The sequence below is a fragment of the Paraburkholderia bannensis genome, assembly GCF_014200455.1.
Lineage (GTDB): Bacteria > Pseudomonadota > Gammaproteobacteria > Burkholderiales > Burkholderiaceae > Paraburkholderia > Paraburkholderia bannensis_A.
Genome location: NZ_JACHBW010000004.1, coordinates 55,754 through 109,868, shown reverse-complemented (window position 1 = coordinate 109,868; position 54,115 = coordinate 55,754). Strand labels below are relative to the sequence as shown.

The following is a 54,115-nucleotide window of genomic DNA, read 5'->3' as shown; positions in this document are numbered from 1 at the left end:
CCGTGGCGGGCTCGGTGCTGGCCGGCTATGCGGGCCTGGGTGTCAAGATGGAGTATCTGCTGGCGGCATCGTTCATGGCGATTCCCGGCGGTCTGCTGTTCGGCAAGATGCTGTGTCCTTCGGTGGCGACCACCGATGTGGATATCGGCGCGCTCGAATTCGACGAGAAGCGCGCCACCAGCGTGATCGAAGCGGGCGCATCGGGCGCGAGCGTGGGCATGAAGATCGCCGTGAACGTGGGCACCATGCTGGTGGCCTTCATCGGCCTGATCGCGCTGCTCAATGCGGGTGTGGGCGTGGTGGCGGGCTGGCTCGGCTTTGCGCACGTCACGTTGCAATCGCTGCTTGGCGCGCTGTTTGCACCGCTCGCGTGGATGATCGGCGTGCCGTGGCAGGATTCCGTGGTGGCCGGCAATTTCATCGGCCAGAAGCTGATTCTCAACGAGTTTGTCGCATACAGCGGGCTGTCGCCGTATCTGCAGGACAGCGCGCACGTGGTGGCGGCTGGGCTGCCCTTGCTCACGCCCAAGACCATCGCGATCGTTTCGTTCGCGCTGTGCGGTTTCGCCAATTTTTCGTCGATCGCGATTTTGACGGGCGGCTTCACCGCCGTCGCGCCGGAACTGCGCGGCGAGGTCGCGCGCTTCGGACTGCGCGCGCTCGCTGCGGCCACGCTCTCCAATCTCATGAGCGCGACCATCGCCGGACTGTTTTTCTCTCTTTCCTGACGGGCTTTTCATGGACCAGGCACTGACACGCAACCAACTCGCCGAGCGCGCATTGCAGGCGTTGCATCTCATCGATCTCACGTCGCTCAACGACGACGACACGGACGCGTCGATCGCGGCGTTGGCCGCATCGGCCGATACGCCCGTGGGCACGCCGACGGCGCTGTGCGTGTTTCCGCGCTTTGTCGGCACGGCGCGCGCGGCGCTGGCCGCAAAGGGCCTCGCGCTGCCGATCGCAACGGTCACGAACTTCCCCGCGGGCGCCGCCGATCCGCAGGCGGCGGCCCGCGAAACTGCCGAGGCCATCGCGCTGGGCGCCGACGAAGTGGACGTGGTGTTCCCGTATCGCGCGCTGCTCGCGGGAGACGCGCAGGTGGGCCGCGAACTGGTTGCGCAATGCCGCGTGGCGGCGGGCGACAAGTGCCTCAAGGTGATCCTGGAGACAGGTGAACTGCGGGGCGAACTGCGCGACGCTGCACTGATCCGCCGTGCGAGCGAAATCGCCATCGAAGCGGGCGCGGACTTCATCAAGACCTCGACCGGCAAGGTGCCGGTCAACGCCACGCTCGACGCGGCGGCGGCCATGCTGGCGGCGATCCGCGAAGCGGGGCGCACGGTGGGTTTCAAGGCGGCGGGCGGCGTGCGCACGGCGCAGGAGGCGGCCGCGTATCTCGCGCTCGCGGAGCGTGAACTGGGCGTCGGCTCCACGGTGCCGGCGAAATTCCGTTTTGGCGCGTCGGGGCTGCTTGGCAGCCTGCTGGCGACGCTCGGCCACGGCAAGGACGCACAGCGTCCGGCAGCCTATTGAACGCACATCATTCGGAGAACAAACCATGTTTCTGCCTCAGGAATTCGTGCGCAAGGTGCGCGATCGCCAGCCACTCGACAAGCAGGAAATCGCGCAATTCGTCGAAGGCGTGACGAGCGGCTACGTGACCGAAGGCCAGATCGCGGCCTTCGCGATGGCGGTCTACTTCAATGAATTACCGATCGATGCGCGCGTGGCGCTCACGCTCGCGCAGCGCGATTCCGGCGACGTGCTCGACTGGCGCGCGCTCAATCTGAATGGTCCGGTGGTCGACAAGCACTCGACCGGCGGCGTCGGCGATCTGACTTCGCTCCTGCTCGGGCCGATGGTGGCCGCGTGCGGCGGCTACGTGCCGATGATTTCGGGGCGCGGTCTCGGCCACACGGGCGGCACGCTCGACAAGTTCGAATCGATCCCGGGCTACAACGTCGCGCCCGATACCGACACGTTCCGCCGCGTGGTCAAGGATGTGGGCGTGGCGATCATCGGCCAGACCGCGCGTCTTGCGCCCGCCGACAAGCGCATCTACGCGGTGCGCGACGTGACGGCCACGGTCGAATCGGTGTCGATGATCACGGCGTCGATTCTTTCGAAGAAGCTCTCGGCGGGCCTCGACGGCCTGGCGATGGACGTGAAGGTGGGTTCGGGCGCGTTCATGCCGACCTACGAAAAATCGGTTGAACTGGCGCGCAGCATCGTCGACGTGGGCAACGGCGCGGGCATGAAGACGACGGCCACGCTCACCGACATGAGCCAGTCGCTCGCGCCCTGCGCGGGCAATGCGCTGGAAGTGGCCTGCGCGATCGACTATCTCACCGGCAAGTCGCGCCCGGCGCGTCTGCATGAAGTGACGATGGCGCTGGCGGCGCAGATGCTCATCATCGGCAAGCTCGCAAAGGACGAGGCCGACGCGCGTGCGCTTCTGCTGGCGGTGCTCGAATCGGGCGCGGCGGCCGAGCGTTTTGCGCGCATGGTGAAGGCGCTGGGCGGCCCGGCGGATCTGCTGGAGCGACCGCACGCGCATCTGGCGCGCGCCAACGTGATCGTGCCGGTGCCCGCGCCGCGCGCCGGAGCGATTGCGCGCGTGGACGCGCGTGCGCTTGGCATCGCCGTGGTGGGGCTGGGCGGCGGCCGCATGAAGACGACCGATACGCTCGATTTTTCGGTGGGTCTGTCGGCGCTGCTCGAACTGGGCGAACGCGTGGAAGAGGGGCAGCCGCTCGCCGTCGTGCACGCACGCGACGAATACGCCGCGAAGCGCGCCGTGAGCGAAGTGCAGCGCGCCTATTCGATTGACGATTCGGTGGGCGAGCTGCCGCCGACGATTCACGCCTTGCTCGATTGAGCGCGGGAGACCTGCATGCGCGCAATCGTACTGGTGCTGGATTCGCTAGGCATTGGCGCGGCGCCTGACGCCGCGCGTTTCAACGACACGGGATCGAATACCTTCGGTCATATCGCGCAGCGCTGCGCACAGGGCGAATGCGATACCGCCGGACGCAGCGGCCCGCTCAAGGTGCCGAACCTTGAGCGCCACGGCCTCGCGCTCGCCAGCCAACTGGCGACCGGCACCTTGCCCGATGGCATGAGCGCACAGCCTGCGCTGGTGGGCGCCTATGGCGCGGCCTGCGAGGTTTCGTCGGGCAAGGACACGCCGTCGGGGCATTGGGAACTGGCGGGCGTGCCGGTACGTTTCGACTGGGGCTATTTCTCGCCGCCCACGCAGACGTTCCCGCCCGAACTGCTGGATACGCTCGTGCGTCGCGCGGGCCTGCCGGGCTACCTCGGCGATTGCCATGCATCGGGCACGGAAATCATCACGGCGCTGGGCGAGGAACACATCGCGACCGGCAAGCCGATCTTCTACACCTCCGCCGATTCGGTGTTCCAGATCGCTTGCCATGAGGAGGCGTTCGGGCTTGAGCGGCTCTACGCGCTCTGTGAGATCGCGCGCGAGGAAGTCGACCGTTACAACATCTGCCGCGTGATCGCCCGGCCGTTTACGGGCGCGAGCCGCGCCGACTTCAAACGCACCGGCAACCGCCGCGATCTGGCCGTGCCGCCGCCCGCGCCGACCGTGCTGGAAAAGCTCGCGAATGCAGGCGGCGAAGTGATCGCCATCGGCAAGATTTCGGACATTTACGCGGGCGTGGGCGTGACGCAAAAGATCAAGGCCGATGGTCTCGATGCGCTCTGGCGCGCGACGCTCGACGCCGTGCGCGATGCGCCCGAATCGAGCCTCGTGATGACGAATCTGGTCGATTTCGACCAGCTTTACGGGCACCGCCGCAACGTGGCCGGTTACGCCACGGAACTGGAGCGTTTCGACGCGCTGCTGCCGCAGATTTACCCGCTCATGCGCGCAGACGACCTGCTGATTCTCACTGCCGATCATGGCTGCGATCCCACGTGGCCCGGTTCGGATCACACGCGCGAACATGTGCCGCTGCTGGCGTACGGCGCGCGCGTCGCGCCTGGCAGCCTGGGCGTGCGCGGTTCGTTCGCGGATCTCGGCCAGAGTCTCGCCAACTGGTATGGACTGACACCGTTCGCCGACGGCGTCGCATTTCTGGATCGATAAACGAAGAGGACAAAGTCATGGAAGCACAGACACTGATCGACGCGGCGAAAGCCGCCCGCGAAAAAGCCTATGCGCCGTATTCGCGCTTCAAGGTCGGGGCCGCGCTGCAGACGAAGGACGGCAAGGTCTTTCACGGCTGCAACGTGGAAAACGCCTCGTATGGCCTGTGCAATTGCGCGGAGCGCACGGCCCTGTTTGCAGCCATTGCGGCGGGCTACCGGCCTGGGGACTTTGCCGCCATGGCGGTGGTCGCGCAAACGGATGGGCCGGTCGCGCCGTGCGGCGCATGCCGCCAGGTGATGATCGAACTGGGCACGCCCGCGCTGGAAGTGATCCTCGTGAATCTCAAGGGCGATGTGCGCGTGACGAGCGCAGACGCCTTGCTGCCCGAAGCGTTTTATCTGAATCCGGCCGATTAAAGCCTTGAATCCGTGCGGTGGCGCGAGCGCGCCGCCGCTTCAACCCGCGCGCTCGCGCAGCGTCTGGCCGTTCTCGGTGATGATCGAATCGAATTCGCCGATCTGCGAGAAACGCGCCGCCTTCACCACGCCGAACTTGCTGCTGTCGATCACCAGATGCCGTTCGACGGCGCTTTGCATGGCAGCCTGCTTGATGGCCACTTCGTGAAAATTCCAGCAGGTCACGCCGCGCGTTTCGTCCACGCCGCCCGCAGAAATAAAGGCCTTGTTGATGCCCATGCGACGCAGGATATCGAGCGTTTCGTCGGCGGCAAACGAATCGGAGGCGGGAACGTAGAGACCGCCTAGCAGCATCATGCGCACGTTGGGCTTGCGGCGCAGGATCTCGGCGACATTGAGCGAATAACACACGACGGTCACATGAAGATCGGCGGGGATCAGGCGCGCGAGCGTGGTGAGCGTGGTGCCGCAATCGACGAAGAGCGTGTCGTTGTCGTCGATCAGCTTCGCGGCGATGGCAGAGGCTTCGGCCTTGGCCTGGGCGAAATGATCCTTTTCCTGCTCCAGCGAATAACCCGCGCCGTTCTGCACGTCGGTGGCGCTGACGATGTAGCCGCGCAGATAGGTGAATTGATCGGGGCTGGCGGCGATATCGCGGCGTACGGTCATTTTCGACACGCCCAGCAGCGCGGCCGCATCGCGCAGATGCACGACCTTGTGTTGAGCGATGGCATCGGCGAGCGCGGAAAGACGGTCAGATTTCAGCATGAAAGTCCTGAGGGACTGGATGCGGCGCGAAGCGCGTTTTATGGCATGTGGATGAGAGGATTATAACCAGAATCAAGTCGATGACCTTCGGCTCGATACGCAGCATGCCCGTTGTCGGGAGTGTCGTGCCGGGCGTTACCGCTAGCTCGCGCAGGGGCGGTTACGCGGCAGGGCGAGCCGCGCGATTTCCGCGAAGTAACGCGCGCCGGTTTCCAGAATTTTGTCGTTGAAATCGTAAGTGGCGTTATGCAGCGGCACACCGCCGCGCGCGTGGGTTTCGCCATTGCCGATAAAGATGAAATTGCCGGGCACGGCCTGCAAAAACGCGCCAAAGTCTTCGGAGATCATCATCGGCTGAACATTCGCATCGACAGAAGTTGCGCCTGCAACGTTCCGCGCCGCCGTGACGGCCAGATCGACATACTCGGGCGAATTCACCGTAGGCGCGAATTCGTGTGTGTACTCGAACTGACATTGCGCGCCATGCGTTCGGCAGATGCCTTCGCTGATTTCACGCATGCGCGATGCCAGCAATGCCTGGACTTCCTTCGAATAGCTGCGCGTGTCGCCCTTGATCGTGACATGGGAGGGAATCACATTGCGGATGCCGTCCGTAATGAATTCCGTGCACGAGATCACGGCCTGCAGTCCGGGATCGAGATTGCGCGACACGATGGTTTGCAGCGCCAGTACGATCTGCGAGGCGATCACGATCGGGTCGATGCCCATATGCGGCCGCGCCGCGTGCGTGCCACGCGCCTTGATATGGATAACGAAGTTATCTTCGCTGGCCATGATGCCGCCCGCACGCGTGGCGAACGTGCCCGCGCGCATACCCGGCATATTGTGCGCGCCGAAGATCGCGTCCACCGGAAAGCGTTCGAACAGGCCGTCGGCCATCATCGCCTTGGCGCCGCGTCCGTGTTCTTCGGCGGGCTGGAAGATGAAACGCACGATGCCGTCGAAATCGCGCCGCTCGGCCAGCAGGCGCGCCGCGCCAAGGATCATCGACATATGGCCGTCGTGCCCGCAGGCGTGCATCTTGCCTGCGTTGAGCGAGGCATGCGCGCGGCCCGGTGCGTGTTCGGCGATATTGAGCGCGTCCATATCGGCGCGCAGGCCGATGGCGCGCGGGCTGCTGCCCGCTCGCAGCGTCGCCACCAGCCCGGTCCCGCCGATGCCGCGCTCGACCTCCAGCCCCAGCGTCTTCAGGATGTTTGCGACGTACGCCGAAGTATCGACTTCCTCGAAGCCCGTTTCGGGCCGCTGATGCAGGTGATGACGCCAGCTTTTGAGCTGGCCTTGCAGCGTGCTTTCCATGAGCGTGTCCTTGTGTGGGGCGTTACGGCGTTACGGCGCGACGGCGGCAAGGCGTTCGTCGCGGCGCGCGGCGACTGCTGCGGCGGCTTCGCCCACGAGTGTTGCGTAGACGCCGGGCGCGGTGGCGCCTTCGGTGCTGATGACCAGCACGCGCGATTGCGCGTTCAGCCCGGCGGCGCGCGCGAGTTCCGCATCGCTCATGAGTTTCGCCAGTGCGGCGAAACCTGCCGCACCCGATTCGCCGGAAACGAGCGGCACGTCGCCGTTTGCGCCTGCTGCGAGGGCGCGCATTGCCGCTACGGCATCGTCGTCTTCGATCAGCATGAAATGGTCCACGCACGCTTCGAGAATCTGCCAGGCGAGCGGCGATGTTTCTCCGCAAGCGAGGCCCGCCATCACCGAATCGACCGAGCCGGTCGCCTTTTGCGCACGGCCCGCGAGCGCGCTTTGATAGAGACAGTCGGCCTGGCGCGGCTCGACTACGATCAAGCGCGGCCGCGCGTCGCCGTAAATTTCCCACAGATAGCTGGAAACGCCCGCCGCGAGTCCGCCCACGCCGCCTTGCAGAAAGACATGGGTGAAGCGCGCGTCGCGGCTCTGCTCGACGAGTTCCGCCGCAATCGCGCCATAACCCTGCATCACGTCGCGCGGAATGGCTTCGTAGCCTTCGTATGACGTATCGGAGACCACATGCCAGCCATGGTCGCGCGCAAGCTTCGCCGCGTGCTCGACCGATTCATCGTAATTGCCCGCGATGCGCACGATGCGCGCGCCATAGGCGGCAATGGCCGCTTCGCGCTCGACGCTCACGTTAGCGTGGAGCACGATCACGCACTCGCAGCCAATCGACTGCGCGGCGGCGGCGAGCGCCTTGCCGTGGTTGCCGTCGGTTGCGCTGATCACGGTGAGATGCGTGAGCATCTCGCGATAGCGGCCCTGAATCAGCGCCCGCGGATCGAGTGGGTGGTTGGGCCACAGGCGCAGGATCAGGCGCATCAGCGCGATCGGCGCGCCCAGCGCCTTGAAACTGCCCAGCGGCGAGCGCAACGATTCGTCCTTCACGCTCACACTCGCGACGCCGAATCGCGCCGCCGCGCCCGGCAACTCCACGAGCGGCGTGGGCTGCGCGCTGATCGCTTCCCAATGCGAAAGCCACGCGCGGCTTTCATCGCCGGCAGCGACGTTGAGAATGCGCGCGAGCGTCTCGGGATAAGGAGCGCGTAGCGCGCGGGGATTGGCAACGAACATCGCAGTGGACATGAAGCAGCACTCCGGAGCTGGGCGGCAAGGCCCGATAAAGATGGCAGGCGCAGCAAGCGCCTTGAGTGCTGAAATGATATTGCGCGGGCGCCGTGAAAAAATCGCATAATCGCAGGGTTTTCTGCAAAAAAAATCTCGTTTCTTCACAGGCCCGCTTATGGCGATTGAACTCGACGCCTTCGATTGCAAACTTTTAATGGAGGTGCAGCGCGATGCCCAGATTCCGCAGAGCGAACTGGGCGCGCGCGTGAATCTCTCGACGGCAGCCGTCAACCGCAGGCTGCGCCGGCTGGCGGACGAAGGCGTGATCGACCGCTACGCGGCCATCGTTTCGCCCGAGAAAACCGGTCACCCGATCACGGTGGTGGCTAACGTGGAAGTGGAGAGCGAACAGATCGATCTGCTCGACGCGATGAAGCGCACGTTCGCGCGTTGCCCGCAGGTCCAGCAATGCTATTACGTGGCGGGCGAATGGGATTTCGTGCTGATTCTGGCCGTGCGCGACATGGACCAGTACACCGAACTCACGCGCCAGCTATTCTTCTCGAACAACAATGTGAAGCGCTTCAAGACGCTGGTGAGCATGAGCCGGGTGAAGGTCGGGCTGGAAGTGCCGCTCGTTGCCTCGGCAGAATGAATCGCCGCGCCTGATTTGCATCGTTACCGCACACTTCATGGCGAAAGGAGCCAGTTCATGAGCACGCAAACGCTGACCGCAGGTGTCGATCACATCGGTTTGACCGCGAAGGATCTGGCGGCCACCAGCGCATTTTTTATCGATTGTCTGGGCTGGAAGAAGGTGGGCGAGCGGCCCGAATACCCGGCGATTTTCGTCTCGGATGGGCACGTGCTTGTGACGCTCTGGCAGCGCACCGACGCTGACAAGGGCGTGGATTTCGATCGCAAGGCCAATATCGGGCTGCATCACCTCGCGCTGCGCGCGGCCAGCGAAGCGGCGTTCGCTACGCTGTTCGAGCGTGTCTCGAACTGGCCTGGCGCGCGCGTGGAGTTCGGGCCGGAACTGCTGGGCAAAGGCCCGAAACGGCACATGATGGTGTACGAACCGGGCGGCATCCGTATCGAATTCGATCTCGCGGCCTAGCGCATGGCGAATTACGCATAGCACGTTGCGCCGCGAGTCGCTAGACGGCGATATCGACCACGACCTTGCCTTCGGCTTGACGGCTTTCCACGAGTGCATGCGCCTCGTCGACATTCGCCAGCGTGAAGCGGCGAGGGTCGAGCGTCACGTCGATCCTGCCCTGTTCGGCGAGCTTGCCGATCTCGCGCAGGATCTCGCCGTGCGCGGCGCGGCCTTCGCGGGTGAGCAACGGCAGCAGCGTGAACACGCCTGAATAACTGGCCGCGCGGAACGACAGCGGCGCGAGCGCATGCGCGCCCCAACCGAGCGCGCTGACGACGTGACCGAAGCGCGCGACCGCATGAAACGCGCGGTCGAGGCTTTCGCCGCCCGCGGTGTCGTAGACCACGTCGAAGCCGCGTCCGTCCGTGTATTGCCTGACGATATCTTTCATGTCGGTGGTTGGCCCGTCAATGCCTGGGATGCCGAAGCGTTCCACCAGTGCTCGACGCGCAGCGCCCGCCGTGGCGAATACCCGCGCGCCCAGCGCCTTCGCGAGTTGAATCGCGGCCTGGCCCACCGCGCCTGTGCCGCCCAGTACCAGCACCGTCTGACCAGACTGCACGCGCGCGCGGTCGACCAGTCCTTCCCATGCGGTGATGAACGCCAGCGGCAAGGTAGCGGCTTCCCGCAGGCTCAGCGTCGAAGGCGCGGGGGCGAGCAGGCGCGCGTCAACCGCCGCGAACTCCGCGAGCGAACCTTGCACGCCGCCGACCCCGCCGGTCATGCCGTACACCTTGTCGCCCGGTTTGAACGCCGTCACGCCTTCGCCCACCTCCGCGACTTCGCCCGCAGTATCGATGCCGGTAATCGCCGGCAACGGGTGTTGCGCGTGCGCGGCGGCGCCGCGCCGGATCTTGGTGTCAAGCGGATTGACCGCGCTAGCGTGGATGCGCACGAGCACTTCGCCAGCACCGGCGCGTGGGCGCGGTACGTCGGTGAGCACGAAGGGTGCATTGGGCGCGGCCAGCAGCGCGGCTTTCATGGTGTTGGACGACATGACATCTCCGATGATGCAGTGTGTTGAAGGCGATCAGGGATTCAACGACGCATGTGCGCGCAGACGCTCGATCGCCAGATCCAGAAACGCCCGCACCTTGCGCGTGGCGTGTCGGCCTTCGCGGTGCAGAACGTGAATCGGCAACGGCTGCGGCTCGTAATCGGCCATCACGATCTGCAGGCGTCCGGCTTCGAGCTGCTGCGCGACCTGATAGGAGAGCGCCTGGGTCAGCCCGAAGCCGTCGGCAGCGGCGCTGATGGCGGAATCGTTGGTGGTGGTGGAGAGCCGCGCTCGCCTCTGTGCCGTCATGCGCGGCGCACCCGCGCCAAAACGCCATTCGGGCAGCGACGACGCGCCGCTCACGGTGATCAGCACATGGCCGTCGAGCTGGTCGGGGCGCGACGGCACCCCATGCGTTGCGAGGTAGTCCGGCGAGGCGACCACCACGCGCCGCACGCTGCCCACGCGCACGGCCTGCATCGACGAATCGGCCAGTTCGCCGATCCGCACGCCCACGTCGATACCTTCATCGATCAGATTCACCAGACGGTCGAGAAACCAGCAGCGCACATCGGCATCGTCATAGCTGCGCAGATATTCGAGCACGATGGGCGTGACGAAAATGCGTCCGAACAAAACGGACGCGGTAATGCTCAGGAGTCCTCGTGGTACTTCCAGGCTGCCAGCCACGGCGTGATCGGCTTGTTCGATATCGCTGAGAATGCGCCGGCAGCTATCGGCGTAGCCCGCGCCCGCTTCGGTCACGCGCACGATGCGCGTGGTGCGGGTCAGCAGTCGCACGCCTAGCGTGTCTTCAAGTTCGCTGACGATGCGCGTGATGACGGAAGGCGAGACTTTGAGCTTGCGCGCAGCGGCGGCGAAACCGCCGTTGTCCACTACCGAGAGGAAAGCGGTCATCGCCTGCAGACGGTCCATGGCGCGGGGTCCGCGCAAGCGCGGAATAAAGGTGACAGGTGCTCGCAGTATACAGTGGGGTGGCATCGTCGCGTGGTCCATGCGCTTACAGATCGAGCACCAGCGCAGGCGTTGAGCCGTCGTCGCTTGCGGCGGGCACGGCGCAGCAGATCAGCGCCTCGTGTTCGCCGACGGCGGCGGCGGGCGGCTGATCCGGATAGGCGACCGCGCCTTCCAGAATGCGCGTGCGGCAGGTCCCGCAACTGCCGCCGCGGCAGCTGAATTCAGGTGCGAGGCCGCTTGCTTCTGCAAGGTCCAGCAGCGTGCCGCTTGCTTGCGGCGTCCATCGCACCTCTTGCGCGGCGCGCGCGAAACGTACCGGCACCTCGACGCTTGCAGCTGCGCGCGGCGGTGTTGCCGGCTGCACGCCGGGATCGGCTTGACGCCTGAGCGCGGCGGGACCGAACGCTTCCGCATGAATGCGTGCATCGGCGATATTCAGGCCGCGCAGGCCATCGTAGATCGACTGCATGAAACCGCCGGGACCGCACAGATAGAAGTCGTAATCGTTGAACGGCAAGACTTCGCCGAGCATCGCCATGTCGATATGGCCCAGCGCCTGATAATCGACGCCCGACACCGCATCGGCCGAATCGCTCAGCACCTTGACGAGCGTGAGCGCGCCGCCCGCTGCGCGCACGAGCGCCTGGAGTTCTTCGTCGAAGGCGCGGTCGGCTTTGTGGCGGGCCGCGTAGAGTAACCACGTCGGGCGAATGCGGCGCGTGCGTAATCCTTCGTAGACGAGATGGCGCAGCATCGCGAGCAGCGGCGTGATGCCGACGCCAGCCGCAAGCAGCACAGCCGGTCTGGTTGCGCGCGCATCGATCGTGAATTCGCCTGCTGGCGCACGTGCTTCGATCCGGTCGCCCACCTTGAGCGTATCGTGCAGATAGCCCGAGACGCGGCCTTCGCGCTTTACGCTGATGCGGTATTGACCGTCCGAAGGCGCAACCGAAAGCGTGTACGTGCGGATCGTGGGCTTCGCGTCGCCGGGCAGCGTCACCCGGATCGGCAGATGCTGTCCGGCTGCATGGCGAACGAGGCCCGCGTCGTCGGCGGGCTGCAGATAGAACGAGCGGATCGTGCGGCTTTCGTCGGCAATGCGCGCCACCTTGAATGGCCGCCATGCGTTGGCAAGCGCCTGAGCCGTCATGCGTTCGGCGGTTTCGCTCCAGTCGCCCGTCAAGGCGGAATTGGGCGACGCGCCGTTGGCGCGCGAAGTCCAGCGCAGCGGCAGCGCACCGGCGCGATAGATCACGCGTTGCGGCGTGAAGCGCCACAGACGTTCCGCGCCCTGAAACGCCGCGATTTCCGGCGAGTCGAGCAACACCTCGGCCGCGCCCGTCAATTGCAGCAGATCGCCCGTGGCGTAATCGACAAACACCAGCCCCGCGCGCGGATTGACGTGCATATTGCCCAGCGTATTGAAGAACAGGTTGCCCGCGAAATCGGGCACGGTGAAGACGCCATGGGAGTCCACGCGCACGAAACCGGCCTTGCCGCCGCGATGCGAAACATCCACCTGACGATGACCGTCCTCGCGATCCACATAGGTGGCAACGAAGAATGAATCGGCGAGTTCGACGATGGCGCGCGCACGCGCATCGAGTCGATCGCTCACCACTGGCGCGATATCGCTGCGCTGATCGGGATCGCGTACGAACTTCGCGTCGCGCTGAAAGATGTACTGCGGGCAGTTGCCGTAGCTGTGCTCGACACGCAGATCGAAGCCCACGCCGCCGTCTTGCGCGTTGCGCTGTACGGTGCCGTTCAGGCGGTTGCGTCGCCGGGTGGGCAATTCGATGCCGAGCAGCGCGAGGGCTGCGCCGTCGTGCATGCCGGCATCGGCGGGATCGTCGGGGTCGTGACCGAGCGCGACATGCAGATGTTTCGCGTCGGGCGCATGGAGGAAACCGGGCTTATGCGCGCGGATCGTGGCCCATACATCACCCGCAGGATCGACCGCGCCCAGCACCACGAACGGCAGTTGCGGATAGAACTGCCGATGTTGCTCGATCAGATGATCGCGCAGATTGCGCCGCCCGACCGCGTCCATACGCTGCTCGACACCGGCGGCGCGTTGCATGGCCAGTTCTCCCGCATGCCATGGCGACGGCGCGGAGACAGGGGAAGTTGCAGGCGAAGTGTTGGCGGTGTTCATGATCGGAAGTCCTCCAGCGGGCGGTGCTCGGGCGCGTCGTTGTCAGGCGCGCAAACCTGCGCGGCTTTGCGGGAACGGCACGAAACGCGGCAAGGCTTCGACGCGCTTGAGCCACGCTGCGATATGACGGTACGCGCTCGTATCGACGTTGCCCTCGGGCGCGTTGGCGATATAGCTGTACAGCGCGACGTCGGCGATGGTCGGATGCGCGGCCGCGATCCATTCGCGCTGCGCCAGTTCGGCGTCGATGACGGCGAGACTCGCGTGGGCGCGGGCGATCACTTCATCGGCGTTGAAGCTTGCGTTGAAGACGGTATTGAGCCGCGCGGCGCAAACGCCATAAGCGATCTGGCCCGCCGCGACCGAGAGCCACCGCTGCACCTGCGCCGCGCCCAGGGGCGTTTCCGGCAGCCAGTCGCTGCGCTGGTACTTCTTCGCCAGATAGACGAGGATCGCATTCGAATCGGCGATGACGATCTCGCCGTCTTCGAGCACCGGCACCTGGCCAAAGCGGTTCAACGCCTGAAACGCGGGCGACTTGTGCTCGCCCGCAGCGAGATCGACCGGCACGAGTTCGTGCTCGACGCCGAGCAGCGAGAGAAACAGTTGCGCGCGATGCGCATGACCGGACAGCGGGGTGTAGTGCAGTTTCATGTGACGGCTTCCTGGGCTGGATTGAGAACACGGCAACGGCCGCGATGAAGGCCAGTCTAGGCAACTGGGCGCGGGAACAGAATCGGCCGCCGCGCGATTTCACTATTGCGCTAACGCGAACGATGGGCGATGCAAAAGGCATGTGCATTGCTAATGATAGTGATTTGCATTTACAATTTAGACGCTATTGAGCCAGCGACCGATGCATAAGCGCGCCATGGAGACAGCCGAATTGAAGGACCCTGACGACGATCTCGACAACCCGGACAACGCCGACCTGACTGCGGCGGCCGTGTGCGCATTCCTGCGCTCGAAAGGGCTCAACGTCACGAAGACGCGGCTGCACGTGCTCGCGCTGCTCAGCGAATTCGACCGCCCCGTGAGCGGCGAAACGCTCTTTCGGCACATCATCAAAAAGCGAGAGAGCATGAGCAAGGCAACGATTTATCGCACGCTCGTGGAGTTCGAGAAGGCAGGTGTGGTGAGCCGTCAGTGGGTAGCAGGGTTGACCGGCGCACGGGCCGCTTATGTGTCGCTGCAGAAGCCGCGCGGCGAGACGTTCCATCAGATCGTGTGCCGCGACTGCGAGCGGCGTCATGCGCTTGCGGATGACGGCGTGCTCGAACGTATTCGGCAGGCCTTGCGGGAAGAAGCGGCGCTGGGCAGCCGGCCGCAGCCGCTCACGATCTATTACCTGTGCACGGGTTGCGCCGGTCGCAATCCTCTCGTTGGCATGGAAGCGCCGAATTAAGCCCGCGCCTTCACCGACGCCGCTGCCAGCGATTTCAACCCGTCCGGCAACGCACGAGCGTCGAGCGTCGCCGGGATCACGGACCGCTATCAGTGGCGCAACGTGAGTCACGATCTGCTGATGGATTTCAACTGGGGCGGGAATGGCCCGAGCGGCTGGCCGGTTTCGACGATGTTCTCGCAGCCCGAACTGGATGCCAAGGCGCGAACGCGGCGATCTGTGCATTGTTTGCGATGCGATACCCCGGACTTGACGGCAGGCAAACCCGCCTGGCGGCGCCGAAGCTATGCTTGCGCCGACCCATTTCCGGAGCGTCGCCAACATGAAAAAAACCATCCTCGCGCTTCTCTTTGCGCTTAACTTCGTATCGGGTGTCGGCATTGCCGCCGCGCAGACCGCTTACGCACCGTCGGCGACGTCTCCAACGTCGGCTTCCATCGATCAAGGCGACGGATTCTTCGGCGCGTGTCAGCGAGAGGAGAACATCGACGCGTGTTCGATGTATCTGGCCGGGTATTCGAACGGCACGCTCGTGCAGGCACTGATCGACAAGCAGCGGCCCCGCTACTGTTTGCCGCCCAATCTCACGCGCAAGGACCAGTTACGCGTGGTGCTCGTTTATATGAAGGGGCATCTCGATCTGATGCTCGAACCCACCGGCGCGATCATCTACAAGGCGCTGCTTGCCGCGTTCCCCTGTAAATAAGGCGTGCCGGATTTCGCAGGCGTCCAGCCGCTTCAGCGGCCGGGCCTGCGCAGCGGCAATCTTCAGACCACCAGATGCTTCATGATCGCTTCGATGCCGCGGCGCATGCGGTTCACCGCTTCAGCTGCATTCACCACCTTGCTATAGGTAGGGCTAAACTCCGGACCGCGCGACGGATGGGCTTCGAAGTTCCTGGTTGCGTCACTGTCCAGCGCGGGCGCGATATGCGCGCCGCTGTTGAATAGGTGGCGCGGCAGATGCGGCTCCAGCATCTTGAATAACGTGGCGAATTCGTCGTTCGCAAGGCGCACCTGCTCATGCAGCAGTTCGAATGCGTCGTTGAGTCTGGGGACCGACGCGGCTGGCGGCGAGCCCGCGAGAGCGTCGGTCTGAAGGCCGGCTTGCTGCAGGCGCTCCATCGCGATTGCAGCGGTGACGGTGGGAGCCGCGTGGCGGCTATCGCTTTGAGTTGTGTCCATCGATGGGTTCCTGTTGCTAAGGTTCCAGCGTGCTGGATTTCGCCGTACGCGAGGCGCACGGCGTTTGACGCGCGGGATTCTAAGCGGCCTTGCCAGCCTTTCATCCTGAAAACAAGGCCTGCGTGCAGGAACATCGCGTGGCGTTTTCTAGCGTCTCACCAGCATGCAAAGATTGCGGAACTGGGTACGCTCCTCGTCATAACCGGTAAGCGCACCCTGGCACCACCAGTTGCGCTGCTCAAGCCGCGCCTTGTGCGCAAGCTCCGCTGCAGTGGGTATCCAGTAGCGGTTGTTAGCCGATCGCCCGGCTTCCCGTAACGTGCCTGATTCAAGCGCCCGAGCGAGCATTTCGTTGAGCAGGGGCGCACGAACGCCTAGCAGCTTGCCGAGTTCCCGCGCGCTATAACGCACCCCCGCATTCATGACGGCAACCAGGTCTGGTATTCCGGACGCTTGTGTTGCCGCTTCGGTGTTGGTCTCCATTTCCCCGTGCTTGATCGACATGGCTTTCTCCCACAATGATTGGCGCAAGAGGCCGTGCGCAAAGTGCCTGGCCGCAGGAGACTATAGACGCCGCGCTTTTGCATAAAATGATGTGTGTCAAAGCGCAAGCGCGCTTCGATGGCCAATTGCCGGAGGCATGACCCAAACCCATGCCATGGCAAGGGAGAGCAATAAAGAAGGTTTGACGGGATGAGCACGAGCGTGCGTTCGTGCCCTGTATCACAGCGCCGACGCGCTTGAGGTAAGATGCGCGGCTCAAATGTAGGGCGGCATTGCCGCAGGGTGCACGAATGGATCAGAAGAAAGCCGAGCGCCTTCTTGTCGATGCGGACAGGATGGCCGAATTCGTTCTCAAATGTTTCGACCTCACGCTTGAATCGCAGCCCGGCCGCGATCTCTATGAACGCGCGTTTGGAACCTATATTCGCACCGAAGTGGGCGATATGCCGATGGCCGAAATTTACGACTCGATCAAGACTGAGCCGGTCTACGATCTGACGCCCGAGCATGACTGAAGCCTGAATGACGATGCGGCGCGCCCATACCCATCCGGCGCGCCGCATTGTTTCAGCTGTTCAGCCGCGCAATGTCAGGCAAAGAACGTCATCTGCACGACCTTCACGATCACCAGAATCACCGCCACCAGCAGATAGCCGCGCAGCACGCCCATCCATACCCGCTTCGAAAGCGAAAGAGCGGGCGGCGGCAGTTCCGCGAGCGGGGGCATGCGCCACATATCGCGTGCGCCTTGCGGCCAGCTTTGCGTCACTTCGGCAGGTTCGCGACGCAGCTTGCGCAGCGCGAGCGTGACCGCGTAACCCGCGACGGCGAGCACCGTGCCGCCCGCAAGAATTTCCAGAATCGTCTCGCCGCTCATATCCGGGTACATGACCGATGCCGTGAGTACGATCGACAGCATCACCAGTACCCACACCACCGCACCCGTGAACAGGTTCAGCGCCTTCGAGTTGACCCACGGGCCGAGCACAGCACGGTCGTTGCAGAGCAGCAGCAGGAACACTGTGGCGCTGGGCAGCAGCACGCCCGCGAGGGTCTGCACCGCTTCGGTCAACAGTCCGAGCGGGCTGCCCGGAATCAGCACGATGGCGGCGGCCATGGCGACGATGCCGAAGTACACGAGATAAAAGCCCTTCGCGTCCGACACGCCGCGGTGCAGCGAATGGCGGATCTTGAACACATCGCCGATCGCATAGGCCGTCGAGAGCGACACCGCCGCCGCGCCGATGATGGCCGCGTCGAACAGCGCAATCGCGAACAGCACCGCCGAGGTATGGCCCGCATACTTCTCCAGACCGGCGATTACGCCACCCGCATCGCTGAAATTGCCGAATTCGGGCTTGCCGGCAAAGAGCTGCGCGCAGAACGCGATCATGGCCACCGCGCCAATCAGCACGAACAGGATGCCGATCCACAGATCCGCTTTCTCATACTTCATGAAACGCGGCGTGATGCGCTTGTCGATCACATAGCTTTGCTGGAAAAACAGTTGCCACGGCGCGACCGTCGTGCCGACGATGCCGATCACGAGCAGCATCACATCGGACAGCTTGGCGTGAGCGGGCCAGTTCGGCACGAAGAAGTCGCGTGTCATCTGGCCGACGGGCGGATGGATCGACACCAGCACCGGCACCAGCAGCAGGCTGAGCAGGCACAGCACTACCGCGAAGCGCTCGAAACGCCGGAAATTACCGGTACTGACGGCGGCCATCGTCAAGGCGGCCGCCACACACACGCCCGCAATCTTTGGCAGACCGAAGAAGTCGAGCACGAACGTGATGCCGATGAACTCGGTGACGATGGTTAGCGCATTGAGAACGAAGAGGTCGATAACGCTGAAGGCGCCCCAGAACTTGCCGAAGCGTTCGAAGATGAGCCGCGCGTGACCTACGCCGGTAACCGCGCCCAGGCGCAGAACCATTTCCTGGTTCACATACAGCACGGGCACGAGCAGCAGCAGGGTCCACAGCAAGGCGGTGCCGTAATTCTGGCCCGCCTGCGTATAAGTGCCAAAAGCGCCGGCGTCGTTATCGCCCACCATCACGATCAGGCCGGGTCCGAGGATCGCGAGCAGGGTGCGAAAGCGCGCCCACCAGTTCGTGCGCGGCGCGAGGTCATGGCGCGAGATGGTGCCGAGCGCACCGTGAATATCGCCCACATGGGCTTCGTCGAGCACGGCGCTGCGTGGTGGCGACACGTTCGATTGAGGAAAGTTGGCTGGCGTGGACATGATGGTTCCGTTTTATCGTTGTGGCTTGAAAGATCGGCGTGCGTGCTCGCGCAACCGTCCAGGCAGGCGGTTGCGCGAGCGGGCAAAGCCGCTCAGGAAAAGCTGTGCGTGAGGCGCTGCCAGAGCTGCGCGATGCGCTGGGCGGCGCGGCCCGGCGTGCGTTCGTGAAGTGCGAGCATGCGGTCGTAGTGGCCGCGTGCTTCATCGACGTGAGGCAGGCTGGAAAGCAGGAGTGCGAAGTTCATGATGTGGCTCCGGGCGTCGGTTGTCCGATGTCGGGCTCGACGCGTTGGCGGGAAAGCCAGCGGACCGGAGGCCGTGCGCGCGATGCGCAGGCGGCAAACGTCTACTTGCTTCCCCCGTTCAGGGACGATGGGTTCATTGGCATGCGTATGGGATAACTGTCACTGTCTGGCATGGCGACTCCTTTTATCGGCAAGGCGAACGCTGTCCGCGGCATTAAGGTGGCGGTAAGGACGGGCGTGCGCGTACGCAGTCGCGGGCGTCGGCCCGCAACGGCGAATGCATCGAAAACCACGCGGACGTGCGAAAGCCACGGCCGGGTGGCGCGAATTCAGGGGTGCACGGAGATTGATTGCGGCGCGCACCGTCTTGCCTGCTGGCAGGACGGCGGCTAACGGGAGGTGAGCGCGGACGTCGAGCCGGTCAGGCGGCGAAACAGTTCGAAGATCGACTACTGCTGGTGTCCAAGGCGTCAGCCCCCTTAGTGAAGATGCCGGGATTCTAGGCACCGGGCGTTTGATGCGTCAACCGGTTTCTTGCATTCGATGCAAATTCAATGCGATCGGCGCCGCAGGAATAAAAATGAAAGACTTGGCCCCGTGAATTGCGTAGGAAACCTGTCCATCGGCTTGCGTCGAAATTGCATTTTCGCGGCCTGCTCATCGCATTATGAGGCCGAAAACAACGCTCAATCTTTTGGCGTGTTTTTTACTTGCGGTTTTGCGCAAGTGCCGAATACAATCCGGCCCGTCACATCGAAAGGAGTCCCTCGTGGACACATGCTCTAGCAGTGGAAGTCGGATGCCGGCCTGCGCCGGCGTCGCATCCGCGAGTTAGGCGCCGCAGGACTTTTCCTTCGCCGCCAACTCGCTCTGGTCGGGTTGGCGCGCTTCTTCGTTTTTCCGTAGCACGCTCCCTCTGTTGAACCGTCTTTCGCAGGCATGCCTGCGAGGCGCCTGCACGCCTGCGTGCGTGCATCCATTCGCCGCCCGATCTGTTCGGGCGGGCGGAGGTGGGCTTATGTCCGTCAAATTTATCGTTACGTCATGCCTGGGCGGACCTCGTCCGCCCTATCCGCGCGTTGCGCCTGCCGCGCTCGCGCTGGCGCTCACCGTCGCGGTCGTCGCGGCGATCGCGCTCGTTGCGCTGTTGTGCGCGTCATCCGCCGCCGGCGAGATCGATCGCGCGCTGCGTTTGAACTGGTGGTTCTCTTAGGCGTACTCGCTACACCGGGCGCCGTTCCTCGCCCGCCTGCGCGGGCCTGATTTAAACCGGCTCACTTTCGCAATCGCTCCGCCATTGCGCGGGGCACACTCGTCCCCTACAAAAACATCATGAACAAGCACTTCAACGCTGCACCGTCGTTCCGGGTTTCGCATGTCTTCACCGCCGCGCTGCTCGCCTTTGCGTTGTCGCCAGCGGCCTTCGCTCAGGCCAGCGACGCTGCGGCACCGGCAGAATCGGCCGCACCGGCCGCACCGCCAGGTCTGTGGGATCGCGCGACGCTATTCGGCGATATCGGCGGGCTGCGGCCGTGGCTGGGCGAGCGGGGCATTTCGTTCGGTTTGCAGGAGACCAGCGAATATCTGAACAATCTCTCGGGCGGCGTTCATCGCAGCGACGCTTACGATGGACTCACGGAAATGAGCGTGGGCGTGGATACGCAAAAGGCCTTCGGACTGCCGGGCGGCATATTCAATGTATCGGCGTTGCAGATTCATGGCAGCAATCTCACGCAGCGCAATCTGCTGGCGCTTCAGTCCGCTTCGGGAATCGAGGCTGACTCCACCACGCGTCTGTGGGAACTCTGGTATCAGCAGGGCTTCGCGGGCGGCAAGGCCGATGTGAAGATCGGCCAGCAGAGTCTCGATCAGGAGTTCATGACCAGCCAGTACGCGAACACGTTCATGAACGCGACGTTCGGCTGGCCTGTGCTGCCGTCCGTCGATATGCCTTCGGGTGGCCCCGCGTATCCGCTCTCGGCGCTGGGCGTGCGCCTGCGCGCGATGCCCTCCGATACGTGGACGGTGCTGGCGGGCGTGTTCGACGGGAATCCGTCCGGTAATGGTAGCGGTGATCCACAGAAGCTCAACGCGCACGGCACCAATTTCAATCTGCACGATGGCGCGCTCTTCGTCGGCGAGGTGCAATATGCGCTCAATCCCGCGCCGTCCGATGCGTCGGCGGCAAAGCCCTCAGGATTGCCAGGCACTTATAAACTGGGATTCTGGTACGACACCACGCAGTTCGCCGATCAGCGCTTCGATAGCGCCGGGCTCTCGCTGGCGAATCCGGCGAGCACCGGCGTGCCGCGCATGCACAAGGGCGACTACGGCGTCTATGCGGTCGCGGACCAGATGGTCTGGCGTCCTTCAGCGGATAGCCCGCAGTCGCTGGGCGTTTTCGCGCGGGTGATGGCCGCGCCCGGCGACCGCAATCTGGTGGATCTCGCCGTGAATGCGGGCCTGAGCCTGAAGGCGCCGTTCAAGGGCCGCGACAACGATGTGGTGGGCCTGGCGGTGGGCTATGCCCAGATCGGTTCGCACGCGCAGGCTCTGGCGAGCGATACGGCCGCAGTGACGCCGGGCTATCCGTCGCGCAGCGCGGAAACCGTGCTGGAAGCGACCTATCAATATCAGGTTGCGCCCTGGTGGCAGGTGCAGGCCGACTTCCAGTATCTGTTCAGGCCAGCGGGCGGCATTCCCGATCCGCAGAATGCCACGCGCCGCGTGGGAGATGAAGCGATCGTCGGAGTGCGTACCACGATCGCGTTCTGATTAAGCGACCGAGTCCTGGCTTACCAGGCCTCGACCGAGTGGCCGGGCACCCAGTTCCAATGGTTGCCTTCCCAGCGGTAGTGGCCCTTGACCCAGTGATAGCCGGGTTGGGGTGCGGGCGGCACGACTTCGACGCGCGGCGGCGGCTCGGGTGGTCGTGCCGGCTCGACCACGCAGGCGCAGAGCAGGGCGGCGCAACCGAGTACGGCGAATGAGAGTCTGGTTTTCACGGTGAATTCCTCCTTGATGACGGTGTTATGGTTGGCTTGAGTTCGAGTGCGAGGCCTCGGCATACGTTATGGATGCCGAAGCAAATGGCCTCCTCGCACTGAATCCGCCGTTGTTCGTTGTTCGTTTTTCCTTGTGCTTCGTGCTGGCTTTGTCCTGATCCTCGCATCAGGTTCGCACGAGTCCCGTGATGGGCCGCGTGGTGCCCGCCTGCGAAAACAGCGTGGCCGCCGTGCGTTGCGGATCGAGACCCAGGCTTTCGGCGGCGGCTCCCGCGATCAGCCCATCGAGCGCGGCAGTCGGCCTGAGGTCGCGCGATTCGTAGAGATCGCCGGGACGCAGGCCCGGCCAGTCCGCGATGACGCGGCCACCCGCGACAGCGCCGCCCATCAACATCGCCACCGACCCTTGCCCGTGGTCGGTGCCCCCCGTGCCGTTGGCGGCTGCCGTGCGGCCAAACTCGGTCGCCACCAGCACGGTGGTGTTGTCCCATGCGGGGCCAAGGTTGTCGCGCAATGCGGCGATCATCGTGTCGAGCGCTTTCAACTGGTTCGACAAACGTGCGTTCTGCGCGCTGTGCGTATCCCAGCCGCCGGTTTCGATCATGGCGATGCGCGGCCCGTCCGCGCGCGCCAGGAATCCGGCTGCAAGCTTGCCCACGCTTGCCGGGTCCTGCTTCGCGCTGACGTCGCCGGCGAGGCCGCGCGCCGTCATCGCCGACGTCCACAGGCCATGCAGTTGCGCATCGCCCTCATAGAGCGCGCCGACGCGCGTGAGCAGATCGTCGGAAGCCGCGGGCAGCGCGGACGGCGCATACGAGGTCGCGCGCGCCGCGCCGCGCAAGGCTAGCGGCACCGTGGGCGCGAATGCGATGGCGTTCTCGCGCGTGCCGCCCACTTGCGCGGCGAGCCGGTTGAGCCAGCCGTCCTTCACCTGATACGGCGCACGCCCACCGGTTTCCAGCACATTCTGGCCGTCGAAATGCGAGCGGTCGCGATACGGCGAAGCCACCGCGTGCACGAACAGCGCCTGGCCCGACTTATACATCTGCGCGGTCTGTACCAAAGCGGGATGTAGGGCAAAGGTGCCGTCGAGCTTGATGGCGTTGGCGGTGTCGGCGTTGGCGGTGTCGATAGCGAGCGCACCGCGCAGCCCCGCGTAAGCCGGTTCGGCATAGGGCACGACGATATTCAGGCCGTCTGCCGCGCCGCGCTGGATCACGAAGACGAAGCGTCGCTCGGTGGCGGCGCTGGCGAACACGATCTGCGGCGCGACGAGCATCGCGCCCGCGCCCGCAGCAGCGACGCGCAGGAAGTGGCGACGGGAGAGCATGATGGTTATCTCCTCAGAAAGTCAGGCGAAACGAGCAACAGGGCGAGTGCCGTCGGCGCGCTTTCCGCGTGCGCGACGGCCGAGGCGGTGGGCGGCGTGAGCGTGCCCGGCAAGACAGCCGGCGCGAGCGCACGCGGGTCGATGCGGTCGCCCACGCGCGCGGCGAGACGCTGCGCGACTTCGACCCGGCGCACCAGCGCATCGGGCGCGGCCCAGCTTGCGGCGATGTCGTCGTAGCCTGCGGGCGAACCTGGCCGCCAGACCGGCTGACCCAGTTGCGTGAGCAGGGGCGCGGCATTGAGATCGCCGCGATCGCGCCAGCCGAGCGCGCGCATCGACGAAACGGTCCACTCCCACGGCGTCTTGAACTTGGTGTCGGGCGCGGCCCAGGCTTCGGGCGCGGCGGCCAGCGCGCGATAGACCGTGGGCAGATCGCCGCCGCTTTGCTCGAACGCGTGCGCGAGGCGCCCGGTGAGCGCGGGCGGCGGGTTATCGGCGACGAAATGACGACCCAGCTGGAAAGCGATATGACGGCTGGTGGCGCTCGCTCGCGCAAGATCGTGCAGGATGGCGCGCGCCTGTGCTTCGCCGTCCTGATCATATTGGCGGCCCATTACCGTGCGCGCGCCGGGTTCGTGCAAGGCCGGGCGAAACACGAAAGCGCCGGGCTGTGCGTTGCCCGGCTGCGGGCCGCGCGCGGCGGCCACGCTCCAGCCGGTGAGCGCCCGCGCGAATTCGGTCACGTCTTCCTGCGTGTAGCCGCTGCGCACGCCCAGCGTGTGCAGCTCCATGATTTCGCGCGCCAGATTCTCGTTGAGGCCGCGTCGGTGGGCGGGATCGCGTTGATCGGCGCGCAGCGCGGCGCGGCTGTCCGGCCCCACCGAGCGCGTCTGGTCGAGAAACAGCTGCATGGCCGGATGCTGCTCGACGGCCACTAGCATGTCCTCGAAATTGCCGAGCACATGCGGGCGGATCGCTTCCATTTCGAACGCGCCCGCCAGACCGGCAATGGCCGCCTTGTCGACGGAGACCGCGAAGTGGTTCGACCAGAAATGCACGAGACGCTCGACAAACGGCGTGTCGGTTTGCAGGGCGCTGGTGAGGCGTGCATTGACCGCGCTGCGATAGATATCGGCGCTCTCGCGGCGGATCGCGCGATTGACGGCCTGGCGCGCGGCCTGCGGATTGGAGGCGGCCGATGCGGCTGCGTTGTTCTCGGCCATGGTTTGCGCGCCGCTGGCCGGGGTATCGGCCATACCTTGCTGGCGCTCCTCGCCAAACCGGGTTGCCAGCGCGACCGCGCCGGGTTCGTCGCGCCATGCGGCTGACAGGGGCTCATATCGCGCGAACTGGTCGAGCAGCCACTGTTGCGGGTCGGCGGGCGGTGTTTCGTCGGCGCGCGCGCCCAGGCCGAAGCGGTTCATCGCGATCGCGGCGTCGCGGGCGGTGGGCGGGTTGTCCATGCGCGGTCCTTGTCAGGTCGGGTGAAGGCGTTCGAGGCTTGGTGTGCTGTCCTCGTACTCCTTTAAACGCGGACTCCCGCGCGAATCCGTCGCTGTCCTGCCGGTATTTTTTATCGCCTCCGCTTATTGCGACGAGCTTGCCGACGCATCGGCCTTGCGTTTTGGCGGCGGCAGACGCCACTGCCCGCTGCGCTGCAAGCCTTCGACGAACTTCACGCGTTCCTCGGGTGTAAGCGTGGCGGCGTAATCGGCCACGCCGCGCTCGACCCTGGCGCGCAGCGCGATATCGGATTCACGCGTGCGCGCGAGCGCCGCATCGAGCGCGGCGCGGTCGAAGTTTGGCGCGGCCAGCAGATCGAGCACCTGGCGGCGGCCGTCGCGGGCGGCGCGCGCATCGTCGCGGCCCGCGCGCCGCGCCGCCTTCAAGGCATCGACAAATTGCTGCTGCCGCTCGGGCGAAAGATAGTCGGTGGCGAAGCGCAGCGCCGCGCGCTGGGCGGGCTGCACCTGCTGGCTTTCCTTGAGCGTTTGCGCCTGCGTGACATCCTGCGCGGCGAACCAGCGCCACGCGCCGCCCGCAATCGCGCCGAGCAAAAACACATTGAGCAGGACCGATCCTGCAATCAGCACCTTCAACGAGCGTGCGTTCATTCATCACCCCAATCGGCGTTCGAACCGCCGAAACTCGTACCTGAATAGCTGCTCTCGTGCGTGACATCGTGCAGCGCATCCTGTCCTGCGTCCTGTCGTGCGCCGTAGCCCGTCGTCAACGTATTGCCCGTCAACATGATCGACATCGCCAATGCACCCGCCAACGCACCGGCCAGGCCGACGCCCGCGAACGCCGCGCCCGACCACCAGAAGCGTCGGCGGCGCGTGCTCTGTGCGTTGGTTTGCGCCGGTACGGCCACGGGCGCACTGTCGATGATCTGCTCGACGAGCGCGCGCGCGGGCGGCGCAACCATGTCGCGTGCGAGCCACGCATCCAGTTCCAGCGCGGCTTCGAGCACGGTGTCGGCCAGGGCGCGATGCGCGCGCGCCCAGGCGAGCGCATCGGCGCGTTCGTGCTGCGGCCAGCGGCGCGGATCGGCGCCATAGGCTTCGACGAGTGTGTGGAATCGTTCGGGTGTCATGCTCGATCCTTGCCGGGCCCTTCGCCGGCCAGTTGTGCGCGCAGGGTGCGCCGGGCGCGCGCCAGCAGGCTTTCGAGCGCATCGACCGTGATACCCATCAGCGCGGCCGCCTCGACGTTCGAAAGCTCCTGATAATAAGTGAGCGAATTTCACCGCAAACCCTTATCCAGCAAGGCGCTTCTAATATCCGCGAACCCTTCTTCTAATATTTTCCCGATTACGCAGACTTCGGGATCGCGAGACGGACGTTACTCACGGGCACCGTCCGGTCCTTGAAATAGATCTCGGTCGTAGCCTTGTCGGCATGTGCGGCGGCCACCTGAAGGGCGTCTATATCGTAGCCGGCGCGGCGCGCATCCGTAATCGCCTTTGCCCGGATGTCCTTGATCGTGTAGCCAAACTCCTGCAGCTTCGCGCGGTTGCATGCGTCGCGCCAGACCTTCAAAGCGTCCGATGCTTTCCATGCCGCACCGGTTGCCTTGTGGATCACATGCGGACCCTTGATCTTTCCCAGGCCGCGCGCGATCTCCAACACCGCGTCGATCTCCGGCGTGATAGGCCAGTCGACGGCAATGCCGCTCGAGTCCTGCGTTTTCGATGGCATGAAGTGAATCACGCCATTGTCGCGATCGATCCAGTTTGCTGCCGTGCCTTCCTTCTTCCAGCGCAGCGCGCGGATCTCGGTCGAGCGTTGCACGGTCAGATAGCACAGGTCAACAAGGCAAAGGATCGACGCGGGTGCGTCAGCGGGAGTGACGGTCAAGACTGGCGCGGCATGACTCTCGGGCATGACTGCCGCCGTTACTGAGGCGTTACTCCCTTGCTGGGCGGGCATTACCGGTGATTCAGTCACGACCTTAGGACGCAGCGCGAGCAGCCAAGCGAAGCACGCGACCGCCTCAAGTACGCCCGCGAAAGCGAGTCCGGTCACAAGTTCCGCGCGCGGCGCGGTTACGCCGAAGGCGGTCAGGGCGCCGGTCACGGGATCAGCCAGGGCGGCGGCTCGCTCGGCAGCGGCGCGATCCTGCGCGGCCTCGGCGCGGCGCGCTTCGTCGCGCTCCACGTCAAGCGCATCGAGTCGCGCTGCGGCGGCGGTACGGTCTGCCATCAGGTTCGGGGACGGCGCGACGCAGCGACGCGCATTGGTGCGGGCCAGTCGCGTTACTGCGTCAGCACGGTCACGTGCAATCTCGGCCATACCGCGTCCCTTATGCGGCACAAGCGGGCGTCTATACGGTCGAGTTCGACGACTCGACCCACTTCGTCGTGTCGGATCCGACCGGCGCAGAGGTTGGTCACGGTGTGGCGGGCACCGCTTTCAAGGGCGGCGGCCTGTCGTTCACGATCACCGCCGGTGGCACCGCTTTCGCAGCGGGCGACAGTTTCGCCGTGACCGTGGCCGCAGGCTCGAGCAAGTTCAAGCCGTTCGACCCGGCGAACACCGACGGTTCGCAGATCCCGAGCGGCATTCTGTTCGCGACCAAGGACGTCACCTCGGCAGACAAGCCGTGCGCAGTGGTGACGCGCCTCGCCGAAGTGAATGCGTCGGAACTCGTGTGGCCGACGGGCATGAGCGCAGGAGCGATCGCAACCGCTCTCGTGCAACTCAAGGCGTTGACGATCGTCGCCCGCTGAACACCGTACCGAACCAGACGCCGCCTACGGGCGGCCTTCGTGAATGCATTGAGGCCGCTTGCTAGCGGCTTTTCTTTTTTCAGGGAATAAGCCATGGCTGGCGAAATCATCGACATTTTCAACGGCGACGCGTTTTCCGCACTCACCCTCACCCAGGGCGTGCAACGCAACCCGTACCAACCGGGTGCGCTCGGTCGGCTGAACATCTTCGATCCCAACCCGATTCGCACGACGGCCGTTTCGGTCGAAGAGCGCACCGGCACGCTGAAGCTGATCGGCTTCAGCGAGCGCGGAACTGAAGGCACGCAGCGCACGACCGAGCGTCGTAAGCTGCGCTACTTCGATGTGCCGCGTCTGATGCACGACGACACGATCCACACGTACGAAATCCAGAACATCCGCGAGTTCCCGGAAGGTCCGACCGGCCAGATCATCACGGTGCCGATGCAGCTCGAGCGCGAAGTTGCGCGCCGTCTCGCCGGTCCGACGGGTTTGCTCGCGAGCGTCGAGTACACGAAGGAGTATCTGCGTCTCGCCGCCGTGCAGGGCCTCGTCCTCAATCCGGCTGACGGCAGCATCCTCTATAACTGGTTCGACGAATTCGAGATCACGCAGGCGCAGGAAGTCGGCTTTAATCTGGCGGCCGGTACGGCGAACAGTCTGCGCCCGATCATCAACAACGTGAAGCGTTACATGGCGCGCAAAGCGCAGGGCGCATTCACCAATCAGACGCGCATCATGGCGCTGTGCGGCGACACGTTCTACGACCAGTTCTCGAACCATCCGGACGTGATCCGCACGTTCCTGAACTGGGAGGGCGCGCGCGACATCCGCGACGACGCGTTCGGCGACGCGTTCGCGTCGTTTGAGTTCGACGGCATCACGTGGGTAAACTATCGCGGCTCGGACGATAACGCGACGATCAAGATCCCCGACGACAAGGTCAAGTTCTTCCCCGTCAACGCGCCGGGCATCTTCCAGGAAGTGCTCGCGCCGGGCGAGTCGGCTGAGTTCGTCAACCAGCCGGGCTCGCCGGTGTACGTGCTGCCGATCCCCGACATTCAGCGTCGCATGTGGTGGAAGATGGAGGTGTACTCGTACCCGCTGTACCTGTGCACCCGTCCCGAAGTTCTCGCAAGCGGCCGTTCGGAGGCGTAAATGGCCGTCGACTGGAATGGCCTCGTCATTGGGCCGCTGGTGGGGGTATTCGGCGAGCCAGTGAGTTACACGCCCCAGGGCGGCGAGGCATTCCAGATCACTGGCGTTTTCGACGACGCTTACCTCAAGGAAGTCCTGTTCGAGGATGCCACGACGGGCGTTACCACGGTGTCGGCATGCCTTGGCGTGCAGCTATCGCAGTTCGCCGTAGCGCCGGCACAGAACGATGCCATGACGGTTCAAAGCACCGGTGCTTCTTACCTCGTTCGTGAGGTCCGCGTCGACAGTCGCGGCGGTGCGCGCCTGCTTTTGAGCAAAGTGAGCCTCCCATGACCACGTCTGCCGATATTCGGGCGATCGTCGTCCAAGGTCTCACTGACGTGACGGATGCAGGCGCTTCTGTGTATTCGCCTTTCGACTGGCCGACTGCTCAGAATGCGTATCCATGCATCCTCGTGCGCGCGCCGCGCGAGCGAAAGACTTCGCTTGGGAAGAATGCTCCGCTGTTCTCCGTCACGACGACGGTTGAGATTTATGCGCGCACGCGCGCAGTCGCTGCTATTGGCGACGCAGGTTCGGCGCAGGCTCTGGCCGCGGCTGAAAAGCTGAAAAGCCAGATCGAAGTAACGCTCATCAACAACACGTCTCTGTGGGTCGACACGAACGGCGTGCAGATCATCGAGCAATTTTCCTCGGTCGAGTCAGAAATTACGACGAGTTCCGAGGGCGATATGCCGATGGCAGAACTGCAGATGCGTCTTGAGATCGAGTTTACGCAGGGTCCCGAAGACTTCTATCCGATTGCCGGTGTTCCTCTCGCAGGTATCGACATGCGGGTGCAGGAGCCGGACGGCACCGTCGAGCCCGGCTTCTCGATCGACTTTCCCAACCCCATTTCGTAGGAGAGCGCCGCATGCGCGTCAAACCTGCACCGGGCCTCTCCGTGAGGAACCCGGAGACGAAGCAATTGCTGCCGGCGGATGGCATCGAAGTGCCCGACGACAGCATTCTCTGGAACAAGATTCTCAACGACGGTGACGTCGTGCGCATGGACGCCGCAAAGGCCTCCGCTGCGACGGCTGCTGCGAAGGACGGTGAAAAGGAATGAGCACGGTTCCGTTTAAGGTCATTCCCTCGACTCTTCGGCTGCCGGGCGCGTTTTTCGAGCTCGACAACTCGCAGGCCAACACTGCGCAGTCGAATCAGCGCGCGCTGATCATCGGGCAGATCACTTCGACCGGTATCGCTACGCCTAATGTGCCCGTCATTTCAGGCGGTATCGGCGATGCTGCGACCCAAGGCGGAGCGAGCTCGATGCTCGCGAATATGGCGAACGCCTATCGCCTGAACGATAGCTTCGGCGAGGTCTGGTATTTGCCGCTCGCCGACGCTGCAGGGGCGACCGCCGCAGCAGGGTCGATCGCGTTTACCTCCGCGCCTACGGCGGCTGGCACCATCGCGCTCTACATCGCAGGCATACTCGTATCGGTGCCTGTGACTGCTTCGCAGACCACGGCATCTATCGCAGCGGCTGTTACCGCTGCGATCAATGCGATCGCGAACATGCCCGTGACTGCCTCGGCGAGCACGAGCACTGTGACGCTCACTGCGGATAACAAGGGTCTGTGCGGAAACGAAATCGACATCCGCATGAACTACTACGGCACGGTCAACGGTGAAGTGACGCCAGCGGGTTTGGCGTACACGATCACCGCGATGGCCGGCGGCGCGGTGAATCCGACGCTCACCACAGCGCTCGGCAATCTCGGCAATACGACGTTTGACTTCATCGCCAACCCATATACCGATTCAACCTCGCTTGATGCGGTCAAGCAGCTGCTCAACGACCAGACAGGGCGTTGGAGCTGGCTCGAGCAGTTGTATGGTCATGCATTCAGCGCCTATGCTGGCACTTTCGCCTCGCAGACGACGCTCGGCTTGGCGCGCAATAACCAGCACGAAACGATCCTTGGCTTCTACGGCAGTCCGACGCCGAGCTGGATTTGGGCGGCAGCACTATGTGCGCAAGCGGCAGTCAGTGTGCGCGCGGATCCGGGCGTCCCTTTGCAGTACTTGCCGCTACAAGGCGTCCTGGCACCTCCGGTCGCGAATCAGTTCATTTCGAGCCAGCGCCAGACGCTGCTGTATGACGGAATCTCGACTTTCACCGTTCAAGCCGATGGCACGGTGCAGACCGAGAACATCATCACGACGTATCAGGAGAACTCGCAGGGCGTCGCCGACGATAGCTATCTCGAAGTCGAAACGATGTTCCAGCTAATGCTGGAAATCCGCACGCTCCAGTCGATGCTGACATCGAAATATGCGCGGTGCAAGCTGGCTGACAATGGTTCGAAGCCAGCCTCAGGGTCGAACCTCGTCACGCCGAATACCATCGCCGCCGACATTCGCGCGCTGTATGCCGAGCGCGTCGACGCAGGGTTCGTGCAGGATGCGGCAACGTTCAACGACGCGCTCGTCGTGCAGAAAAACACCGTGAATCCTAACCGGCTAGACATTCTGTGGCCGGGCATCCCGGTCAATCAGATGCGCACGTTCGCGACGCTGGTCCAGTTCCGATTGAACTAGCGGAGTTGCATCCGTTCGCCTTCATATCCGTGCATGCGGAGGCCAAATTCTCGTTATTCAGTCTCGACTATGAATGCTGGCTCGAAGCTGTGCTCAAAATGCAAGAAGGTTCATGCTGTTGCGGCCGACGCGTTTAGTCGGAACAAGAACACTAAAGATGGACTGGCGGCGCATTGCAAGAGTTGCGCATCCGCTGCGTACAAAGATTTCTATAACCGCAATAGAGATAAGCTAGTCCGTCGCGCATCCGAGCAGGTTTTGGCGAGACGCCGGCGTGATCCTGAATATGACCGCAAGCTGTCGCGGGATGCCAAGCGCCGTGAGTTGAGTGATCCGATTCGGTATGCGAGACACCTCGAGCGGTATCGGGAGTGGAGTAAGGCGAACCCCGGGAAAACCGCCGAACTTCGCGCTAGAAGGCGCGAAGAGGTTGCCCGCGCGACTCCAAGGTGGGCAGATTTGTTTGAGATTCATGCGAAATACAAGGAATCTAACCGCCTCACGAAGGAGACGGGAATCTTGCATCACGTTGATCACATCATTCCTATACGCGGGAAATTGGTCTGCGGGCTGCACGTTCCGCACAACCTCCGGGTTATTCCTGCAACTGAGAATTTGCGCAAGTCGAACAGGTTGATACCCGAGCTTCTTATGGGGTTAGACATTCAAGCAGAACCGCCTTCGGGCGGTTTTTCATTTCAGGAGGGCATTCAATGTCCAGTAATCTTATTGCCGGTGTTGCGCAGATCACTGTCGACGGCGTGACGTACCAACTCGAGGGGAGCCTCAAGTACTCGCCGTCGACCGTCAAACGCGAAGCCATGGTGGGTCAGGACGGGTTTCACGGTTGGAAAGAGGCGCCGGTCACGGGTTCGATTTCGATGTCGATCCGGGATGCGGGCGATCTGACCGTCGCGGCGTTCAACGCTATGCGCAATGCGACCGTAATCGGGACACTTGCGAACGGCAAGATCGTCACCGGCCGGAACATGGGCACGACCGACGTGCAGGAAGTGGACACGGAGGACGCGAAGTTTGACGTCAAGTTCGAAGGTCCGCAGGTCTCCGAACAAACCGTCAGCGTGGGCTAAAGCATGAGCGCAATCATCAATCAGACCGGCTTGCCGGTTCCGGATGAAATGACGATCGAGCTTGCGAAGCCAATCACGCTCGGTGGCGGCGGAGATGAGACGGTGTATACCGAGATCACCCTGTGCGAGCCGAACGTGTCGCAGCTCAGCCAGTTCATCAAGAAGACGCAGAAGGAAAACGCGATCGACTCGATGAAATTTCTCGTGTCGATCGTCTCCGGTGTCCCGCTCCCCGTGATCGATCGCGTCGGCGTGCGCGACTTCTACAAGGCGCAGGACTTCATGATCGGTTTCATTACGCCGCCGGAACAGGACGACCCCGAGGGAAACGACGCGGGCTCCCAGTAGACTGGGAGCGAGTGGTGGCTGTGACTGCCAAATTTTATGGGTGGCAGCCGAGCGAAACCCGAAGCCTCACATGGCGTGAGGTGAAGTGGTGGGCCGACCAAGGTACCAGAATGAAATAAGGAGTCGGGCTTGGCTCAAGAGTTCGTCATTCGCATTCGCGCCGATGATGCGGCGACAGCGACAGTCAAGAAAATTCAGGCCGCGCTAGGCACGGTGACGGAGCCCGTGGACAAGGCACAAAAGCGCTTGACTAAACTCGGTGATCTCGGACAAAGCAGCGTCGGGAAGCTGGAAAAAAGCTTTCGGGCCGCAGCAACGTCGGCGAGCAAGGTTGTCGACAAGATTGTCGAGATCATTCCCGGCCTGACTGCTATAGGCGGTGCCGCGTCGCTCGCGGGCCTCTCGGCTCTTGCTGTGCGCTTTGGATCGTTCGGCTTCACGTTGAATAAGACCTCGAAATTGCTTGGCATGAACGCGCAGGACCTCGCGGCCTGGCACGTCGCCGCGCGGCGCGCAGGAGTGTCGGCGGAAGAATTCGATTCAAGCATGAGCGCATCGCAAATGGCGATTCGCGGTGCGGCGAACGGAGCTGATCCGCACGCGCTTCTGGTGCTCCAGAAAATGGGCGTCCAAATCGCGCGCAATAAGGACGGTTCCGTCGACTATTACACGACGCAGATGCGTCTTCTGAAGGCTATTCAGGGGCAGCATTCCGTCGAGGCGCAGCGTGACGCAGCGGGCACGTTCGGTATGGGTGGCCTTCTGCCCATGATCCAGCAGGGCGCGTGGAGCGCCGACAAGGCGCGCGCTTACCGGCAGGGTATGGTGCCAACGGATGCGGAAATCGCGAAGGCGAAGGCGTTCAACGAGGACATTTCCGATCTGCGCGGATCAGTGGAGGGGCTCGGTAACAGTATCGGCTCGTCTCTGATCCCGGTGCTGGATCCTGTCGTCCGAGGCATCTCGCAATGGCTGGATAAGAACCGAGCAAGCATCGCCGACAAAATTTCAGGGGCCGTGCAGCGTTTCGTCGATTGGGTCTCAAAGATTGATTGGGATTCTGTCGCGTCGAAGGCCAGCGCCTTCTACGACGCGATCGGCGGCATCAAGGGCGTTGCTATAGCAATCGCGGCTATTACATTTGCGGGCCCGATTTCTGGTGTCCTGTCGATGATAGGCGCGCTGACGAGTCTAACCACCGTGACTATTCCGGCCGCAGTGGGTGCGCTTGCGACGCTTGCTTCTGCACCACTGCTTGCGGGAATTCTGGCCCTGCTGCATTCGGAAAACCTGAACACCGGCGAGTCGGACTACCTCGCAGGTAAGCAGAGTAATACATGGGACGGCGACCCGGTAGGTCAACGCCGCGCCGCCGCGAACGCGCCGAACGCCGCTATCGCAGACCGTCAAAGTTATCTCTTTGGTCGGCTCAAGGCTGCGGGCTACACCGATGCGCAAGCGGCTGGGCAGATCGGAAGTCTGATGCAAGAAAACGGCGGACTCGACCCGAGTGTCGTCAATTCGAGTGGCCATGCCGGTATCGCTCAGTGGGGAAAGGACCGAGCGAAACAGTTCGAAAAGATGTTCGGCCATCGGGTCGAGCAGGGGACATTCGGAGAACAGACCGATTTCTATCTGTGGGAAATGCAGCACACGGAACGCCAGGCCGACCAGCGAATCCGTATGGCTAAAACCCCGGAGCAGGCGGCCGAGATTCAGGCTCGCGAATTTGAGCGGCCAGGGGCGGCCGAGGCGAACATCGCGAACCGGCAGGCCTATGCCGATCGCGTATATGCGAGTCTGACCGGTAAGAATTCGTCGTCCCAAGTTCCGGGTGGCGATCAGAGCCAATCGGATTCGGCGACTGCTTCGCCCAGCTCTGGAGCGGACGATCACGACGTTCGGGTTGCGCAGATGCAGCAAAACACGCTGCACGTAACGTTCGACAACGTGCCTCCCGGCGTGCGACCTGAGGCGAAAACGCAAGATGGCAGCTATCTGCCGACGAAGGTGAACTACCGGCTCGACGGTATCTAGGAGGTTTGATTGAGCACGATCACAGATGCCGTCAACGTCGCCGGCAGCATCGGCGGCCTCGCGTCCGCGATCGGCGATGCAACAACCCTGATCACCGGCGACTGGTTCAAGCGGCTCGACAAGGCGAGCTACGGCAACTTGCAGTTCGGTGTCGAGTCGATCCGGACCGCCGCCGGCCGAAAGACTTCGATCCACACGTATCCGTTTCGCGACGACGTATGGGTCGAGGATCTGGGCAAGCGCCCGCGCCAGTTCGAGGTGCTCGGCTTCCTCGTTGAGGGTGATCTGATCACCGGGGGCGGCGACGTTATCTCTCAGCGCAAGGCGTTGCTCTCCATTTGCGAGACGGCTGGTGGCCAAACACTCGTGCATCCGACGCTCGGCACCGTGCAGAACGTCTGCTGCCTGGGTGTGGAAACGATAGAGCGGCGCGATTTGGGCCGAGCCTTCGAGTTCAGGCTGACGCTGATTGTCTCGGGGAATCGTCTTTTCCCGACGGCGATAGTTTCGACCGGTGCCGCGAACGCGCAGAATGCCAATTTGACAGGGATCGCTGCATTAGCAGATTTTGTAAAGACCACGGCAACTTCAATTGCCGCTGGAGCTGCTGTTGTGCAGCAAGCGGTTTCTACAGCAGTGGGCTGGTACCAGATCGGCGTCACAGCGATCAACGACGTGAAGCGCATAATTGGCGCAGTGTCCACGCTTGCGGGAAACTTCGGGCGCCTGTTCGGCGGCGGCAATAGCGGCATCTCCGGGAGCAATCAGCAGGCTTCGACAAACACGACAGCAGCTGATCTGTTGTCGGCTTCGTCGGCCGCGCGTACGTCGGTTCTAGCGGAAGGCGTGGCGCTTCAGGCCGCCGCGCAGAACCCTTCGGATTCCGCAACCCTCGGCGAGGCCGCTCAGGCATACGTAGCTGCCGTAGCCGCTGCGGCGACGGCGCCTGCCGATGCGGTGCGTCTCGTGAGCACGCTCGCGCAGTACTCGCCCTCGGCCGTCGTGCCGGCTGGCCAGATTGGCGCGGCGATGGGAACCATGCAGACGGCCATGGCGGCGCTGCTCCGGCGATACGCGCTCGCGCAGCTTGCGACGACATTGACGACATATCAGCCGTCATCGCAGGAGGATGCGGATTCGGTGCTCGGCGCGGCCGTTGAGTTGATTGATGCCGAGTCCGATGTTGCTGGCGACGCTGGCGACGACGACTCATACGTGGCGCTTCGGGCACTTCGGCAAGCTGTCGTCGCCGATCTCCAGGCGCGCGGCGCGAACCTCGTATCGATCGCGACGTTCACCTTCAATGCGTCGCTGCCGTCGTTGGTGCTGGCAAACCGCATCTACCGCGATCCGACGCGCGAGCAGCAGCTTGTGCAGCAGGTCGCGCCGATTCATCCGGCCTTCATGCCGACGACGTTCAAGGCGCTGTCCAATTGAAGGTCATTGCGAAGGGGCTGAAGATCCGATAGGGCTATCGATGCCACCCGTCAAGTAGTGGACTACCGTCGGGTTAAGTGATTTCAGATTTGCGCGGACCTGAGCAGCCGATGGGGCAGTTTTGATACGAGTCGAGCTGATGTAGTAGGGCCCACCGAACCCATCGGCTGAAATGACAACTCCGGCCGGGAAAATCTCGGCCATTGGATACACGTGGCCGCGGAATGTTGTTTCGCCGATCTTGGTGACGATAAGCGGCCTGTCGCTCTTAACCGACCTGCAGTGTGCAACGCCAGCTTCATGTTTCCACTCGGCAGAAAAGTGAGGCGGAGATTGGTCACTTTCTAGGTAAGCAGTCAAGCCGGGGGTAGGGCAGATCACGGCCACAGGTACGTTTGTGTACGAATAGGTGACGGCGGCGTGCGCGATATTGGCGATCCCGATGCTCAGTACGGCGCCGAGGCCCTTCAGATTTGACATGGTTGGTCCCGATTTGTATATGGACGAAATTACTCTTCGCGTTTCTACATGCACCCGTGATTCGAATCCGTCTGCTGGCGAGCCGACATATTACGCCTCGAATGGGCGCGACATCACCGGATGGACGTCGCTGCGGGTTTCGCGCGGAATCGAACGCTGCCCATCAGACTTCGAGGTGTCGTTCACGGAGCCATATCCAGGCGTCTCGCAGGTTATCGTGCAGCCAGGCGACCTGGTGCAGGTGCTGCTCGGCTCCGACGTCGTATTGACCGGGTTTGTCGATCGCTACCTGCCCAGCTACAACGCGCGTGAGCACACGATCCGGATCACGGGGCGCAGCAAGTGTCAGGACCTTGTCGACTGCTCGGCGAAGTGGACTGGGGGGCAACTGCTCAACCTGACGGTCGACCAGATCGCCAAGCAACTGTGCGCTGTCTATGGGATCGACGTCAATGTCGCTTCTGGCACGGCGATCGGAGATCCGATCCCGCAGTTGAACATCATGGTCGGCGAGCCGGTGTATGAGGTGCTCGAGCGAATCTGCCGCTATCGCGCGCTGTTGCTCTACGACCAGCCCGACGGCAGTTTGCTCCTCGCGAACGGCGGCGCCGGTTCCGGTTCGATCGGTACGCGCAAGGCGTCGAGCGGATTCACAGAGGGCGTGAACGTAACGTCTGCCGGCGGCATGTACAGCATGGATGGTCGCTTCTCCGACTACGATGCGGTGTATCAGGGCCTCGATACGTTTCAGGACATCGGCGACGGTGGCAATCTCATCGCGCACGTCACGGATCCTGGCGTGCCGCGGCTGCGCTATCGCGCGATCGTGTCGGAAAACGTCGCAGGTGGCTCAACGGTCGCGCAGCAGCGTGCCAACTGGGAACTTGCGGCGCGCATGGGCCGCTCGATGCAAGTTCGCCTTTCGACGGACAGTTGGCGCGACTCGTCGGGGACGCTCTACGAGCCAAACACGCTCGTCGATATTGATCTGCCGGGTTTGAAGCTCACGCCGAAGACGTGGCTTATCGCCGACGTCACGTATCTGCGAAACGAGCAGGGCACGCGCGCGGACCTGACGATCATGCCGCCGCAGGCGTTCTACCAGGAACCTGTGACGCTTTATCCGATTGCACCCGACATCAACACTGTGAGCGGAGCGAATTCATGAGCTCGGTGCCGGATTACCGTATGCGCCGCAACGTCGATTCGATCGTCGGGCGCGGCCGCGTGAAGTACGTCAATGACTCTGGCGTTGTGCAAGTCATTCAAGTCCAAATGAATGGACTTGAAACTGCCGACAATCGGTATCGCGTCGCCGAGTTCGGTTTCACTTCGAATCCGCCGATCGATTCGGATGTGATTGCGCTCCATGTCGCAGGTGAGCGGTCTGCCGGCGCTGTGATCGGAACGAATCACCAATCGTCTAGGCCGACCGGTCTAGAGGCTGGCGAATCAATGATCTACAGTCAAGATGGCAAGCAGGTCTACCTGACTGCGGACGGCGGAATCATCGTTGAGGCGAAAGGCCAGAACGTGGTGGTGAACGATGCCGAGAATGTGACGTGCAATGCCAGAGGCACGCTGACGGTCAATGCGCCGACCATCGTGTTGAACGGCAACGTGCAGATCAACGGAAACATCGGCCAGAGTGGGGCAAGTGGAACGATGGGCACCGCGACGTTCACGGCACCGATCACCGCGCCCGACATCAATCTGCCGAATGGCGCGGTCAACGGTCACAACCATTACGTGCCGGCTGCGCCGGGCACCTCGAACCAGATGGCGAACTAGCTTTCGTCGAGTACATGACACAGCCCGCCGCGCGCGGGCTTTTTTATGCCGAGCGCAATGGCAGACATCGCAATTTCATGGGACTCGGCGAATAGCCGCGGCGACTGGACGATGAACGGGCCTGTCCTCGCGACAGGCAACGACATCGAGACTGCGATCCTCATCAGCATCTTCACGGACCGTATGGCGCAATCCGGCGACGTCATTCCCGACGGGACGAACGACCCGCGCGGCTGGTGGGCGGACGACGATGTGCCGATCGGCTCGCGCATGTGGTTGCTCAAGCGCGCTAAGCAGACGACGCAGACTTTGCAGCTTGCGTACGACTATCTGGCGGAAGCGCTGCAATGGATGGTCGACGATGGTGTTGTCGGGAAATTCGACATCACTACGCAGTGGGTGCGCAGGGGAATGCTGGGTGCAACGATCGTCGCGTATTCGCCGACGGGAACGATACTTTCGAAGGGCCAGTACTCTTGGGCCTGGTCGGGGATAAATTGAGATGCCTTACGCACGACCGACACTCTCGCAGATCCGCGCGCAGGTAGCAGCCGATCTGCAGGTGAGCCCGGCCGGCTCGGACCCGCTCTTGCGATTTTCGAGCCTAAATGTGCTCGGCCGCGCACTCGCAGGCCTCGCCAATTCGCAGTATGGATACACCGACTGGGTTGCGCTCCAGTCGAACCCGTTCACTGCCACCGACGAGTATCTGGAGGCATGGGCAGCGCTCAAGAACATCTATCGCGAGCCCGCGACGCAGGCCGGCGCGGTGACGCCGGGGCAAATCACGTTCCCGGGCACGAACGGCTACCAGATCCCGATTGGCACGCTCGTTACGCGCGGCGACGGCGTCCAGTACACGACGACCTCGCTCGGCACCGTCTCGGGTAATTCGGTGACCGTGAATGCCGAGGCGAACGCAGACCCGACGGGCCTGACGGGTGCCTTCGGTAATTGCGCGGTTGGCACGGTGATGACGCTGGCCACCTCGATCGCAGGGATTTCGTCGACCGGGTCGGTGACGGCGGCATTCACTGGTGGCGCGGACATTGAGCTAGATGACAGCCTGCGCTCGCGGATGCTGTTTGCGTACCAGAATCCGCCGCAGGGCGGAGCGGTGCCGGACTATGTTACGTGGGCGAAAGAGGTAAGCGGCGTCACGCGCGCGTGGTGCAATCCTAACGGGTTCGGTGCGGGCACCGTGGTCGTGTATGCGATGCTAGATAGCGCGGAGTCCTTAAACAATGGATTCCCGGTCGGCACAAACGGTGTCGCGACGAGCGAATGGCGCGGCGTTGGGGCGACTGGCGACCAACTGACCATCGCGAACTATATCTACCCGCTTCGTCCAGCGACCGCGCTCGTTTATGTGTGCGCGCCGAGTCAGCAGGTTGTGAACTTCACGATTGCTGGAACCGGAAGCTGGAGCGCTGCGACGAAGGCGTTGGTGACGTCAGCAATCGCCGGCGTGCTCGCGATGTACGGCAATCCGATCGGCACGACGACCGGTAATGCCCAGCCGACGACGAATGGAGTGATTGCACTCTCATACATCGAGTCGGCGATCGCGGCAATTACCGGCACGACCGGCTTCGTGATCACGACGCCGACCGGAAACATCCAGGGCACCTTGGGCCAGCTTCCGGTGCTCGGAAATATCACGTGGAACGCGTAAATGGCCGCACCGAACTATGCAGCGAGCGATTTCGCCTCAGCGATTCATGCGCTGATGCCTCGCGGGCTGGTGTGGCCGCGCGATCCGGCGTCCGTTCAGGCGCAGGTGATCGCTGGGCTGTCGCCGACATGGCAGCGGCATACGGCAGCGAATAACCAGCTTCTCGTCGATGCGTTTCCTGCTACATCGGTCGAGCTACTGCCTGAGTGGGAATCGACGCTTGGTCTTCCGGATCCATGCGCAGGCGAATCGCCGACGCTGCAGGGCAGGCAGCAGCAGGTCGTCGCGCGTCTGACGAATAGCGGCGGCCAATCGATCCCGTACTACACGGCTTTTGCGAAAGCGCTTGGCTTCGAAGTCACGGTAACCGAGTTCACGCCGTTCCGGGTTGGTCAGCAGTCGATCGGCGCGGCTTTAGGAACGCAGGATTGGGCCTTTACGTGGCGCATCAACGCGCCGGCGCAGACGGTAACGTATTTTTCCACCGGGCAGTCATACGTGGGACAAGCGCTCGCTAGCTGGGGTAGTGCGGTGCTCGAATGCGAGCTTAGAACCATCAAACCAGCGCACACATATCTCAATTTTGCGTACGGTGAAACCGGGGCTTTGGATCTGACTTTCATCCTCGGCCAATCATCTTTGGCATAGTGCCGCTTCCTGGACTGTATATCCAACCATGAAACGAATTCTCGCTGCCATCGCGTTGCTGCTTGTTTCGCTGACCACGAGTGCGCAATTCACGCCTGGGACGATTCTCGGGGCTGCGCAGCTCAACAACCAGTTCTCGCTCTATGTGCCGATAGCAGGAGGTACGCTTACCGGGCCGCTGACAGTGCCGAGTCTGGTGGTCAGTGGATCTGCAACTTTCACGTCGCCAAATCTCGGCACGCCATCGTCGGCCGTCCTGACGAACGCGACAGGGTTGCCGCTGACCACCGGCGTGACAGGAGTGTTGCCTGCTGCGAATTTGCCTATCGGTACGAGCGGTGCGGCCTTACCGCTGCTCAATACAGGCGTGACATGGAGCAGCAATCAGGCTGTCTCGAATGCATATCCAGGGTTGTCGACGTCTACCGACTATTTTCGCTCGGTGATCGGCGGATTTCCGATTTCTGATCAGTATGCTGGCGTCGGATACCAGATCAATGGCGTCGTCGGTGCGGTGACTTCGCCGAGTGGGTCGGTGACCGGCGCGCACATTTTTGACAGCGGCGTTTCCGGCTATGCGCAAACCAGCAATACGCTTCGCGATGCCGTTGGTCTATACGGTGAATCCGGCATACTAGCCAGTGGCGCTTCTGCATATGGCTTGAACACCGAAGCCATTAACTGCGAAAACCATAGCACGACAAATTGCGGTTACGGAAAAGGCCTGAATGTAGGTCAGCTCTGGTCAATTGAGGCTGATGTATCGCTCTATAAAGTTGGAACGGCGCAGCCCACAGGTAACGTTGCTGGGGTTGCCTCTATTGTCTACGCGGAAACGCAGCCGACTGGGCAATTCAATGCCTTCTATGTAGGTCAGAATAAAAACATCACCGGCACTCAACCGTGGAAAACTGGTCTCACTGTTGACGATGGGTCCGCCTCAACGGCGGCAATCATTGTTGGGGCATCTGCGGCGTACACGTCGAGCGCTTTGGCATCAATGCCGATGTACTTTATGACGTACAACGCGTCTGGCACCCAGATGCCGGTCTCGGTGTATGCGGACACTAGCCAAAACCTCCACGCAAGCGCGAACAACATAATCGTTGATGGAAATGCGAATCCAGCGCTCGGCGTACATAACACAACAACCGGAACGACGTGGTACTTGATCAGCAATGGCTCCGGCAACCTTCAGTTTTACAACGGCGCGGCTTCGCCTCTCTCGGTTGCTGCCGCGTCTGTTTCCGCCAACGTCCCGCTCCAGCTTTCTCCAACCACATTCTCGGCATTGCCTACTTGCGCATCGGGAACAAGAGGTATGCACGCTTTTATAACCGATGCGAGTGCAGCAATCACAACTTGGCACCAACAAGTCACTGCGGGCGGCGGATCAAACACAGCGTACATCGCCTGCAACGGAAGTGGATGGTATGCCTTTGATTACTAAATCGAACTGGGCAAATAACATGAAATATATCGCTCTGGTACTCGTTATTCTATGTTCAAACCTCTACGCTCAAGATTTAGACTGGGGGACGCCTATCGGGCTGGACACACGAATTCAATCAAGTTCAGATGATTCGCGTATCAGTGTTTTTGCGTTTAACGTCCCACAACCAGAAGTATCCGTACAGATTCACTGTCGAAGCGCCATGCGTGAAAAGACGCTCCTAAAAGAGAATGGGGAGCGCGTTATGACTATCACGTGCAAGGGTAAGAACGCGAAAAGCGATATTGGAGATGTCGTCGGGGTAGAATTTCAGTCCGACGATACCCCTCAAGATCAGTACCAACCCTCTGGATTAGCACCGTATTGGTGGCCAAAATCTCAACTTACGTGGAATCCAGAAGCTAAGTAGTGCATCAATCGTTATGCCGCCTCCGGGCGGCTTTTCTCTTTCTGAGCCCGCCAAGAGCGGGCTTTTTGCTTTTGGAGCCGGAATGTTCCAGACTGATCAGTCCACGGCAGCGAGTTCGCTGCCGGCGCCTGCCGCCGCAGGCACGCAGGGCTATTTCACAAATGGCAATCCTGTAAGCGGAGTGCCTGCGACGATTCTCGATGCTGACTTCATGAATATGATCATGATGGAGCTCGTGAACGTCGTACTGGGCGCGGGTATCCCGCTGAGCAAGACGACCTACAACCAGGTACTGTCGGCCATCAAGCGTATCGGCCAAAACACCGTTGTGCTCACGGACACTGGCGCAGCGAACGTCTATACCGCCGTGAATACGCCGCCACTCGTGTCGGGCACTTGGGTTGATGGGGTCGTGCAGGTCGTGAAGATTGGCTATGCGAACACGGGCGCGTCGACGTATGCCCCCGACGGCCTCACGGCAATTCCGATCTATGGGTTGGGCCTGCAGCCGCTGCAGGGCGGCGAACTCGTCGCTGGCTCGATGGCCATTCTTGTCCATGCCACGATTGTTGGTGTGAACAGCGGCAATCCCATATGTGTGCTCATGGAATGCGCAGGTGGTGCGCAGCAGGTTCCTCCGGCTACACAGGGTTTGCATGCTGTGCAGTACGGGCAGATGACAACTGCGCTTACGTCGTACGCCCCCAAAGCGTCGCCAACAGTCACTAACCTCACGGTAAGCAGCGGCGGAATTGCAGTTTCTGCTGGGGGTATAAACGTCCAGGGCGGCCTCGTAATAAATGGAGGCTCACTGACTCTGGCAAACAGCGCGGTGTTTGCCGGTCTGATCAACATGAGCGGTACGCTGACTGTTGCTGGGGCATGCGGCCTCGATACATCGGGCGCGGGATCTACCTTTGGGGGGGCTCTATCAGTAGGTGGCGCCGTTAACTCAACGGGTTCCGTGAGTCATAGTGCGTCCACCTTCGGCTATCTGAATAACACAGGAGCAGGAAACTCCACGACAACAAGCTCTCTCGGATGTGGCTTCTATACGACGTCTGGTTCGATGGCCGGTCAGTTCTGGACCACGTCCGATATTCGTATCAAGACGCAGATCGAGGGGCTGAGTGAAAACGATGCGGAAAAGTTTGTTCGCACGGTGGAACCCAAGACCTATCTCAAGCGCGGCACTCCCGAGGCGGGTTTCATTGCGCAGGATGTTGGCAAGGCCGTTGATGGTCGGTTCATGCAGTTGCTGACTTCCCATGATGTTGACGAACTCGCAGAGATGGTTGATGACGACGGCTTCGTTTCGCCAGCGAACGCCGAGTTGCACGTCGATTACCAGCAGATCATTCCCATTCACGCGGCAGTGCTGCGAAAGTTGCTTCGTGAAATGGACAGCATGAAGTTGGAAATCGCCGCCCTGAAGGAGGGTCGATAGATGGCATCAGTGACGTATGTGATCTCGACCGGAGAGATCGTCGCATTTTGCTCTGGGCCGGTATCGACCACTCAAGCAGTACTAGAGATCGAACAGGAGCAGTTGGAACAAATTGTCGCGATGCCAGGTTACACCGTTGAAAACGGGGTGCTGGTCGCCCCAGCGACTTCCGGCGTAACCTGATTGATCGTTAGAAACGGTACCTGAGCATTAGCACATGTGCCCCGGTCGCAAGTCCGGGATAGGGATTCCACTTCTGGCTGACCTGGTAGTATCGATAGGACAGCGAAAGTGGGCCGCGCGAGATCGATGCGCCTGCGACAAAACCGACTTGCGCGACGGTCTTGTGCGAGAGATCGTCCCATTGACCGCTTAGGTCGTAGAGCGATTCGTGCCACGTCTGCCAGTAGACCCACGCGCCGACCTCGGTGCCAAGTCGCCAGCCGCGGTAGGTGTAGCCGACGTCGAGCGTGGCCGGAATGCCCTGGAGATGACCGTGGCCATTGAAAGGGCTATAGCGCTCGCCGCCATAGTCCACGATCTGATGGGTTTTGGGGTTGTATTGATCGTCGGGGACACCCATGACGGAGGCGCGCTGCTCGCCAAGGTAGGTGTAACCGACGTGCCAGCTCACGTCCCATGGGCCACTCGCCCAGAGGGGACCGGTGAATCCGGCGAGGAGCGCGGGGAAGGTCAGCTTCTCGCGGTTGTCGGGTGCGCCGTCCTGAACCCACACTCCGTCACCCATATCCTTGGCGACGCCGAAGCCGAAACCAGCTTCGAATTTGATGTAGTCGCTGATGCTATCAGCGTGAGCCTGCGAGACCGCAGCACAGCCGAGCGCCATCGCTACGGCTGCTGCTCTCCATCCGGCACCGGGGAATCGGCGTTCAAATCGATCGTCGCCCCGATGTGGCGCATGCGTTGCAGGACCCGTTCGATGGTCTCGGCGTCCAGTTCGAGTTGCGCCATTGCGAAGAACAGCGGCAGTGGGCTGATCGGTTGCGGCTGCTCGCCGCCCGTGTACTTGCGCCAATGCCGCCCACCGGACAGGCCGAACAACTTCGCCATCTGCGCGCTGCTGAGTCCTAGCTCCTCTTTGAGACGCGCCAGATCTTCCGGCGAAGGCGGGTGATAAAGCATGGCGAGCGTTTCCGGCGCCGCGATGGGCGCGAAAGAGATGGATCATATTTTCCTCATCGGATGGTGGGCCGCACGGGAGTGCAGCCGCTGTCCGATAAGGTAGGCCGATTCGGCCTATGTGTCAAGAAATTTGGGCTATCGCTTTTTCATCCAGCCGAGCCCCACGTCTTCAAGCAAAGCTTCGACCGCAGCGGTGAAGCGACCAGCCGCATCCATCAATTTTTGCACGTGTACACGGCCGCCGATCAAGTATTCGCCGTCGCGCGCTATTGTCGCACTTGCGTCTGAGCTGAAGTCTTCGGCCTGGAACATGAATTTGTCTTTTCGACGGCCGCTGCCCTGCAGGTATTCATCATCGTGTTCGCGCATGTCTCTGACATTCTTTACGTCCTCAGTGACCACGTCGGAGATTATTTTGCAGGGTTCCGAAAACCGATCGTCTAGGGCTTGAAGAACGTCGCACCAGTTGCTCAGCTTCATGATCGAGATCACGAAGAAGTGCTCGTTGATGCGAGATTCATCGCGCGGGACCATCTTCGGAACAATCAACTTGTTTCCGACTTCAAGCGTGGCTTTCGCCCACATCAGGCAATCGAAAACGGGCATATAAAGTTTGTTTTCTTGTTCTTCCACGATGTACCCCATAGTTAGTCTCGGAAATCCAAAACGCATACCCCGTTGATGGAAATGCGTTTTAGAACAGGAAATCTAGCACTAGCCGCCTTAGGGCGGCTTTTTTTATTCCGGCCGCCGTCGCAGCGGTCGCTCTCTCCGGGGATCTCTTTGAGCCACGAACTGATCGATAGGCGCGCTGCAGACCAACAGTGGCGCCTCGAAATGGAGTCCCGCATGACGAACTTCGAGCAGTACATGGCGGAAAACAAGCTTGAGATGGCGAACAACACAGCGGTCACGCTGCGCGTCGAATCAAACACGAAAGAGCTCGTCGAGCTTCTGAAGATGGCGAAGAGCGGCATCAGCTTCTTCACGGCGACGGGGCGTGTGGTGCGCAAGGCCGTCATCTGGTTCGGCCCGTTCATCACTATCGCCGCTGCGATCTGGGCGCTCTTGCATGGCCGCTGGCCGGGGGAATCATGATTCTGACGCTTCTCTATACGGAGTTGCGCCGAGATGAGGGCGTGCGCACCGTGCCCTACAAAGACACCACAGGGAATCTGACAGTCGGCGTGGGCCACAACCTCACCGCGTCACCGCTGCCAGCGGGTTGGACCTACCCGTTGTCGCAGGCGCAGATCACGCAGCTCCTGATCACGGACGTGGCCAATACGATCGCGCAGTTGAACGCGAGCGCGAAGTGGTGGGGAACGCTCTGCGAGGTGCGCCAGCGTGTTGTCGCAAACATGGCCTTCAATCTGGGCATCACCAAGTTTCTGGGCTTCGAGAAGGCGATTTCCGCGATGAAAGAAGGCGCATGGGACGTGGCCGCTGACGAGATGCAGAACTCGCTGTGGTTCAAGCAGGTAGGTGATCGCGCTGTGCGGTTGTGCCAGGCAATGCGCACCGGCGTTATGCCGGTTGCATCAGGTGTAGCGTAAGAAATTCCTCACACGCATATTTCCACTTTATGCGTGACAAACATACGCCGCATTGAGCGGCTTTTTTCGTTTACGGCCATGACTGTCGAGCAGATCCACGAAGAGAAAGAAACCCTTTCCGTCGAAGTGAACATCCCCGGCCACGAGCCGCGCAAGACGACCGCGCTGTTCGAGCGCTCGCGCAAGCAACTGCTCGCGCGCGACGGCGCGCGTTGCTTCGTCTGCAACGCAACGGCTGAAGAATCGGGCCATCCGCTCGAGGCGCACCACCACCCGATCGAGCGCTGCTTCGCCGAGATGATCGACTGGGAGCACTTCAAGCGCGACGCTCTCGCGGGCTTCTGGGGCGAGTCGATCCGCTCGTTTGATTGGGCGTCATTCACGCACTGGGAGCAGTTCGTCGACGACATGACTGTCAACGGCCTGCTGCTCTGCAAAGCGCATCACACCGGGAAAGACGAGGGCATTCACGCGCTGCCGTTCCCGATCTATATCGCCCAGAAATATGGGCGCGACGGGTATCAGTTTTCGCCCGTCGAAGTTATCCACCACGAAAAGTAGGAGCAAAGATGAATCAGACATCCAGCATCGTCACCGGCGGCATCACGATCAGCGCGGCGACGGTCGAGCCGGTCGTGAGTTGGGCGCTTGGCGCGATCACGCACGCGCCGGTTCCCGCGAGTGTCTCAGCGCTCGTCACCGGCCTGATCTGCGTCGCAGTCCACGCGGCAATCAACCGTATTGCCTCGCGCGCCGCCGCGACGCCGGCGCAGTAACCACCTCGCATCACCCGCTCCACGCATCACCCGCTCCACGCAGCACCCATCATCGCCGCGCCCGCGGCACATCTCTCGAAGGTAATCCACCATGAAGAAGATCATTGCCGCAATCGCGGCAGGCCTCGCTGCGCTCGCGATTTCGGGTTGCGCCGTTCCCGGATCCACGTCGACCACGGCTGTTTCTCCGGTCGTCGCCGCACAGCAGGCGGCAGAGAAGTTCCAGGCAGCTGTTACGGCCGCCTGTAACGTCATCCAGCCGACGATTCAGCCGTTCGCGATCATTCTCAATGCGTCGCCCGGCTTCTCGACGTTCAATGGCGATCTCACGCTCGCTTGCACGATCAACTCGACGCTCGATCTGACGTCGATCAACAGCATCATCGACTCGTCGACGACGGCCGCGCAGACCGCAGTGGGTGGCATCTCGTCGCTCAACTCGACCGACCAGGCGCTGATCAAGGCGGCGATCGGCGCGTTCCAGGGCTCGCTCAAGAACGCACTCGCGCAGTACAAGGCGACCGTGGCCGCAGCGGCAGCGTCGGCAGCATCGACCGCGACGGCTGCCTCCGCGCCAGTTGCCGCGAGCCAGTAATGGACTTCGCGGCTATTCTTGCCGCGGCGCGCCGTGCCGATGCGGCTTATGTCATCGACGCGGCGCAGTCGCGCGCGGCATTTGAAGCGCTCGGGCTGCACTGGATCGGGCACTTCAAGGACGGCGACAGCCAGGCGGTGCTGTCGAGCGATGCGGCTGGCATCTATCTGTCGATCAGTGGCACGCGCTTCAGCGCGGGCAAGCTAGGCGATCTGATGGATGACATCGACACGCGCCCGGTTGCGCTAGGCGGCGGGGTCGAGGTGACACGCGGCGCGTTCGACGGCTGCGCGGACATCTGGGCATGGGCGAAGGCGCAGGTGCCGAGCGGCACGGTCTTCAATGTCGAAGGGCATTCTCTGGGCGGCTGGCGCGCGACGTACACGCCGCTGTTCCTTCCGGCCTCGCAGATCGGCGCGCTGCATGCATTCGAGCCACCGAAGGGCGCAAACCTCGCTTATTACCAGACGTACGCCTGCCAGCTCGCGCGCCTTGTCATCGTCGGGAACGGAGCGGATTGCTGGTTCGGGTATCCACGGCTGGATGGCCGATGGATTCACCGGCCCGGCGAGATGCTGCACCTGCTGCCGAACGGCCATCGCATCATCGATACGGCGGCGTGGCCAGGCGGTCTCGATCTCGGCGACCATGACATTGATCTCGTCGTTAGCCGTCTCGCGGCTATTGTCGCAAAGCCTACGGCAGCGGTTTAACAGCCTCTAAGCTGTATTTTGTATTTACAGCCTAGAGGCTGTGCGAACAGCGTTAGATGGGGAAAATTTTTTCTAATATTTCCCCATCGCCTTCCCGCAAAGCCCCGTCAAATCGTACCTGTTTTTTTCGAAAAATATTAGAAGCGAATCTTCTGCGCGCCTTGCGTGGCAAAGCTTCCATGCGTATAAGGCAACTTGATAATAAGTGAGCACGAGGGCTTCGCGTTGGCGTACCGGCAACGCGGCCAGCGCGTCGCGCACGCGGGCGTCGCGCGAACGCGATTCGAAGCGCTCGTCGGGGCGCGCGGCGGGATCGGCTTCTTCGTTCAAGGCGCTTGCGTCGGGCGCGAGTGTTTCACGATGGCCGCGCAGGCGGTCATAGCAGAGATTGAGCGCGACGCGATGCAGCCACGTGTCGAATTTCGCTTCGCCGGTGCGCCAGTGCGGCGCCTGTTTCCAGATACGCATGAACGCCTCCTGGGCCACGTCCTCGGCTTCCATGCGGTCGCTCAGCATGCGCGTCGCGAGCGCGAGCAGGCGCGGCAGCTTGTTCAGGACGAGCGAGCGCACCGCGCCCGCATCGCGCGCGCCAACGCGGGCAATCAGGTTCGCGTCGGGGTCCGCTTTGGCGTGGGCTTTGGCGTCGGCTTTTGCATCGATCTCGGGCGCCCGCGCCGTATTCGACGCAAGCCCGCGCGCGGACTCGTGTTCCCGACCGTCGTTCAAGGCGCGGTCCGGTTGTGGCGGTTGCGGCGCGGGCGCAGCCGTGCGGGTCTCATCGTCGTGCCCTCCCAGGGCCTGCGTCGGTTCGCGCCGCGCCGCCGTGAGGGCGGTGTCGGCCGGTTCGCTGGCGTTCAATATACGACGACCGCGGGCCGGTAATACGCAGGGCGCGCGGGTTCGACGATGCAGCCCGTGAGGACGGCCGCGGCCAGCGCGATGATCAGCAGTGTCTTCATGATTGCCGCCTTGTCTGCCGGATCAGGCCCAATGGCCCGGCACCCAGCGCCAGTTCGGCCCGTGCTCGATCCAGTGGCCGGGGATCCAGCGGTGGCCCACGCGTACCGGCTGCCAGTGGCCTGGCGCCCACACATAGGCGCCGTGGTCCCAGCGCCAATGGCCGGGGTCCCAGGCGTAGCCCGCGCGCGACGGCGGCACGGTTTCGACGCGCGGCGGCGGCGGCGCGTTCGGCGCGATGATGACGGTCTGGGCGATGGCGCTGCCGCCTGCGAGCGCCAACGTGGCGGCGACGAGCAGCGACCGGAAAGACTGAAGCGGTGTGCGAAACATGAAACCCTCCCGTTGTTGTTGACGGGTGCACGGTGCTGCCGTGGCAGTCCGTGCGTCCTTGTCATCCTTGAACGGGTGGGGCGGGCAAAATCCGTCGCGCTCCGGCGAAATATTTTTTCAGGCGCGCGGCGCGTTCAGTAAATCGGAGCAGGCGGCAATGGCGTCACGTACGCGGGCCACGGCGGCGTCGCGCAGCGCATTGGCGCGCCAGCCCAGCTCGATCGGATAAGCGGGCAGCGCGAGCGGGCATTCGACCAGCCGCAGGCCGGTGAGCGCCGCAATCGCACTGGCGGCGTGGCGCGGAATCGTAGCGACGGCCCCGGTGCCCTTGAGCAGATGCGGAAGCGCGGCGAAGTGGGTGGTCGACGCAATCACTGTGCGCTTCAGGCCTTGCGCGGCCAGCGCTTCGTCGACGATGCCGACCACGCCGCCCGAGGACACCAGAATATGCCCGCGCGCCACGAAATCTTCGAGCAGGAGCGCGCTGTTGCTCTCACTGTTGCCCGCGCCCAGGCCCTTAGTAAGGCCCTCGCGCGGCAGCGTGGCCGCATCGACGAGACACGCATAGTCGCCCTGACCGAGCGATTGATGGCTGAGCCCGCGCGCGCCAAAGCCGCCCGCCGCGATAGCCAGATCGATATCCTGGCTGGCCAGGCTGTCGCTCACGATCTGGCTGTAAGTCTGCCGAAAGATCACGCGCAGCCCCGGCGCATGCCGTGCCACCTGCGCGATGATGGGCTGGCCCAGCGCCAGTTCGAAATCGTCCGATAGGCCGATGGCGACAGCCCGCCCGAGAAAGCTGGCCGGATGCGGCGAAGCGATGGCCAGGCTCTGGCGCACGCGGTCGAGCGCCCCGGTGACGACGGGCTTGAGTTCGCGCGCCCGGGCCGTCGGCGCGAGGCCGCGGCCGGTGGGTGTGAACAGACGGTCGTCGTAGAGTACGCGCAGACGCTTGAGCGCGGCGCTCACGGCCGACTGCGTCATGTCCAGCCGGATCGCGGCGCGGCTCGCGCCGCCTTCTTCGAACAGGGCTTCGAAGATCTTCAGCAGATTCAGATCGACGCCGGAGATATCACTGGCATGCATAGCAGAAAGTGGCGGCGCGCGTGGGCGCGAGGTTTTGACCCCGCCATGATACGGATTCGCCGCGTTGCGCGGAAAACCCAGGATCACGGAGAACCCCCATGCCGAAATCGACTGTCGCCGCATTGCAGATCGGCTCGCTGCCGCAAGGCAAGGCCGCCACGCTGGACCATATTCTCTCGTTCGAAGCGGCTATCCGCGCTTCGGGCGCCGCGCTCGTCGTCATGCCCGAGGCGGTGCTGGGCGGCTATCCGAAGGGCGAAATTTTCGGCACGCGTCTGGGCTACCGTTTGCCCGAAGGACGCGAGGCCTTCGCGCGTTACTACGAGAACGCCATCGACGTGCCGGGTCCCGAAACCGAGGCGCTCGGCGCGCTGGCCGCGCGTTGCGAAGCGTCGATCGTGATCGGCGTGATCGAGCGCGCGGGCAGTTCGCTGTTTTGCACGGCGTTGTTCTTCGATCCGCGCGAAGGGCTGGTGGCGAAGCATCGCAAGCTCATGCCCACCGGCACCGAACGCCTGATCTGGGGGCAGGGCGACGGCTCCACGCTGCCGGTGGTGCAGACCGGCGCGGGCGTCGCGGGCGCGGCGATCTGCTGGGAAAATCATATGCCGCTGCTGCGCACGGCCATGTACGCCAAGGGAGTGCAGATCTGGTGCGCGCCGACTGTCGATGAACGCGAGGTCTGGCAGTGCTCGATGCGCCATATCGCGCACGAAGGGCGTTGCTTCGTCGTGAGCGCATGCCAGGTGCAGCCGTCGCCCGCCGCGCTCGGCATCGAGGTGCCGGGTTGGGACCCCGCGCGTGCGCTCATCAATGGCGGCAGCGTGATCGTCGGGCCGCTCGGCGATATTCTCGCGGGACCGCTGCACGGCGAGACGGGCCTCGTGTGCGCGCAGATCGACACCGACGAACTGGTGCGCGCCCGTTACGACTTCGACGTGGTGGGCCACTATGCGCGCCCCGACGTGTTCTCGCTCACCGTGGACGAGCGCGCCAGACGCACGGTGCATTTCAGGGGCGATTGATGCGTTAGCCGCTTACGATGCGAATGATATGAACAACTGATTAATTGGCGGTTTGTAAAAGGCGGTTTGTAAAAGGCGGTTTGTAAAACACAGCGGTTTGCGCGCATTATTGCCGAAGCCGTCAGTGATTGATGCGTGTTTGCACATTGATCTGAGGGCCATGCTCTGTCAGGCTCCCGGGTGGCCCGCGCCAAGCCGCCGGTCCTTGTCCATCACACGCGTATTCCATGTCTGCACCGCAATCCCTCGCCCCGCTCAGCGGCGCCAAGCTCGCCATCGGCACGGTTGCCGTGTCGCTGGCGATGTTCATGAATGTGCTCGATTCGTCGATCGCCAATGTCGCGATCCCGACCATCTCGGGCGACCTCGGCGTGTCTGTCGATGAAGGCACGTGGGTCATCACCATCTTCGCGGCGGCCAATGCCGTCTCCATTCCGCTTACGGGCTGGCTCACGCAGCGCTTTGGCACCGTGAAGCTGTTCGTCAGCTCGATCCTGCTGTTCGTGCTCGCCTCGTGGCTGTGCGGTATCGCGCCAAACCTGCCCACGCTGCTGGGCGCGCGGATTCTGCAAGGCGTGGTGGCGGGGCCGCTGGCGCCGCTTTCGCAGGCGCTGCTGCTTGGCTCGTGGCCCAAACAGAAGTCGTCGACGGCGCTCGCGCTATGGTCGATGACGGCGCTGGTCGGCCCGATCGCCGGACCTTCGCTGGGCGGCTGGATCACCTACGACTACAACTGGTCGTGGATCTTCTATATCAACATTCCCGTGGGCCTGTTCGCCGCCGCGGTCACGTGGGCCATCTATCGCGAACGCGAATCGGCCACGCGCCGCCTGCCGATCGACGGCGTCGGCCTGTTCCTGCTGGTCGTCTGGGTGGCGTCGCTGCAGATCATGCTCGACAAGGGCAAGGATCTCGCATGGTTCGATTCGCCGCTGATCGTGGCGCTGGGCCTGGTCGCCCTGGTGGGCTTCGCGTTCTTTATCGTGTGGGAACTCACGGCCGAAAATCCGGTGGTCGATATTCGCCTCTTCACGCAGCGCAATTTCGCGGGCGGCACGATTTCGATCTCGGTCGCGTACGGCATGTTCTTCGGCACACTGGTGCTGCTGCCGCAGTGGATGCAAGGGTATCTGGGCTATCGCGCTGTGGATTCGGGGCTGGCAACCGCGCCGCTGGGCGTGTTCGCGGTGCTTCTCACGCCCATCATCGGCCGTCTGTTGCCGCGTAGCGACCCGCGCTATATCGCGACGGCCGCTTTCATCGGCTTCGCCGCGGTCTTCATGATGCGCACGCAGTTCTATACCGACGTTTCGCACTGGGACATCGTGCTGCCCACACTGCTGCAAGGCATTCCGATGGCGATGTTCTTCGTGCCGCTCACCTCGATTATTCTTTCGGGTCTGCCGCCCGAAAAAATTCCGGCCGCCGCCGGCTTGTCGAACTTCGCGCGCACGTTCTGCGGCGCGGTGGGGACCTCATTGATCGGCAACGCCTTCAACGACCGCACGATCCTGCACCACGCGCGGCTCACGGAGCAGGCGAGCCCCACCAACCCGGTGTTCACGCAACAGATGGAGACGATGCGCGGCGCGCTGCATCTGGGCGGCGATTCGGCCTATGCGCTGTTCAACAACTCGGTGGATTCACAGGCGGCGGTGATGGGCCTGAATGACATCTTCTATATATCGGCGATCATCTTTATCGCCATCATTCCGCTGATCTGGATTACCCGGCCTTCGCGCAGCGCCGCCGATGCTTCAAGTGCGGCAGGCGCGCATTAATAGCCAGCATTCGCGCCGGCTTTACGACGCTGATTAATGTGCCGTAATCGCGCGTTACGAGTTGTAAATTAACTGGCGGATTTTCCCTGAGCCGGCGTGCCGATTATCGGTGCGCCGGCTTTTGTGTATCTGCGGGCTTGATGGACTCTTTCGGGATGTTTTCGAGACATCGCACGGCCCAAATAAAAATGGGGTGACCGCAGACTCGGCCACCCCACTAGTCCTTGGTAACTGTTCCGGAGTTACCTCAGACGGCGGAATATTAGCACGGGT

General features: G+C 62.7%; 62 protein-coding genes and 1 pseudogene (1 of these 63 only partly in view). 38 read left to right on the top strand and 25 right to left on the bottom strand.

What is annotated here, in order from left to right; translation table 11 throughout:
- The 5 genes in view from F4827_RS08555 to F4827_RS08535 are tightly spaced (at most 25 nt apart) and all read left to right on the top strand, a layout consistent with a single transcriptional unit that may run on beyond the window.
- Positions 1 to 728 carry the 3' portion of a NupC/NupG family nucleoside CNT transporter gene (locus F4827_RS08555; protein ID WP_183723564.1) on the top strand. It extends 547 nt beyond the left edge of the window, so the window shows 728 of its 1,275 coding nt (coding positions 548–1,275); its start codon lies off the left edge, out of view; it ends in the stop codon at positions 726 to 728.
- A gap of 10 nt (positions 729 to 738) precedes the next feature.
- Entirely contained in the window at positions 739 to 1,536 is a 798-nt protein-coding gene (gene deoC / locus F4827_RS08550; RefSeq protein WP_183723563.1) for a deoxyribose-phosphate aldolase, read from the top strand.
- 25 nt (positions 1,537 to 1,561) lie between these two features.
- Complete coding sequence (gene deoA, locus F4827_RS08545; protein WP_183723562.1) at positions 1,562 to 2,881, top strand: thymidine phosphorylase; 1,320 nt, start codon at positions 1,562 to 1,564, stop codon at positions 2,879 to 2,881.
- Between the two features lie 15 nt (positions 2,882 to 2,896).
- Entirely contained in the window at positions 2,897 to 4,117 is a 1,221-nt protein-coding gene (locus F4827_RS08540) for a phosphopentomutase (RefSeq protein ID WP_183723561.1), read from the top strand.
- A 17-nt stretch (positions 4,118 to 4,134) separates the two neighbouring features.
- Complete coding sequence (locus F4827_RS08535) at positions 4,135 to 4,536, top strand: cytidine deaminase (RefSeq protein WP_183723560.1); 402 nt, start codon at positions 4,135 to 4,137, stop codon at positions 4,534 to 4,536.
- 39 nt (positions 4,537 to 4,575) lie between these two features.
- Here F4827_RS08535 and F4827_RS08530 read toward each other — a convergent pair whose 3' ends face one another.
- From F4827_RS08530 to F4827_RS08520, 3 genes are all read right to left on the bottom strand, one after another.
- On the bottom strand, positions 4,576 to 5,304 hold the full coding sequence (locus F4827_RS08530; protein ID WP_183723559.1) for a DeoR/GlpR family DNA-binding transcription regulator: 729 nt from the start codon (positions 5,302 to 5,304) through the stop codon (positions 4,576 to 4,578).
- A 141-nt stretch (positions 5,305 to 5,445) separates the two neighbouring features.
- Positions 5,446 to 6,624, bottom strand: a complete 1,179-nt coding sequence (locus F4827_RS08525) for a M20 aminoacylase family protein (protein ID WP_183723558.1) — start codon at positions 6,622 to 6,624, stop codon at positions 5,446 to 5,448.
- 30 nt (positions 6,625 to 6,654) lie between these two features.
- Positions 6,655 to 7,872 carry a diaminopropionate ammonia-lyase gene (locus F4827_RS08520; RefSeq protein ID WP_183723737.1) on the bottom strand — a complete coding sequence of 406 codons (1,218 nt, stop codon included), beginning with the start codon at positions 7,870 to 7,872 and terminating at the stop codon, positions 6,655 to 6,657.
- A 169-nt stretch (positions 7,873 to 8,041) separates the two neighbouring features.
- Here F4827_RS08520 and F4827_RS08515 point away from each other — a divergent pair, with 169 nt between their 5' ends.
- Positions 8,042 to 8,521 (top strand): Lrp/AsnC family transcriptional regulator, encoded by a 480-nt coding sequence (locus F4827_RS08515; RefSeq protein ID WP_183723557.1) that lies wholly within the window; start codon positions 8,042 to 8,044, stop codon positions 8,519 to 8,521.
- Between the two features lie 57 nt (positions 8,522 to 8,578).
- Entirely contained in the window at positions 8,579 to 8,986 is a 408-nt protein-coding gene (locus F4827_RS08510) for a VOC family protein (RefSeq protein WP_183723556.1), read from the top strand.
- Positions 8,987 to 9,026: 40 nt separating this feature from the next.
- Here F4827_RS08510 and F4827_RS08505 read toward each other — a convergent pair whose 3' ends face one another.
- The 4 genes from F4827_RS08505 to F4827_RS08490 all read right to left on the bottom strand — a co-directional run bounded on the left by F4827_RS08505 (position 9,027) and on the right by F4827_RS08490 (position 13,815).
- Positions 9,027 to 10,025: a zinc-dependent alcohol dehydrogenase family protein gene (locus F4827_RS08505; protein ID WP_221303635.1), complete on the bottom strand. Its 999-nt coding sequence runs from the start codon at positions 10,023 to 10,025 to the stop codon at positions 9,027 to 9,029.
- Positions 10,026 to 10,058: 33 nt separating this feature from the next.
- Entirely contained in the window at positions 10,059 to 10,961 is a 903-nt protein-coding gene (locus F4827_RS08500) for a LysR family transcriptional regulator (protein ID WP_183723555.1), read from the bottom strand.
- Positions 10,962 to 11,046: 85 nt separating this feature from the next.
- Positions 11,047 to 13,161, bottom strand: coding sequence for a pyridoxamine 5'-phosphate oxidase family protein (locus F4827_RS08495; RefSeq protein WP_183723554.1), 2,115 nt, complete (start codon positions 13,159 to 13,161; stop codon positions 11,047 to 11,049).
- A 42-nt stretch (positions 13,162 to 13,203) separates the two neighbouring features.
- On the bottom strand, positions 13,204 to 13,815 hold the full coding sequence (locus F4827_RS08490) for a glutathione S-transferase family protein (RefSeq protein ID WP_183723553.1): 612 nt from the start codon (positions 13,813 to 13,815) through the stop codon (positions 13,204 to 13,206).
- 217 nt (positions 13,816 to 14,032) lie between these two features.
- On the opposite strand from F4827_RS08490, the gene F4827_RS08485 reads away from it, so the two are divergent.
- Entirely contained in the window at positions 14,033 to 14,566 is a 534-nt protein-coding gene (locus tag F4827_RS08485) for a Fur family transcriptional regulator (protein WP_183723552.1), read from the top strand.
- Positions 14,567 to 14,888: 322 nt separating this feature from the next.
- Positions 14,889 to 15,272: a Rap1a/Tai family immunity protein gene (locus F4827_RS08480; protein WP_183723551.1), complete on the top strand. Its 384-nt coding sequence runs from the start codon at positions 14,889 to 14,891 to the stop codon at positions 15,270 to 15,272.
- A 62-nt stretch (positions 15,273 to 15,334) separates the two neighbouring features.
- Here the strand turns inward: F4827_RS08480 and F4827_RS08475 are convergent, their stop codons facing one another.
- Together F4827_RS08475 and F4827_RS08470 are read right to left on the bottom strand one after the other, a co-directional pair.
- The gene (locus F4827_RS08475) at positions 15,335 to 15,751 is read right to left on the bottom strand and encodes a hypothetical protein (protein ID WP_183723550.1); all 417 of its coding nucleotides are present in this window, start codon (positions 15,749 to 15,751) and stop codon (positions 15,335 to 15,337) included.
- A gap of 147 nt (positions 15,752 to 15,898) precedes the next feature.
- Positions 15,899 to 16,255 (bottom strand): hypothetical protein, encoded by a 357-nt coding sequence (locus F4827_RS08470; protein ID WP_183723549.1) that lies wholly within the window; start codon positions 16,253 to 16,255, stop codon positions 15,899 to 15,901.
- Positions 16,256 to 16,545: 290 nt separating this feature from the next.
- Between F4827_RS08470 and F4827_RS08465 the strand changes: the two genes are divergently transcribed.
- Complete coding sequence (locus tag F4827_RS08465; RefSeq protein ID WP_183723548.1) at positions 16,546 to 16,770, top strand: hypothetical protein; 225 nt, start codon at positions 16,546 to 16,548, stop codon at positions 16,768 to 16,770.
- 74 nt (positions 16,771 to 16,844) lie between these two features.
- Here F4827_RS08465 and F4827_RS08460 read toward each other — a convergent pair whose 3' ends face one another.
- Together F4827_RS08460 and F4827_RS08455 are read right to left on the bottom strand one after the other, a co-directional pair.
- Complete coding sequence (locus tag F4827_RS08460; protein ID WP_183723547.1) at positions 16,845 to 18,503, bottom strand: NRAMP family divalent metal transporter; 1,659 nt, start codon at positions 18,501 to 18,503, stop codon at positions 16,845 to 16,847.
- 92 nt (positions 18,504 to 18,595) lie between these two features.
- Positions 18,596 to 18,748, bottom strand: a complete 153-nt coding sequence (locus F4827_RS08455) for a hypothetical protein (RefSeq protein ID WP_183723546.1) — start codon at positions 18,746 to 18,748, stop codon at positions 18,596 to 18,598.
- Positions 18,749 to 19,766: 1,018 nt separating this feature from the next.
- Here F4827_RS08455 and F4827_RS08450 point away from each other — a divergent pair.
- Entirely contained in the window at positions 19,767 to 19,961 is a 195-nt protein-coding gene (locus tag F4827_RS08450) for a hypothetical protein (protein ID WP_183723545.1), read from the top strand.
- 119 nt (positions 19,962 to 20,080) lie between these two features.
- Positions 20,081 to 21,523, top strand: coding sequence for a carbohydrate porin (locus tag F4827_RS08445; protein WP_183723544.1), 1,443 nt, complete (start codon positions 20,081 to 20,083; stop codon positions 21,521 to 21,523).
- 20 nt (positions 21,524 to 21,543) lie between these two features.
- Here the strand turns inward: F4827_RS08445 and F4827_RS35150 are convergent, their stop codons facing one another.
- The 7 genes and pseudogenes from F4827_RS35150 to F4827_RS35145 all read right to left on the bottom strand — a co-directional run bounded on the left by F4827_RS35150 (position 21,544) and on the right by F4827_RS35145 (position 26,877).
- Entirely contained in the window at positions 21,544 to 21,753 is a 210-nt protein-coding gene (locus tag F4827_RS35150; protein ID WP_311672915.1) for a YXWGXW repeat-containing protein, read from the bottom strand.
- A gap of 166 nt (positions 21,754 to 21,919) precedes the next feature.
- The gene (locus F4827_RS08435) at positions 21,920 to 23,083 is read right to left on the bottom strand and encodes a DUF1501 domain-containing protein (RefSeq protein WP_221303634.1); all 1,164 of its coding nucleotides are present in this window, start codon (positions 23,081 to 23,083) and stop codon (positions 21,920 to 21,922) included.
- 5 nt (positions 23,084 to 23,088) lie between these two features.
- Positions 23,089 to 24,546: a DUF1800 family protein gene (locus F4827_RS08430; RefSeq protein WP_183723542.1), complete on the bottom strand. Its 1,458-nt coding sequence runs from the start codon at positions 24,544 to 24,546 to the stop codon at positions 23,089 to 23,091.
- Positions 24,547 to 24,669: 123 nt separating this feature from the next.
- Complete coding sequence (locus tag F4827_RS08425) at positions 24,670 to 25,197, bottom strand: periplasmic heavy metal sensor (RefSeq protein ID WP_183723541.1); 528 nt, start codon at positions 25,195 to 25,197, stop codon at positions 24,670 to 24,672.
- Positions 25,194 to 25,679: a hypothetical protein gene (locus F4827_RS08420; protein ID WP_183723540.1), complete on the bottom strand. Its 486-nt coding sequence runs from the start codon at positions 25,677 to 25,679 to the stop codon at positions 25,194 to 25,196. Before F4827_RS08420 ends, F4827_RS08425 begins: the two co-directional genes overlap by 4 nt.
- A pseudogene (locus tag F4827_RS08415) lies at positions 25,676 to 25,822 on the bottom strand (sigma factor-like helix-turn-helix DNA-binding protein); the annotation flags it as partial. The pseudogene F4827_RS08415 and the gene F4827_RS08420, both read right to left, overlap by 4 nt.
- 74 nt (positions 25,823 to 25,896) lie before the next feature.
- Positions 25,897 to 26,877 carry a tyrosine-type recombinase/integrase gene (locus F4827_RS35145; protein WP_260184467.1) on the bottom strand — a complete coding sequence of 327 codons (981 nt, stop codon included), beginning with the start codon at positions 26,875 to 26,877 and terminating at the stop codon, positions 25,897 to 25,899.
- On the opposite strand from F4827_RS35145, the gene F4827_RS08405 reads away from it, so the two are divergent.
- The 10 genes from F4827_RS08405 to F4827_RS08360 all read left to right on the top strand — a co-directional run bounded on the left by F4827_RS08405 (position 26,862) and on the right by F4827_RS08360 (position 35,974).
- Entirely contained in the window at positions 26,862 to 27,314 is a 453-nt protein-coding gene (locus tag F4827_RS08405; RefSeq protein WP_184123791.1) for a head decoration protein, read from the top strand. The genes F4827_RS35145 and F4827_RS08405 overlap by 16 nt on opposite strands.
- 93 nt (positions 27,315 to 27,407) lie before the next feature.
- Entirely contained in the window at positions 27,408 to 28,472 is a 1,065-nt protein-coding gene (locus F4827_RS08400; RefSeq protein WP_183723499.1) for a major capsid protein, read from the top strand.
- A complete protein-coding gene (locus F4827_RS08395) occupies positions 28,473 to 28,805 on the top strand; it encodes a hypothetical protein (protein ID WP_183723498.1) in 333 nt (110 codons plus the stop codon).
- Positions 28,802 to 29,374, top strand: a complete 573-nt coding sequence (locus F4827_RS08390) for an ABC transporter permease (protein WP_183723497.1) — start codon at positions 28,802 to 28,804, stop codon at positions 29,372 to 29,374. Before F4827_RS08395 ends, F4827_RS08390 begins: the two co-directional genes overlap by 4 nt.
- Before the next feature lie 11 nt (positions 29,375 to 29,385).
- Positions 29,386 to 29,580 carry a DUF2635 domain-containing protein gene (locus tag F4827_RS08385; protein ID WP_183723496.1) on the top strand — a complete coding sequence of 65 codons (195 nt, stop codon included), beginning with the start codon at positions 29,386 to 29,388 and terminating at the stop codon, positions 29,578 to 29,580.
- Positions 29,581 to 29,798: 218 nt separating this feature from the next.
- Complete coding sequence (locus F4827_RS08380; protein ID WP_260184462.1) at positions 29,799 to 31,061, top strand: phage tail sheath subtilisin-like domain-containing protein; 1,263 nt, start codon at positions 29,799 to 29,801, stop codon at positions 31,059 to 31,061.
- Positions 31,062 to 31,774: 713 nt separating this feature from the next.
- Complete coding sequence (locus F4827_RS08375; RefSeq protein WP_183723494.1) at positions 31,775 to 32,152, top strand: phage tail tube protein; 378 nt, start codon at positions 31,775 to 31,777, stop codon at positions 32,150 to 32,152.
- Between the two features lie 3 nt (positions 32,153 to 32,155).
- Positions 32,156 to 32,500 (top strand): phage tail assembly protein, encoded by a 345-nt coding sequence (locus F4827_RS08370; RefSeq protein ID WP_183723493.1) that lies wholly within the window; start codon positions 32,156 to 32,158, stop codon positions 32,498 to 32,500.
- 129 nt (positions 32,501 to 32,629) lie between these two features.
- Complete coding sequence (locus F4827_RS08365; RefSeq protein WP_183723492.1) at positions 32,630 to 34,537, top strand: phage tail tip lysozyme; 1,908 nt, start codon at positions 32,630 to 32,632, stop codon at positions 34,535 to 34,537.
- A gap of 9 nt (positions 34,538 to 34,546) precedes the next feature.
- A complete protein-coding gene (locus tag F4827_RS08360; RefSeq protein WP_183723491.1) occupies positions 34,547 to 35,974 on the top strand; it encodes a DNA circularization protein in 1,428 nt (475 codons plus the stop codon).
- 3 nt (positions 35,975 to 35,977) lie between these two features.
- Here F4827_RS08360 and F4827_RS08355 read toward each other — a convergent pair whose 3' ends face one another.
- A complete protein-coding gene (locus F4827_RS08355) occupies positions 35,978 to 36,454 on the bottom strand; it encodes a hypothetical protein (protein ID WP_183723490.1) in 477 nt (158 codons plus the stop codon).
- On the opposite strand from F4827_RS08355, the gene F4827_RS08350 reads away from it, so the two are divergent.
- The 8 genes from F4827_RS08350 to F4827_RS08315 all read left to right on the top strand — a co-directional run bounded on the left by F4827_RS08350 (position 36,453) and on the right by F4827_RS08315 (position 44,060).
- The gene (locus F4827_RS08350; protein ID WP_221303633.1) at positions 36,453 to 37,622 is read left to right on the top strand and encodes a phage baseplate assembly protein; all 1,170 of its coding nucleotides are present in this window, start codon (positions 36,453 to 36,455) and stop codon (positions 37,620 to 37,622) included. The genes F4827_RS08355 and F4827_RS08350 overlap by 2 nt on opposite strands.
- On the top strand, positions 37,619 to 38,245 hold the full coding sequence (locus F4827_RS08345) for a phage baseplate assembly protein V (protein WP_183723488.1): 627 nt from the start codon (positions 37,619 to 37,621) through the stop codon (positions 38,243 to 38,245). The genes F4827_RS08350 and F4827_RS08345 overlap by 4 nt, the downstream gene beginning before the upstream one ends.
- 57 nt (positions 38,246 to 38,302) lie before the next feature.
- A complete protein-coding gene (locus F4827_RS08340; protein ID WP_183723487.1) occupies positions 38,303 to 38,746 on the top strand; it encodes a phage GP46 family protein in 444 nt (147 codons plus the stop codon).
- A gap of 61 nt (positions 38,747 to 38,807) precedes the next feature.
- Entirely contained in the window at positions 38,808 to 39,920 is a 1,113-nt protein-coding gene (locus tag F4827_RS08335) for a baseplate J/gp47 family protein (protein WP_311735578.1), read from the top strand.
- Entirely contained in the window at positions 39,921 to 40,568 is a 648-nt protein-coding gene (locus F4827_RS08330; RefSeq protein WP_183723485.1) for a YmfQ family protein, read from the top strand. It abuts the gene before it with no gap.
- A gap of 28 nt (positions 40,569 to 40,596) precedes the next feature.
- Positions 40,597 to 42,018, top strand: a complete 1,422-nt coding sequence (locus F4827_RS08325; protein ID WP_183723753.1) for a hypothetical protein — start codon at positions 40,597 to 40,599, stop codon at positions 42,016 to 42,018.
- Positions 42,019 to 42,512: 494 nt separating this feature from the next.
- Positions 42,513 to 43,877, top strand: coding sequence for a tail fiber domain-containing protein (locus F4827_RS08320; protein ID WP_183723484.1), 1,365 nt, complete (start codon positions 42,513 to 42,515; stop codon positions 43,875 to 43,877).
- Positions 43,878 to 44,060: a hypothetical protein gene (locus F4827_RS08315; RefSeq protein ID WP_183723483.1), complete on the top strand. Its 183-nt coding sequence runs from the start codon at positions 43,878 to 43,880 to the stop codon at positions 44,058 to 44,060.
- Positions 44,061 to 44,067: 7 nt separating this feature from the next.
- On the opposite strand, the gene F4827_RS08310 is transcribed toward F4827_RS08315, so the two are convergent.
- From F4827_RS08310 to F4827_RS08300, 3 genes are all read right to left on the bottom strand, one after another.
- A complete protein-coding gene (locus F4827_RS08310; protein WP_183723482.1) occupies positions 44,068 to 44,724 on the bottom strand; it encodes a hypothetical protein in 657 nt (218 codons plus the stop codon).
- Positions 44,725 to 44,726: 2 nt separating this feature from the next.
- The gene (locus F4827_RS08305) at positions 44,727 to 45,020 is read right to left on the bottom strand and encodes an XRE family transcriptional regulator (protein ID WP_183723481.1); all 294 of its coding nucleotides are present in this window, start codon (positions 45,018 to 45,020) and stop codon (positions 44,727 to 44,729) included.
- 135 nt (positions 45,021 to 45,155) lie between these two features.
- On the bottom strand, positions 45,156 to 45,653 hold the full coding sequence (locus F4827_RS08300; RefSeq protein ID WP_221303632.1) for a hypothetical protein: 498 nt from the start codon (positions 45,651 to 45,653) through the stop codon (positions 45,156 to 45,158).
- Positions 45,654 to 45,869: 216 nt separating this feature from the next.
- Between F4827_RS08300 and F4827_RS08295 the strand changes: the two genes are divergently transcribed.
- The 6 genes from F4827_RS08295 (at position 45,870) to F4827_RS08270 (ending at position 48,660) form a co-directional block, all read left to right on the top strand.
- Entirely contained in the window at positions 45,870 to 46,118 is a 249-nt protein-coding gene (locus tag F4827_RS08295) for a hypothetical protein (RefSeq protein WP_183723479.1), read from the top strand.
- Entirely contained in the window at positions 46,115 to 46,576 is a 462-nt protein-coding gene (locus F4827_RS08290) for a glycoside hydrolase family protein (protein WP_183723478.1), read from the top strand. Before F4827_RS08295 ends, F4827_RS08290 begins: the two co-directional genes overlap by 4 nt.
- Positions 46,577 to 46,654: 78 nt before the next feature.
- Complete coding sequence (locus F4827_RS08285) at positions 46,655 to 47,137, top strand: hypothetical protein (RefSeq protein ID WP_183723477.1); 483 nt, start codon at positions 46,655 to 46,657, stop codon at positions 47,135 to 47,137.
- Between the two features lie 8 nt (positions 47,138 to 47,145).
- The gene (locus F4827_RS08280) at positions 47,146 to 47,352 is read left to right on the top strand and encodes a hypothetical protein (RefSeq protein ID WP_183723476.1); all 207 of its coding nucleotides are present in this window, start codon (positions 47,146 to 47,148) and stop codon (positions 47,350 to 47,352) included.
- 91 nt (positions 47,353 to 47,443) lie between these two features.
- Positions 47,444 to 47,947 carry a hypothetical protein gene (locus F4827_RS08275; RefSeq protein ID WP_183723475.1) on the top strand — a complete coding sequence of 168 codons (504 nt, stop codon included), beginning with the start codon at positions 47,444 to 47,446 and terminating at the stop codon, positions 47,945 to 47,947.
- A complete protein-coding gene (locus tag F4827_RS08270; protein ID WP_183723474.1) occupies positions 47,947 to 48,660 on the top strand; it encodes a hypothetical protein in 714 nt (237 codons plus the stop codon). The genes F4827_RS08275 and F4827_RS08270 overlap by 1 nt, the downstream gene beginning before the upstream one ends.
- A gap of 72 nt (positions 48,661 to 48,732) precedes the next feature.
- Here F4827_RS08270 and F4827_RS08265 read toward each other — a convergent pair whose 3' ends face one another.
- The 3 genes from F4827_RS08265 to F4827_RS08255 all read right to left on the bottom strand — a co-directional run bounded on the left by F4827_RS08265 (position 48,733) and on the right by F4827_RS08255 (position 51,036).
- Positions 48,733 to 49,386: an RNA polymerase sigma factor gene (locus F4827_RS08265; RefSeq protein WP_260175051.1), complete on the bottom strand. Its 654-nt coding sequence runs from the start codon at positions 49,384 to 49,386 to the stop codon at positions 48,733 to 48,735.
- 255 nt (positions 49,387 to 49,641) lie between these two features.
- On the bottom strand, positions 49,642 to 49,950 hold the full coding sequence (locus tag F4827_RS08260; RefSeq protein WP_183723473.1) for a YXWGXW repeat-containing protein: 309 nt from the start codon (positions 49,948 to 49,950) through the stop codon (positions 49,642 to 49,644).
- A gap of 117 nt (positions 49,951 to 50,067) precedes the next feature.
- A complete protein-coding gene (locus tag F4827_RS08255; protein ID WP_183723472.1) occupies positions 50,068 to 51,036 on the bottom strand; it encodes a LysR family transcriptional regulator in 969 nt (322 codons plus the stop codon).
- Between the two features lie 98 nt (positions 51,037 to 51,134).
- Here F4827_RS08255 and F4827_RS08250 point away from each other — a divergent pair, with 98 nt between their 5' ends.
- Together F4827_RS08250 and F4827_RS08245 are read left to right on the top strand one after the other, a co-directional pair.
- The gene (locus F4827_RS08250) at positions 51,135 to 52,061 is read left to right on the top strand and encodes a carbon-nitrogen hydrolase family protein (RefSeq protein ID WP_183723471.1); all 927 of its coding nucleotides are present in this window, start codon (positions 51,135 to 51,137) and stop codon (positions 52,059 to 52,061) included.
- Between the two features lie 227 nt (positions 52,062 to 52,288).
- Positions 52,289 to 53,842 carry a DHA2 family efflux MFS transporter permease subunit gene (locus F4827_RS08245; RefSeq protein ID WP_183723470.1) on the top strand — a complete coding sequence of 518 codons (1,554 nt, stop codon included), beginning with the start codon at positions 52,289 to 52,291 and terminating at the stop codon, positions 53,840 to 53,842.
- Positions 53,843 to 54,115 lie beyond the last annotated feature (273 nt).

Excerpts from the sequence above, each read along its gene's own strand:
- F4827_RS08315 (WP_183723483.1), top strand. The coding sequence starts at position 43,878 with ATGGCATCAGTGACGTATGTGATCTCGACCGGAGAGATCGTCGCATTT.
- deoA (WP_183723562.1), top strand. The coding sequence starts at position 1,562 with ATGTTTCTGCCTCAGGAATTCGTGCGCAAGGTGCGCGATCGCCAGCCA.
- F4827_RS08465 (WP_183723548.1), top strand. The coding sequence starts at position 16,546 with ATGGATCAGAAGAAAGCCGAGCGCCTTCTTGTCGATGCGGACAGGATG.
- F4827_RS08310 (WP_183723482.1), bottom strand. The coding sequence starts at position 44,724 with ATGGCGCTCGGCTGTGCTGCGGTCTCGCAGGCTCACGCTGATAGCATC.
- F4827_RS08325 (WP_183723753.1), top strand. The coding sequence starts at position 40,597 with ATGAAACGAATTCTCGCTGCCATCGCGTTGCTGCTTGTTTCGCTGACC.
- F4827_RS08480 (WP_183723551.1), top strand. The coding sequence starts at position 14,889 with ATGAAAAAAACCATCCTCGCGCTTCTCTTTGCGCTTAACTTCGTATCG.
- F4827_RS08455 (WP_183723546.1), bottom strand. The coding sequence starts at position 18,748 with ATGAACTTCGCACTCCTGCTTTCCAGCCTGCCTCACGTCGATGAAGCA.
- F4827_RS08530 (WP_183723559.1), bottom strand. The coding sequence starts at position 5,304 with ATGCTGAAATCTGACCGTCTTTCCGCGCTCGCCGATGCCATCGCTCAA.
- F4827_RS08290 (WP_183723478.1), top strand. The coding sequence starts at position 46,115 with ATGATTCTGACGCTTCTCTATACGGAGTTGCGCCGAGATGAGGGCGTG.
- F4827_RS08250 (WP_183723471.1), top strand. The coding sequence starts at position 51,135 with ATGCCGAAATCGACTGTCGCCGCATTGCAGATCGGCTCGCTGCCGCAA.
- F4827_RS08380 (WP_260184462.1), top strand. The coding sequence starts at position 29,799 with ATGGCGAACGCCTATCGCCTGAACGATAGCTTCGGCGAGGTCTGGTAT.
- F4827_RS08505 (WP_221303635.1), bottom strand. The coding sequence starts at position 10,025 with ATGTCGTCCAACACCATGAAAGCCGCGCTGCTGGCCGCGCCCAATGCA.
- F4827_RS08520 (WP_183723737.1), bottom strand. The coding sequence starts at position 7,872 with ATGTTCGTTGCCAATCCCCGCGCGCTACGCGCTCCTTATCCCGAGACG.
- F4827_RS08340 (WP_183723487.1), top strand. The coding sequence starts at position 38,303 with ATGGCAGACATCGCAATTTCATGGGACTCGGCGAATAGCCGCGGCGAC.
- F4827_RS08295 (WP_183723479.1), top strand. The coding sequence starts at position 45,870 with ATGACGAACTTCGAGCAGTACATGGCGGAAAACAAGCTTGAGATGGCG.
- F4827_RS08430 (WP_183723542.1), bottom strand. The coding sequence starts at position 24,546 with ATGGACAACCCGCCCACCGCCCGCGACGCCGCGATCGCGATGAACCGC.
- F4827_RS08245 (WP_183723470.1), top strand. The coding sequence starts at position 52,289 with ATGTCTGCACCGCAATCCCTCGCCCCGCTCAGCGGCGCCAAGCTCGCC.
- F4827_RS08280 (WP_183723476.1), top strand. The coding sequence starts at position 47,146 with ATGAATCAGACATCCAGCATCGTCACCGGCGGCATCACGATCAGCGCG.
- F4827_RS08395 (WP_183723498.1), top strand. The coding sequence starts at position 28,473 with ATGGCCGTCGACTGGAATGGCCTCGTCATTGGGCCGCTGGTGGGGGTA.
- F4827_RS08350 (WP_221303633.1), top strand. The coding sequence starts at position 36,453 with ATGGTTGGTCCCGATTTGTATATGGACGAAATTACTCTTCGCGTTTCT.
- F4827_RS08500 (WP_183723555.1), bottom strand. The coding sequence starts at position 10,961 with ATGGACCGTCTGCAGGCGATGACCGCTTTCCTCTCGGTAGTGGACAAC.
- F4827_RS08285 (WP_183723477.1), top strand. The coding sequence starts at position 46,655 with ATGACTGTCGAGCAGATCCACGAAGAGAAAGAAACCCTTTCCGTCGAA.
- deoC (WP_183723563.1), top strand. The coding sequence starts at position 739 with ATGGACCAGGCACTGACACGCAACCAACTCGCCGAGCGCGCATTGCAG.
- F4827_RS08450 (WP_183723545.1), top strand. The coding sequence starts at position 19,767 with ATGTCCGTCAAATTTATCGTTACGTCATGCCTGGGCGGACCTCGTCCG.
- F4827_RS08435 (WP_221303634.1), bottom strand. The coding sequence starts at position 23,083 with ATGCTCTCCCGTCGCCACTTCCTGCGCGTCGCTGCTGCGGGCGCGGGC.
- F4827_RS08270 (WP_183723474.1), top strand. The coding sequence starts at position 47,947 with ATGGACTTCGCGGCTATTCTTGCCGCGGCGCGCCGTGCCGATGCGGCT.
- F4827_RS08495 (WP_183723554.1), bottom strand. The coding sequence starts at position 13,161 with ATGAACACCGCCAACACTTCGCCTGCAACTTCCCCTGTCTCCGCGCCG.
- F4827_RS08355 (WP_183723490.1), bottom strand. The coding sequence starts at position 36,454 with ATGTCAAATCTGAAGGGCCTCGGCGCCGTACTGAGCATCGGGATCGCC.
- F4827_RS08385 (WP_183723496.1), top strand. The coding sequence starts at position 29,386 with ATGCGCGTCAAACCTGCACCGGGCCTCTCCGTGAGGAACCCGGAGACG.
- F4827_RS08470 (WP_183723549.1), bottom strand. The coding sequence starts at position 16,255 with ATGTCGATCAAGCACGGGGAAATGGAGACCAACACCGAAGCGGCAACA.
- F4827_RS08375 (WP_183723494.1), top strand. The coding sequence starts at position 31,775 with ATGTCCAGTAATCTTATTGCCGGTGTTGCGCAGATCACTGTCGACGGC.
- F4827_RS08330 (WP_183723485.1), top strand. The coding sequence starts at position 39,921 with ATGGCCGCACCGAACTATGCAGCGAGCGATTTCGCCTCAGCGATTCAT.
- F4827_RS08305 (WP_183723481.1), bottom strand. The coding sequence starts at position 45,020 with ATGCTTTATCACCCGCCTTCGCCGGAAGATCTGGCGCGTCTCAAAGAG.
- F4827_RS08535 (WP_183723560.1), top strand. The coding sequence starts at position 4,135 with ATGGAAGCACAGACACTGATCGACGCGGCGAAAGCCGCCCGCGAAAAA.
- F4827_RS08260 (WP_183723473.1), bottom strand. The coding sequence starts at position 49,950 with ATGTTTCGCACACCGCTTCAGTCTTTCCGGTCGCTGCTCGTCGCCGCC.
- F4827_RS08390 (WP_183723497.1), top strand. The coding sequence starts at position 28,802 with ATGACCACGTCTGCCGATATTCGGGCGATCGTCGTCCAAGGTCTCACT.
- F4827_RS08345 (WP_183723488.1), top strand. The coding sequence starts at position 37,619 with ATGAGCTCGGTGCCGGATTACCGTATGCGCCGCAACGTCGATTCGATC.
- F4827_RS08400 (WP_183723499.1), top strand. The coding sequence starts at position 27,408 with ATGGCTGGCGAAATCATCGACATTTTCAACGGCGACGCGTTTTCCGCA.
- F4827_RS08420 (WP_183723540.1), bottom strand. The coding sequence starts at position 25,679 with ATGACACCCGAACGATTCCACACACTCGTCGAAGCCTATGGCGCCGAT.
- F4827_RS08490 (WP_183723553.1), bottom strand. The coding sequence starts at position 13,815 with ATGAAACTGCACTACACCCCGCTGTCCGGTCATGCGCATCGCGCGCAA.
- F4827_RS08525 (WP_183723558.1), bottom strand. The coding sequence starts at position 6,624 with ATGGAAAGCACGCTGCAAGGCCAGCTCAAAAGCTGGCGTCATCACCTG.
- F4827_RS08445 (WP_183723544.1), top strand. The coding sequence starts at position 20,081 with ATGAACAAGCACTTCAACGCTGCACCGTCGTTCCGGGTTTCGCATGTC.
- F4827_RS08370 (WP_183723493.1), top strand. The coding sequence starts at position 32,156 with ATGAGCGCAATCATCAATCAGACCGGCTTGCCGGTTCCGGATGAAATG.
- F4827_RS08475 (WP_183723550.1), bottom strand. The coding sequence starts at position 15,751 with ATGGACACAACTCAAAGCGATAGCCGCCACGCGGCTCCCACCGTCACC.
- F4827_RS08485 (WP_183723552.1), top strand. The coding sequence starts at position 14,033 with ATGGAGACAGCCGAATTGAAGGACCCTGACGACGATCTCGACAACCCG.
- F4827_RS35145 (WP_260184467.1), bottom strand. The coding sequence starts at position 26,877 with ATGGCCGAGATTGCACGTGACCGTGCTGACGCAGTAACGCGACTGGCC.
- F4827_RS08320 (WP_183723484.1), top strand. The coding sequence starts at position 42,513 with ATGTTCCAGACTGATCAGTCCACGGCAGCGAGTTCGCTGCCGGCGCCT.
- F4827_RS08460 (WP_183723547.1), bottom strand. The coding sequence starts at position 18,503 with ATGTCCACGCCAGCCAACTTTCCTCAATCGAACGTGTCGCCACCACGC.
- F4827_RS08275 (WP_183723475.1), top strand. The coding sequence starts at position 47,444 with ATGAAGAAGATCATTGCCGCAATCGCGGCAGGCCTCGCTGCGCTCGCG.
- F4827_RS08515 (WP_183723557.1), top strand. The coding sequence starts at position 8,042 with ATGGCGATTGAACTCGACGCCTTCGATTGCAAACTTTTAATGGAGGTG.
- F4827_RS08425 (WP_183723541.1), bottom strand. The coding sequence starts at position 25,197 with ATGAACGCACGCTCGTTGAAGGTGCTGATTGCAGGATCGGTCCTGCTC.
- F4827_RS08540 (WP_183723561.1), top strand. The coding sequence starts at position 2,897 with ATGCGCGCAATCGTACTGGTGCTGGATTCGCTAGGCATTGGCGCGGCG.
- F4827_RS08255 (WP_183723472.1), bottom strand. The coding sequence starts at position 51,036 with ATGCATGCCAGTGATATCTCCGGCGTCGATCTGAATCTGCTGAAGATC.
- F4827_RS08510 (WP_183723556.1), top strand. The coding sequence starts at position 8,579 with ATGAGCACGCAAACGCTGACCGCAGGTGTCGATCACATCGGTTTGACC.